Source organism: Escherichia sp. E1130 (genome assembly GCF_005781065.1).
GTDB lineage: Bacteria > Pseudomonadota > Gammaproteobacteria > Enterobacterales > Enterobacteriaceae > Escherichia.
On the sequence record NZ_VATL01000016.1, the window covers coordinates 57,672 to 114,784 of the forward strand.

A 57,113-nucleotide genomic window follows, 5' to 3' on the forward strand; every position below is an offset into this window, starting at 1 on the left:
GGTCACCGCATTTTCCCAGAACTGTTCATTGATCTGGTGTGAGCAAACTCGCCTGGCCGCACTGGTCGATCCGGGTGGCGATGCGGAAAAAATCAAACAGGAAGTTGACGCCAGCGGCCTGACGCTAATGCAGATCCTGCTGACGCATGGTCATCTGGACCACGTTGGCGCAGCGGCGGAACTGGCACAACACTACGGTGTGCCAGTGCTTGGCCCGGAAAAAGAAGATGAGTTCTGGCTGCAAGGCTTGCCTGCGCAGAGTCGCATGTTTGGCCTGGAAGAGTGTCAGCCATTAACACCAGATCGCTGGCTGAATGAAGGCGACACTATCAGCATAGGGAATGTGACTTTACAGGTGTTACATTGCCCAGGGCATACGCCAGGCCATGTGGTTTTCTTTGATAATCAGGCAAAACTGTTGATTTCTGGCGACGTCCTTTTCAAAGGCGGAGTAGGGCGCAGTGACTTCCCACGAGGCGATCACAATCAACTAATTTCTTCAATCAAAGATAAATTGCTGCCATTGGGGGATGACGTGACATTTATTCCTGGTCACGGACCATTATCCACTCTTGGTTATGAGCGCCTGCATAACCCCTTCCTGCAAGACGAAATGCCCGTCTGGTAAAAGCGCATAAAAAAGCCCGCTTTCAATGCGGGCCTGGATTTCTGACAAAGTGTGCTTTGTTTATGCCGGATGCGGCGCGAGCACCTTATCCAGCTTACAAAATCGTGCAAATTCAAAATGTTGCAGGGGACGCGTAGGCCTGATAAGCGTAGCGCATCAGGCAATGTTGCGTTTGTCATCAGTCTCAGCCCGCTTTCAGCGGGCTTCATTGGTTTTAACGCTTACAGCACAGCCACAATCGCTTCGCACAGCGGCGCCATATTATCTGGCGTCATTCCGGCCACGTTTACGCGACCAGAAGCAACAGCGTACACGCCAAACTCTTCACGCAGACGCAGTACCTGTTCTTTTGTCAGGCCACTGAAAGAGAACATACCATTCTGTTTGATGATAAAGCTAAAGTCGCGGTTTGCGCCTTTCTCCTGCAGTGTATTAACAAATAACTGACGCATACGCTGAATGCGCTGGCGCATATCGGTCAGCTCTTGTTCCCAGATCGCACGCAAAGCCTCGTTGCTCAGGATCGTAGCAACAACCGAAGCCCCGTGAGCCGGTGGGTTAGAATAGTTTGCGCGAATTACTGCTTTCATCTGGCTGAATGCACGATCGACAGTTTCACTGTTTGCGGCAACCAGAGTACAAGCGCCAACACGCTCGTTGTACAGGCCAAAGTTCTTAGAGTAGGAACTGGCGACGATCAGCTCTTTATGCAGAGCCGCGAAAGCGCGCAGACCTTCAGCATCCTCTTCCAGACCACGGGCGAAACCCTGGTAAGCGAAGTCAAATAGCGGCAGCCAGCCTTTCTCAACAGAAAGCTGCGCCAGTGTTTGCCATTGCTCCAGTGTAGGATCGATGCCGGTAGGGTTATGGCAGCAGCCGTGGAACAGGACAACGTCACCAGCCTGAGCTTCGTTCAGACTGTTAACTAAAGCGTCGAAGTCCAGAGTGTGATTTTCTGCATCGTAATAAGCGTATTCACGAACTTCCAGACCCGCAGAGTTAAATACGCTCTTATGGTTTGGCCAGCTTGGGTTGCTCACCCACACACGCTTAACGCTGGTATTTTTTGCCAGGAAATCGGCAGCTACACGTAATGCACCGGTACCACCTGGGGTCTGGGCTGTACGTGCGCGTTTGTCATTGATTAAGGCGCTACCTTTACCAAACAGCAGTTCCTGAGTACAACGACCAAATTCAGGAATACCGTCAATGCCGAGGTAGTTTTTGGTGGTTTCATTTTCGAGCAGATACTGTTCAGCCTTTTTAACGCTGGTCAATACCGGGGTTTTGCCCGTCTCATCTTTATAGACACCAATCCCGAGGTTAATTTTGCCGGGACGTTCATCGGCACGAAACAGATCGGCCAGGCCCAGAATCGGGTCGGCAGGAGCGGCGGTAATGTTCTCAAACATGACGAGGTTCCATTATGGTTACAGAAGGGAAGTCCGCTATCAGGGTAACGGGAGATTTACAAAATTCCAACTATTACTGATGAAAACGCAGGCTGTTTTTTCAAGACGTGAGATTGCTCTGGAAGGCATAAAAAAACAGGACCAAAGTCCTGTTTTTTCGGCATTTAACAAAGAGGTCTGCTATTAGAACTGGTAAACGATACCTACAGCAACGGTATCATCAGAACCTACGCCCAGTTTGTTGTCAGAATCGATCTGGTTGATGATGTAGTCAACATAGGTGGACATGTTTTTGTTGAAGTAGTAGGTTGCGCCCACTTCAACGTAGTTCACCAGATCAACATCACCGATGCCTTCTACGTCTTTCGCTTTAGATTTGGTGTAAGCGATGGACGGACGCAGACCAAAGTCAAACTGGTATTGCGCAACTAACAGAACGTCTTGCGTTTTGTTGGCAAAGCCACCAGTGATCGGGGTGGCGTTACGGGTTTCACCGTAGTTTGCAGCCAGGTAGATGTTATTTGCATCATACTTCAGACCAGTTGCCCACTGTTCAGCTTTTTTACCCTGGCCGAGAGGCTGAGCTTCTTGCAGGTCGGTGCGGTCAGCTGCACCATAAGCACCAACGATACCAAAGCCTTCGAATTCGTAGCTGATGGAACCGCCAACACCGTCGCCGTTAGAACGTCGTGCAGTATCACGCTCGTTTTTACCCAGGTACTGAACAGCGAAGTTCAGGCCATCAACCAGACCAAAGAAGTTGGAGTTACGGTAGGTAGCAACGCCGCCTACACGACCAACGAAGAAGTCATCGCTGTATGCGGTATCGCCACCGAACTCTGGCAGCATATCGGTGTAGCCCAGTGCGTCATAAACAACACCGTAATTACGACCGTAATCGAAAGAACCTACGTCAGCGTATTTCAGACCAGCGAATGCCAGACGGGTTTTGTTGCCAGTTTGAGCGTCAGCACCTTCAGAGTTGTTACCCTGGAAGTTGTATTCCCACTGACCGTAACCGGTCAGATCGGAATTGATTTGAGTTTCCCCTTTAAAACCAAGGCGGGCATAGGTCATGTCACCATTGCCACCGTAACTGTTTTCACCGTTATCCTTGGAAAAATAATGCAGACCGACAGCTTTACCGTACAGATCTACTTTGTTGCCATCTTTGTTATAGATTTCTGCAGCGTTTGCAGTACCTGCTACTAACAGAGCAGGGACAATCACTGCCAGAATATTGCGCTTCATCATTATTTATTACCCTCATGGTTTTTTTTATAACACCTGCCACTGCCGCCAATAAGTTCTGTAAATGAATCTTTACGGAACTATTGATGAGAGTTTGGTGTTTTATGTATCTGCAGGCATCTTTCCATTCAAACTAACGTTTCGCTACCGTGAAAGTGCTACAAAGATAAAGATATAGTTACAAAAAGCAAAAATGTGTAACCAATGGTAAAATTTAAGGGACTTTGTGAACGCCGTCATATTTCCATTGGACTTTAATGATATTTGCAGTGAATTTGATCTATTTATATGATTTCCTTATGTTTAAATTAACTAAACGAAAATTTTCTTTCTGATCATTGTTCCCCGCAGTCTCACTGAATCACGCTTTCAGGCGTCCAGAAAGCCAAAAATAAGTATAAAAATTGTGCTATCAGCTAAGAAATTGCTAATCCGCAATAAGACTGTGGGTTAATTTTTTGTTCGCAAATATTTCAGAGAAATATTCCGTAACAGGAAGAGGGGCCTTGAGGGGTTGCAAATAGATTGATTGACTTAACAAACAGATAACTTGACAGAAGGGGATAAAAAAGAGCCAGCGTGCGCTGGCTCTTTCAGGAAGTGAATTAGAAGCTGGCGTTACGCGGAGTACGTGGGAAAGGAATCACGTCACGCACGTTCTGTACGCCGGTCACGTAGGCAATCAGGCGTTCAAAGCCAAGACCGAAACCGGAATGTGGAACAGTACCGTAGCGACGCAGATCGCGATACCACCAGTAATCTTCTTTGTTCAGGCCCATCTCCAGCATGCGCTCGTCCAGCACGTCCAGACGCTCTTCACGCTGCGAACCACCAATGATCTCACCGATACCCGGCGCCAGAACGTCCATTGCGGCAACGGTTTTACCGTCTTCGTTAAGGCGCATATAGAACGCTTTAATGTCTTTCGGATAGTTTTTAACCACTACCGGTGCTTTAAAGTGTTCTTCCGCCAGATAACGCTCGTGCTCAGAAGAGAGATCGACGCCCCAGTAAACCGGGTTTTCAAATTTCTTACCGCAGTTTTCAAGGATGGTGACTGCTTCGGTGTAATCAACCTGGGCGAAGTCTGCTTCAATGAAACGTTCCAGGCGGCTTACAGCATCTTTGTCCACGCGTTCAGCGAAGAATTTCATGTCGTCAGCACGTTCTTCGAGAACTGCTTTGAAGACATATTTCAGCATGGCTTCAGCCAGACCGGCGATATCGTTCAGATTAGCAAACGCGACTTCTGGCTCCAGCATCCAGAATTCCGCCAGGTGACGACTGGTGTTGGAGTTTTCAGCACGGAATGTCGGGCCGAAGGTATAAATTTTCGATAGCGCACAGGCATAGGTTTCGCCGTTCAACTGACCAGATACGGTCAGGAAAGACTCTTTACCAAAGAAGTCTTTATCGAAATCGACTTTGCCCTGATCGTTACGTGGTAGGTTTTCCAGATCCAGCGTTGAAACGCGGAACATCTCGCCAGCGCCTTCGGTATCGGACGCGGTAATCAGCGGCGTAGAAACCCAGAAGAAGCCCTGCTCGTTAAAGAAGCGATGCAGTGCCTGTGCCAGCGTGTGGCGAACGCGTGCTACAGCGCCAATCAGGTTGGTACGCGGACGCAGGTGAGCGACTTCACGCAGATATTCGATGCTGTGGCGTTTTGCGGCCATCGGGTAAGTGTCTGGATCTTCAACCCAACCGGCAACTTCAACGTTGCTGGCCTGAATTTCAAATTGTTGCCCCTGGCCCGGCGATGCCACGACTTTACCCGTCACAATGACCGAGCAACCGGTGGTCAGACGCAGTACGTCTTCATTGTAATTGGGCAGAGAATTATTGATGACAGCCTGTACAGGATCAAAGCAGGAACCGTCATAAACGGCGAGGAAGGAGATGCCAGCTTTTGAATCTCGGCGGGTACGTACCCATCCGCGCACGGTGACTTCGCTGTCAACGGCTATGCGGCCCTGGAGTACGTCGGCTACAGGCACAACGCTCATAATATTCTCTCTGTTAATAGTCGGAAAAAATAAACACTTGTCCACCCGTCAATGGGGGGATACCTATGTTACCTGGCATCTGCAATCAGACAAGCAGAATTCGCAGATGGGGCAAAAGATTTCGGAATAAAAGGCAAAAAAGGGAGCCGTTATGGCTCCCTGATGATATTAACTGGCTTTTTTAATGTGCGGAAGGTCGAATGCTTTACGCAGCGCGCGGACAAACGCTTTGTCATGGCAGATAGTTTTGCCAGGGCTGTCAGAAAGTTTCGCCACCGGTTTACCGTTACACTCCACCAGTTTAATCACGATATTCAAGGGTTTTACCTGAGGAATATCACAAGTCAGGCGTGTACCAATGCCAAAACTTAATTGCACGCGAGAAGAGAAGTGGCGATAAAGCTCAACCGCTTTAGGTAAATCCAGATTGTCGGAGAAAACCAGTATTTTGCTTTGCGGGTCAATCCCCAGTTTCTCATAATGTGCAATCGCTTTTTCGCCCCATTCTACCGGGTCGCCAGAGTCATGGCGCAAGCCCTGATAGCGGCTGGCAAACTCCACGCCGAAATCACGTAAGAATGCATCCATCGTAATACAGTCGGTTAACGCAATCCCCAGTTGATCGGGATACTCTTCCAGCCAGGCAGCAAGTGCAGCTCGCTGGCTGTTGGCAAGGTCCGGGCTGATTTGCTGATGTGCCTGGAACCATTCGTGTGCCTGGGTTCCCATCGGCGTAAGGGAAAGGCGACGCGCCAGATCGTAATTACTGGTGCCAACGAACCACTTTTCCTGTTGCAGACGTTTAACGATGGTTTCTTGTACTTCGCGAGAAAAACGGCGGCGAGTGCCGAAATCCATCAGATGGAAGCGCGACATATCAAGGTCGGCGGTTAACGCCGAGAAGTTGACTAATTTGCTTTCCAGAGTGTCGAGGGCTTGCGCAACGTCGGCCTGCGGTGAGCGATAGCGATGTACCAGTTCACTAATGACCGCCAGCAAAGGAACTTCCCATAGGATGACTTCACGCCACGGACCGCTTAAACGAATATCCAGCTTACCGTTATCGTTGCTAACAGTGACCTGTTCCGGATTAAAGCGGAATTCACGCAGCCAGTCGAGATAGTCGGCTTTAAAGAAAGGCAGGGCAGAGAGCCACTGATATTCATCATCCCGCAGGCACAAGTTTTCCATCGCCTGAACCTGTTCACGAATAGCATCGGCATAAATACCCAGCAGATCGTCACCACGGCAACGAAATTCCGCCGCGACATGCACATCATAGTAGTGATGAAACACGGCTTGCTGCATATGCAACTTATAAGCATCTGTATCCAGCAACGAGTGCAGAACAGGAGAAGCGAATTGTGTCATAGGTGCGCAGTAGCGTCCTCTTACGGGAGCGTTTAGTACAATAAACATCTTAGGAAACTGCTGGAGTATACCTTGTTTCGCAATTTATTGAACCCCGATCACACCATATGCCACCTTTATGGTCGATAGCGTTGCGCTGTGTATGTTATACAAATGTAGCAATAAAAGCGTTTGTACCTGAAAAGATGAAGATTCTGCGTAGCGAGATTTACGCAACAGGAATAGACTGAACACCAGACTCTATAAAAGATGCTAAAGGTTATTTATGACTCAACAGCCACAAGCCAAATACCGTCACGATTATCGTGCGCCGGATTACCAGATTACTGATATTGACTTGACCTTTGACCTGGACGCGCAAAAGACGGTAGTTACCGCAGTCAGCCAGGCTGTCCGTCATGGTGCATCAGATGCACCGCTTCGTCTTGATGGCGAAGATCTTAAACTGGTTTCTATTCATATTAATGATGAGCCGTGGAACGCCTGGAAAGAAGAAGAGGGCGCACTGGTCATCAGTAATTTGCCGGAGTGTTTTACGCTCAAGATTGTTAATGAAATTAGTCCGGCAGCGAATACCGCGTTGGAAGGGCTTTATCAGTCAGGCGATGCGCTTTGCACTCAGTGTGAAGCCGAAGGTTTCCGCCATATTACGTATTATCTCGACCGCCCGGACGTGCTGGCGCGTTTTACCACCAAAATTATTGCCGATAAAACCAAATATCCATTCCTGCTTTCCAACGGTAACCGCGTTGCGCAAGGCGAACTGGAAAACGGACGTCACTGGGTACAGTGGCAGGACCCGTTCCCGAAACCGTGCTACCTGTTTGCGCTGGTGGCAGGCGACTTCGACGTGCTGCGCGACACCTTCACCACGCGTTCTGGCCGCGAAGTAGCGCTGGAGCTGTATGTCGATCGCGGCAACCTTGATCGCGCTCCGTGGGCGATGACGTCCCTGAAAAATTCCATGAAGTGGGATGAAGAACGCTTCGGCCTGGAGTATGACCTCGACATCTATATGATCGTTGCGGTGGATTTCTTCAATATGGGCGCGATGGAGAATAAAGGTCTGAATATCTTTAACTCCAAGTATGTACTGGCGCGCACCGACACCGCCACCGACAAAGATTACCTTGATATTGAACGCGTTATCGGTCATGAATATTTCCATAACTGGACCGGTAACCGTGTGACCTGCCGCGACTGGTTCCAGCTTAGTCTGAAAGAAGGCTTAACGGTGTTCCGCGATCAGGAATTCAGCTCTGACCTTGGTTCCCGCGCAGTTAACCGCATCAATAACGTGCGCACCATGCGCGGATTGCAGTTTGCGGAAGACGCCAGCCCGATGGCGCACCCGATCCGCCCGGACATGGTCATTGAAATGAACAACTTCTACACCCTGACCGTTTACGAGAAGGGCGCGGAAGTGATCCGTATGATCCACACCCTGCTGGGCGAAGAAAACTTCCAGAAAGGGATGCAGCTCTATTTCGAGCGTCATGATGGCAGTGCAGCGACCTGCGACGATTTCGTTCAGGCGATGGAAGACGCGTCGAATGTCGATCTCTCCCATTTCCGCCGTTGGTACAGTCAGTCCGGCACGCCGGTTGTAGCCGTCAAAGACGACTACAATCCGGAAACCGAGCAGTACACCCTGACCATCAGCCAGCGCACGCCTGCTACGCCGGATCAGGCAGAAAAACAGCCGCTGCATATTCCGTTTGTCATCGAACTGTATGACAACGAAGGCAAGGTGATCCCGTTGCAGAAAGGCGGTCATCCGATGAATTCCGTGCTGAACGTTACTCAGGCGGAACAGACCTTTGTCTTTGATAATGTCTACTTCCAGCCGGTGCCTGCGCTGCTGTGCGAATTCTCTGCGCCAGTGAAACTGGAATATAAGTGGAGCGATCAGCAACTGACCTTCCTGATGCGTCATGCGCGTAATGATTTCTCCCGCTGGGATGCGGCGCAAAGTTTGCTGGCAACCTACATCAAGCTGAACGTCGCCCGTCATCAGCAAGGTCAACCATTGTCTTTACCAGCACACGTTGCCGATGCTTTCCGCGCGGTACTGCTGGATGAGAAGATTGACCCGGCACTGGCGGCAGAAATTCTGACACTGCCTTCCGTCAATGAAATGGCGGAACTGTTCGATATCATTGATCCGATTGCTATTGCCGAAGTGCGCGAAGCACTCACCCGTACTCTGGCTACTGAACTGGCGGATGAGCTGCTGGCAATCTATAACGCGAATTACCAGAGCGAGTATCGCGTTGAGCATGAAGATATTGCGAAACGGACGCTGCGTAATGCCTGCCTGCGCTTCCTCGCTTTTGGTGAAACGCATCTGGCTGATGTGCTGGTGAGCAAGCAGTTCCACGAAGCGAACAATATGACCGATGCGCTGGCAGCGCTTTCCGCGGCGGTTGCTGCGCAGTTGCCATGCCGTGACAAGTTGATGCAGGAATACGACGATAAGTGGCATCAGGACGGTCTGGTGATGGATAAATGGTTTATCCTGCAAGCTACCAGCCCGGCGGCGAATGTGCTGGAGACGGTGCGTGGTCTGTTGCAGCATCGCTCATTTACCATGAGCAACCCGAACCGTATTCGTTCGTTGATTGGCGCGTTTGCGGGCAGCAACCCGGCAGCGTTCCATGCCGAAGATGGCAGCGGTTACCAGTTCCTGGTGGAAATGCTTACCGACCTCAACAGCCGTAACCCGCAGGTGGCTTCACGTCTGATTGAGCCGCTGATTCGCCTGAAACGTTACGATGCCAAACGTCAGGAGAAAATGCGTGCGGCGCTGGAACAGTTGAAAGGGCTGGAAAATCTCTCTGGCGATCTGTACGAGAAAATAACTAAAGCTCTGGCTTGATACAAACATGCCTGATGCGACGCTTGACGCGCCTTATCAGGCCTACAAGCCCGTTGAAGCTGCTGGTTTTGTGCGCCGCATCCGGCATATTAACCATGACGCCGAATCGGTTGTTCAGAATGCCCACGATGCATCACCCGCTGCAACACTTCCGCTTCCAGCTCCGCTAATCGCACTGATCCTAACCGGCGCGGACGGGGGATATCTACCGTCAAATCCAGACCAATTTTTCCTTCTTCAATTAACAGCACCCGGTCAGCCATCGCTACCGCTTCGCTCACATCATGCGTCACCAGCAAAACAGTAAAGCCATGATCCTGCCAGAGTGACACAATCAAATCCTGCATCTCCAGCCGCGTTAAAGCGTCCAGCGCACCGAGTGGTTCATCAAGCAACAATAAACCCGGTCGATGGATCAACGCTCGCGCCAGCGCCACACGCTGTTTCTGCCCGCCAGAAAGTGCGGCCGGCCATTCCCCGGCGCGATTCTCCAGACCTACCGCAGCCAGCGCCTGACGCGCGGCATCGCGCCACTGGCCTTTAAGGCCTAACCCAACGTTATCAATCACCGATTTCCATGGCAGCAGACGCGCATCCTGAAACATCATTCGCGTATCATCCTGAATCTCAGCCAGCGGTGTTGTGCCTGCCAGCACATCGCCTGCGGTTGGCGTTTCCAGCCCGGCCAGCAGTCGCAGCAGGGTACTTTTGCCACCACCGCTGCGGCCCACTACCGCCACAAACTGGCCTGCCGGAATATGCAAATCCAGTTGGTTCAGGACGATATTTTCCGCGTAATGTTTGCTTACCGCATTGAGCAGTAGCGGCGTACCCTGGTTCAGACGAGCAGTATTCATACAGTGGCCTCTTTCAGATGATAAGCCGGGTTCCAGCGCAACCAGAGGCGCTCTAAAAGTTGCGCGCTGACGTCAGCAAGTTTGCCGAGCAGGGCGTAGAGAATAATGGCAACCACCACCACGTCCGTTTGCAAAAACTCCCGCGCATTCATCGCCAGATAACCAATGCCAGAATTAGCAGAAATGGTTTCAGCAACAATCAGCGTCAGCCACATCAGACCTAACGCGAAGCGCACGCCGACCATAATTGAGGGTAGGGCACCAGGCAGGATCACATGGATAAACAGCGGTAATCCGGATAAGCCATAGCTTCGCGCCATTTCCACCAGCCCGCGATCGATATTACGGATGCCGTGCCAGGTATTGATATAAATGGGGAAAAGCGTGCCGAGCGCCACCAGAAAGATTTTCGCGGATTCATCAATGCCAAACCACAAAATCACCAGCGGGATCAGTGCCAGATGCGGCACGTTGCGCAACATCTGAATTGAGGTATCCAGCAGCCGTTCTCCCCAGCGAGATAGTCCGCTAATCAGCCCCAGAATCAACCCCAGCGATCCGCCAATTGAAAAGCCAATCAGCGCCCGCCAGGAGCTGATCGCCAGATGCTGCCACAATTCGCCGCTGGCGGAGAGCGTCCAGAACGCCATCACCACCCCTTCCGGTGAGGGCAAAATACGCGTCGACAACCAGCCAACTGAGGAGGCCAGTTGCCACACCGCCACGATGCCCACCGGTAAAAACCAGGGGGCAACGCGCAATAACCACTTCTTCACTGGCGTTGCCATCATCGTGTTCCTTAGCTTTGCGCGACTTTACGGGGGATAAAATCATTCGCCACCGCTTCGCCTTGCGGATTCAGCGGTTGTGGCTGGGGAATTTCCGGGATGGCGACATCCAGAAGCGGGAACAGCAACTCGCCAACCCGATACGCTTCTTCCAGATGTGGATAGCCCGAAAGCACAAAACTGTCGATGCCAAGCGCGGCGTATTCGTTGATTCGTGCAGCGACCGTAGGACCATCGCCCACCAGCGCCGTCCCGGCACCGCCGCGGACTAAGCCAACGCCCGCCCATAAATTGGGGCTGATCTCCAGATTGTCGCGCTTGCCGTTATGTAGCGCCGCCATTCGCTGTTGTCCTACGGAATCCGTCCGAGCGAATGCGGCCTGTGCTTTGGCGATAGTTTCATCATCAAGATGCGAGATTAACCGCTCGGCGGCCTGCCACGCTTCGTCGTTAGTTTCGCGGACAATAACGTGCAGGCGAATACCGAAACGAATTTTTCGTCCATGCGCGGCAGCTTTCGCCCGCACTTGTTCGATTTTCTCTTTAACCAGTTCTGGTGGTTCGCCCCAGGTGAGGTAGAGATCAACTTGTTCTGCCGCCAGCTCCTGGGCGACGTCTGACGATCCGCCAAAGTAAAGCGGAGGATATGGCTGTTGAATCGGCGGGAAGAGCAGTTTGGCTCCCCGCACATGAATATGTTTTCCGTTGAAATCGACGGTTTCGCCCAGCAATAAACGTCGCCAGACCTGGGTAAATTCCGCCGAGGCTTCGTAACGCTCGCTATGATTAAGGAACACGCCGTCGCCTGCCAGCTCTTGTGGATCGCTGCCTGTGACCAGGTTAAACAATGCACGCCCATTAGAGAGACGGTCAAGCGTGGCGGCCTGACGGGCGGCAACGGTAGGTGAGGTTACGCTGGGGCGCAGGGCGACAAGAAACTTCAGCCGCTGCGTCACCGGGATCATCGACGCCGCAACCAGCCACGCATCTTCACACGATCGCCCCGTTGGAATTAGCACACCGGTAAAGCCAAGACGATCTGCCGCTTGCGCAATTTGTTGCAGATAACCGTGATCAACCGGGCGTGAACCTTCTTCCGTTCCCAGATAATGCCCGTCACCGTGGGTCGGTAAAAACCAGAACATATTCAGACTCATAATTGTTTTCCTTCCAGTTGCGTGGGCTGCCAGATGCGCTGGCGAATATCGACTTTTTTCGGCACCAGACGGTTTTCATAAAACAGATCTGCTGTTTGCTGCTGTAAGGCGGCAACCTCGGCGTTAACCGGTTTGATGGTGGTAGGAGGGCGATGATCTAAGTAAGAGGCAATTACCGGAGCCGGTAAGCCCATTGTTTTTGCCAGTAAAGCGATGCTTTGCTCGCGCTGGCTGCGGGTTAACGCATCGGCCTCACTAAAGGTTGTGAGCACACCCTGAATAAAGGTGCCGTTTTTTTCTGCATAGGGACGAGCGGCCAGATAAAACGATCCGGTTTGATTGAGACTGGTGCCATCTTTCAACACCCGCACGCCGCCCTGTAATAACGCGGCGGAGTAGTAGGGATCCCAGATAGCCCAGGCGTCGACGTTACCTTGCTGGAACGCGGCGCGGGCATCAGCTGGCGTCAGGTAAGTGGGCTGGATATCGGTGAATTTAAGCCCGGCCTGTTGCAGGGCGCGCAGTAAAAGGTTGTGCGAACTGGAGCCTTTCTGAAAGGCAACTTTGTGGCCTTTAAGATCGGCCACGGTTTTGATCGGGCTGTTTTCTGCCACCAGAATCACTTCGGCTTTTGGCTTTGGTGGCTCGACGCCCACGTACACCAAATCAGCCCCGGCGGCCTGAGCAAAGATTGGTGGAATATCCCCGGTACTGCCGAGATCAATACTGCCAACGTTTAACGCCTCCAGCATCTGCGGGCCAGCGGGGAACTCCACCCACGAGATTTTTGTTTGTGGATAGCGTTTTTCCAGCATTTGGTAATTTTTCGCCAGTACCGAACTGATATTGCTTTTCTGATAGCCAATCCTTAACGCCTCTGGCGAAGACTCTGCGGCAACAGCGAGTGTAGAGACGCTAAGTAATCCCGCCAGCGCCAGTTTAATGATCTTACGCATGGGCATTACCTCGCAGAGAATGAAGATCAGGAACCTGAACATCGCGGCGGTGCAACGCCTGCCAGAAAGTTTCTAGCGCGGTATCAAGACGGGTTTGCAGATTTGGCGTGAACAGCGGCTTGTGTTGGTAATCAATCACCTGCGAGTCATCGGCAAACACGCCGTGCAGGATCTCCTGGGCTTTCAGCGCACTTAAAACTGGTTTAAGGGCATAATCGACCGCCAGTAGATGGGCCACGGTGCCGCCCGTCGCCAGCGGTAGCACTACTTTGCCTTGCAAAGCGCGTTCTGGCAGCAGGTCGAGCAGGGTTTTCAGCGCACCGGAATAGGCGGCTTTATACACAGGCGTGGCGACGATCAGCCCATCGGCCTGTTGCAGCTGTTCGGTGAAGGTCTTGAGTGCCGGACTATCGAAACGGGCATAGAGCAGATCTTCCGGGGCGAAGTTTTGCAGATTCCAGTGATAAACCTCAACATCCAGGCCATTCAGTTTTTCCCGCGCATATTCCAGTAAGGAACTGGAGCGAGAAGGAAAGCGAGGACTACCCGCCAGGGTGATGACACGCATACTCTCTCCTTATAACCAATTGTTCTTGTTTTGTTAACATTGATAACAATTCGGTCAGTCTGACAGAGGGCGTTCGTGAGTCGAAATGATTTATCTGAAGAAGGAAAGCCAAAAAAAGCATAAAAAAGGCGCAACAAGAAAACGTTTGCTATTTATTGCCGCAGGTCAATTCCCTTTTGCTGCGAACTCGCACATAATACGCCCCCGGTTTGCACACCGGGAATCCAGGAGAGTTCATGTACTACCCCTTCGTTCGTAAAGCCCTTTTCCAGCTCGATCCAGAGCGCGCACACGAGTTTACTTTTCAGCAATTACGCCGCATCACCGGAACACCGTTTGAAGCGCTTGTTCGGCAAAATGTTCCAGCGAAGCCGGTTAACTGTATGGGACTGACCTTTAAAAACCCGCTTGGTCTGGCAGCCGGTCTTGATAAAGACGGGGAGTGTATTGATGCCCTTGGTGCAATGGGATTTGGATCGATCGAGATCGGTACTGTCACCCCGCGTCCACAACCAGGAAACGATAAACCTCGTCTTTTTCGCCTGGTAGATGCTGAAGGTTTAATAAACCGTATGGGTTTTAATAACCTCGGCGTTGATAACCTCGTAGAGAACGTTAAAAAAGCCCATTACGACGGTGTTCTGGGAATCAATATCGGCAAAAATAAAGATACGCCGGTTGAGCAAGGCAAAGATGACTATCTGATTTGTATGGAAAAAATCTACGCCTATGCAGGATATATTGCCATCAATATTTCATCACCAAATACCCCGGGATTACGCACTCTGCAATATGGCGAAGCGCTGGATGATTTATTAACGGCAATTAAAAATAAACAAAATGATCTGCAAGCGCACCACCACAAATATGTACCAATAGCAGTGAAGATCGCGCCGGATCTTTCTGAAGAAGAGTTGATCCAGGTCGCCGATAGTTTAGTTCGCCATAATATTGATGGCGTCATTGCAACTAATACGACCCTCGATCGTTCTTTAGTTCAGGGAATGAAAAATTGTGATCAAACCGGTGGCTTAAGTGGTCGTCCCTTACAATTAAAAAGTACGGAAATTATTCGTCGCTTGTCGCAGGAATTAAACGGCCGCTTACCGATTATTGGTGTTGGTGGTATTGACTCGGTAATCGCTGCTCGCGAGAAGATAGCTGCGGGGGCTTCTTTGGTGCAAATTTATTCCGGTTTTATTTTTAAAGGTCCGCCGCTGATTAAAGAAATCGTTAACCATATCTAATTATTTCTTTCATTTTCTCTTTATAAGATAATCAGGGCTTTATTTTCAGCCCTGGTTGTTTTATATTCATTGCTGTTACTTATTTAGACATTTTGTACTTTTCTTGTTGAGGTTATTAAGCGAAGCAACAATGGAATATGTTGCAGTGGATTTATAGGGTAGAGGAGAAGCATATGCGAATTAAACCAGACGATAATTGGCGTTGGTATTATGATGAAGAGCATGATCGAATGATGCTTGATTTAGCCAATGGCATGCTATTTCGCTCACGTTTTGCGCGCAAGATGTTGACACCAGACGCCTTTTCTCCTGCGGGATTCTGCGTTGATGACGCCGCGCTCTATTTCTCGTTTGAAGAAAAATGCCGCGACCTTAACTTATCAAAAGAACAAAAAGCTGAACTGGTGCTTAATGCGCTGGTGGCAGTTCGTTATCTCAAACCGCAAATGCCGAAAAGCTGGCATTTTGTTTCTCATGGTGAAATGTGGTCGCCAGTGCCGGGTGATGCAGCCTGTGTCTGGTTAAGCGATACCAATGAACAAGTCAGCCTTCTGGTTGTTGAATCTGGTGAAAATGCCGCGCTGTGCCTCCTTGCGCAGCCTTGTGTTGTCATCGCTGGTCGCGCCATGCAACTGGGTGACGCCATCAAAATTATGAATGACAGGCTGAAACCTCATATGAGTTATGACAGCTTCAGCCTTGAACAGGCCGTTTAACCTTTCAGTTTCAATGCAGTCTTCGGTACACAACTACAGCAAAGAATTGTCCCGTCGTCGCTCATAGCTGATTTTTTCAGCGGGGTGACTTCGCCTTCCAGAAGCTGAACTCGACAACTTCCACATATGCCCGCGCGACAAGAATAGGGGATCCGAATCCCTTGATTTTCTAATTGTTCTAACAATACCTGTTGATTATTACCGCGAAATGCCAGTCCTTGCCAGTCGATATCTACATTCGCATCCATTTGCTGCTTTGTCGGGAGAGTATCGTCTGCGGCTGCCGCGCCGTAGATTTTCGCCGGTGCAGTAGCAAGAATTTCCACTGCATCACCAACACGAACAACGCCACTATTGCGGGCAATTAAATTCTGACCAAAATCGACATCGCCATTATCTTGGGCAGTACGGAAGGATTGCAGCGTTTTTAACGGTTCGCCTGCCGGATGCTTTTGTCCTTTTTCCGGGCTGACAGTGGTGAAAATGCAGCGGCTGCAGGGCTTTACCACGTCAAACACCACATCGCCAATGCGAATCACTTTCCAGGTATCTTCTTCCCAGGCTGCCGCGCCGGAAACCACCAGATTGGGGCGAAATTGCTCCATTTTTACACTTGCCGGGCAGCGTTGCTGCACATCACGCAGTGAGGCTTCATTAGCGAGCAGATACGGATAGCCATCAGCAAACGACAAGGGTACAGTGTTATGGCGTTTTACGCGCCGTGTCATCTGCGGTCCTACCCAGCGCAATTGCACTTCACGGGAGAAAAAGCCGCTTAACCATTTGTTGATCTCATCTGGCGCAATGCGTGCAGTAAAATGGTTACCCCACACTTCGGTTGGCGCGTCCTGCATAGCGAAATCAGCAAAACGGATGTATGCGCTGCTGCCATCTGGCGCGGTGAGATGTAAGCCGTCATGCACGGGCGAAGGGGTAAATCGCACCATCTGCGGAAACTGGCGGGCAGTAATAAACGTACCGTCAGGTTCTGTGACCATAAAGGTGCGATCGAAGGCCAGACCGCTGACATCAGCCAGAGCATGTGTCAGACCGATGCCGCGCATCGATTTAACAGGATGAATAAAAAGCCGGGTTAATGTCGTCACGGTGCGGTCCTCAAATGAAAATAAGCCCTCAACTTTATGACATGACGCGCTTATTAGCTATAATGCGCAACAATTTTCTTAGTGCCTATCCCGTTAGGCTATTTTATTTGTCAGTTTAGCCCTGGGCAGTACTCGAAATCCTCACGTACTGGTGTACGTTCCGGTTTCTCCATGCTGTCCATGTCCAAACTGACTGCAACAATTACGCCTACTGCGGTAGGCCTTAGAGTAAAAGTGACGATATGAATTCTCTGTTTGCCAGTACGGCCCGTGGGCTGGAAGAGCTGTTAAAAACTGAACTCGAAAACCTGGGGGCCGTTGAATGCCAGGTGGTTCAGGGTGGGGTCCATTTCAAGGGCGACACGCGGCTTGTTTACCAGAGCCTGATGTGGAGTCGCCTGGCCTCACGTATTATGTTGCCGCTGGGCGAGTGCAAGGTTTACAGCGACTTAGACCTTTATCTCGGCGTTCAGGCGATCAACTGGACAGAGATGTTTAATCCTGGCGCGACCTTTGCTGTCCACTTCAGCGGTCTGAATGACACTATCCGCAACAGCCAGTACGGCGCGATGAAAGTCAAAGATGCGATCGTTGATGCTTTCACCCGTAAGAATTTGCCGCGTCCGAATGTCGATCGCGATGCGCCGGATATCCGCGTGAACGTGTGGCTAAATAAAGAAACCGCCAGCATCGCTCTCGATTTAAGTGGTGATGGTTTGCATTTGCGCGGCTATCGCGATCGTGCGGGTATTGCGCCGATCAAAGAAACTCTGGCGGCGGCAATTGTGATGCGTTCCGGTTGGCAGCCAGGAACACCGCTGCTCGATCCAATGTGTGGTTCTGGTACGTTGCTGATTGAAGCGGCGATGCTGGCGACCGACCGCGCACCGGGCTTGCACCGCGGGCGTTGGGGCTTTAGCGGCTGGGCGCAACATGATGAAGCTATCTGGCAAGAAGTAAAAGCGGAAGCGCAAACCCGCGCCCGTAAAGGTCTGGCTGAGTACAACTCTCATTTCTACGGTTCCGACAGCGATGCGCGGGTGATTCAACGTGCGCGCACCAACGCCCGTCTTGCGGGGATTGGCGAACTGATCACTTTTGAAGTGAAAGATGTCGCGCAATTGACCAATCCGCTGCCAAAAGGACCGTACGGTACAGTGTTGAGCAACCCGCCTTACGGCGAACGTCTGGACAGCGAACCGGCGCTGATTGCGCTGCATAGCCTGCTGGGCCGAATCATGAAAAACCAGTTCGGCGGCTGGAATCTCTCTTTATTCAGTGCCTCGCCAGATCTGTTAAGTTGCCTGCAGCTGCGTGCAGACAAACAGTACAAAGCGAAAAACGGTCCATTAGACTGCGTGCAGAAAAATTACCACGTTGCCGAAAGCACTCCAGACAGCAAACCGGCAATGGTGGCAGAAGACTACGCCAACCGTCTGCGTAAGAACCTCAAAAAATTCGAGAAGTGGGCGCGTCAGGAAGGCATTGAATGCTACCGCCTGTACGACGCCGATCTACCGGAATACAACGTTGCCGTTGACCGTTATGCCGACTGGGTGGTGGTGCAGGAGTATGCGCCGCCGAAAACCATTGATGCGCACAAAGCGCGTCAACGTCTGTTCGATATTATCGCTGCGACCATTTCGGTACTCGGGATTGCGCCAAACAAACTGGTGCTGAAAACCCGTGAACGCCAGAAGGGCAAAAATCAGTACCAGAAACTGGGCGAGAAGGGCGAGTTTCTTGAAGTTACCGAATATAACGCTCACCTGTGGGTGAACCTGACGGATTATCTTGATACTGGTTTGTTCCTCGATCACCGTATCGCCCGTCGTATGCTCGGTCAGATGAGCAAAGGCAAAGATTTCCTCAACTTGTTCTCCTATACCGGTAGCGCCACTGTGCACGCGGGATTAGGCGGCGCGCGCAGCACCACTACGGTGGATATGTCGCGTACCTATCTGGAGTGGGCAGAACGTAACCTGCGCCTTAACGGCTTAACCGGTCGTGCGCATCGCCTGATTCAGGCCGACTGCCTGGCGTGGTTACGTGAGGCTAATGAACAGTTCGATCTGATCTTTATCGATCCACCAACGTTCTCTAACTCAAAACGAATGGAAGATGCGTTTGATGTTCAGCGCGATCATCTGGCGCTGATGAAAGATTTGAAACGTCTGCTGCGTGCAGGTGGGACGATCATGTTCTCGAACAACAAACGTGGTTTCCGTATGGATCTTGACGGACTGGCAAAACTGGGACTGAAAGCACAAGAAATTACGCAAAAAACGCTCTCCCAGGATTTCGCCCGTAACCGCCAGATCCACAACTGCTGGCTGATTACCGCAGCCTGAAAGGAATAGTAATGTCATTAATCAGTATGCATGGCGCATGGCTGTCGTTCAGCGACGCGCCGCTTCTCGATAACGCAGAACTGCATATCGAAGATAACGAACGTGTTTGTCTGGTAGGCCGTAACGGCGCAGGCAAATCGACGTTAATGAAAATCCTCAACCGTGAACAGGGGCTGGATGACGGTCGCATTATTTACGAGCAAGATTTGATCGTTGCGCGTTTGCAGCAGGATCCACCGCGTAACGTTGAGGGTAGCGTTTATGATTTTGTTGCCGAAGGCATTGAGGAACAGGCCGAGTACCTGAAACGCTATCACGATATTTCGCGCCTGGTGATGAACGACCCGAGCGAGAAGAATCTCAACGAACTGGCGAAGGTTCAGGAACAGTTGGATCACCACAACCTGTGGCAACTGGAAAACCGCATCAACGAAGTGCTGGCACAGCTGGGATTAGATCCTAACGTTGCGCTGTCGTCGCTTTCCGGCGGCTGGTTGCGTAAAGCGGCATTAGGACGCGCGTTGGTGAGCAATCCGCGCGTGCTGCTGCTCGACGAACCGACAAACCACCTGGATATTGAAACCATCGACTGGCTGGAAGGTTTCCTGAAAACGTTCAGCGGTACGATTATTTTCATCTCCCACGACCGTTCATTTATTCGCAATATGGCGACGCGTATTGTCGATCTCGATCGCGGCAAACTGGTGACCTATCCGGGGAATTACGACCAGTATCTGCTGGAAAAAGAAGAAGCCCTGCGCGTGGAAGAACTACAAAATGCCGAGTTCGATCGCAAACTGGCGCAGGAAGAGGTGTGGATCCGTCAGGGGATCAAAGCACGCCGCACCCGTAATGAAGGCCGCGTGCGTGCGCTGAAAGCAATGCGTCGCGAGCGTGGCGAACGTCGCGAAGTGATGGGTACTGCAAAGATGCAGGTAGAAGAGGCCAGTCGCTCCGGTAAGATCGTTTTCGAAATGGAAGACGTTTGCTACCAGGTTGACGGTAAGCAACTGGTGAAAGATTTTTCTGCCCAGGTACTGCGTGGCGATAAAATTGCCCTGATTGGCCCGAATGGCTGTGGCAAAACCACGTTGCTGAAACTGATGCTTGGTCAACTTCAGGCGGACAGCGGACGCATTCACGTCGGCACTAAACTGGAAGTCGCCTATTTTGACCAGCACCGCGCGGAACTCGATCCCGACAAAACGGTGATGGATAACCTTGCTGAAGGTAAGCAAGAGGTGATGGTTAACGGTAAACCGCGCCATGTACTGGGCTATTTACAGGACTTCCTGTTCCATCCGAAACGGGCGATGACGCCGGTGCGCGCGCTCTCTGGCGGGGAACGTAACCGTCTGCTTTTGGCGCGTCTGTTCCTGAAACCCAGTAACTTACTGATCCTCGACGAACCGACCAACGATCTCGATGTTGAAACGCTGGAACTGCTTGAAGAGCTGATCGACAGCTACCAGGGTACAGTATTGCTGGTTAGTCACGATCGTCAGTTTGTTGATAACACCGTAACAGAGTGCTGGATCTTCGAAGGTGGCGGCAAAATTGGCCGTTATGTCGGCGGTTATCACGACGCGCGCGGACAGCAAGAACAGTATGTGGCGTTAAAACAGCCTGCGGTGAAAAAAAACGAAGAAGTAGCTGCGCCGAAAGCAGAAACTGTAAAACGCAGCAGTAGCAAACTAAGCTATAAATTGCAGCGCGAATTAGAACAGCTACCGCAACTGCTTGAAGATTTGGAAGCAAAACTGGAAGCCTTACAGGCGCAGGTGGCAGATGCCTCTTTCTTCAGCCAGCCACATGAGCATACGCAAAAAGTGCTCGCTGATCTGACTGCCGCCGAACAGGAACTGGAGCAGGCATTTGAACGTTGGGAGTATCTTGAAGCGTTAAAAAATGGTGGCTGATCGCTAATCAGTTAAGTGAAAAGAGAGACTGCTGATAACGGCCAAATTGCCTGATGCGCTACGCTTATCTGGCCTGGGTGGAAACGTCAATTTATTGCGTTTCCACGAGCTCCCTGAGCGGATAATGCGGTAGTTCAGCATCCGGCATTAAAAGCGAGTGCTATGTCAGCATTCTGTAGAATAGCGCATCATTAAGGAGTACCAATGTGCGAACATCATCATGCCGCGAAGCACATCCTGTGCTCGCAGTGTGACATGCTGGTGGTTTTACCCCACCTTGAGCATGGTCAGAAGGCGGCATGTCCTCGGTGTGGCACAACGTTAACCGTTGCGTGGGATGCCCCTCGACAGCGTCCTACCGCTTATGCGTTGGCTGCACTGTTCATGCTGCTGCTGTCCAACCTGTTCCCTTTTGTCAATATGAACGTTGCGGGGGTAACCAGTGAGATTACGTTGCTGGAAATCCCGGGCGTACTGTTTTCCGAGGACTATGCCAGCCTCGGTACTTTTTTCCTGTTGTTTGTGCAACTGGTCCCCGCGTTTTGCCTGATTACTATTTTACTGTTGGTTAATCGCGCGGAAATACCTGTTCGTTTAAAAGAACAACTGGGGCGGGTACTTTTTCAGCTTAAAACCTGGGGAATGGCGGAGATTTTCCTTGCCGGTGTGTTGGTCAGTTTTGTCAAACTGATGGCTTACGGCAGCATTGGCGTGGGCAGTAGTTTCATTCCCTGGTGTTTATTTTGTGTGCTGCAATTACGCGCCTTTCAGTGCGTTGATCGCCGCTGGTTATGGGATGATATTGCCACGATGCCAGAGCTTCACCAGACGCTGAAACCGGGCATAACGGGAATACGCCAGGGGCTGCGCTCTTGCTCATGCTGTACGGCAATTCTTCCTGCCGATAATCCCGTGTGTCCGCGCTGTGGCACCAAAGGATATGTTCGACGCAAAAACAGCCTGCAATGGACATTGGCACTGCTTTTTACGTCGATCATGTTATATCTCCCGGCGAACATCTTACCCATTATGGTGACCGATTTTTTAGGCTCTAAGATGCCGTCGACCATTCTCGCCGGGGTCATCTTATTATGGAGCGAAGGCTCTTATCCGGTTGCCGCCGTCATCTTTTTAGCCAGTATCATGGTGCCAACTTTAAAGATGATCGCTATAGCCTGGCTGTGCTGGGATGCGAAAGGGCACGGCAAGCGTGATAGTGAAAGAATGCATTTGATTTACGAAGTTGTTGAGTTTGTAGGCCGCTGGTCAATGATTGACGTTTTCGTGATAGCGGTGCTCTCGGCGCTGGTGCGTATGGGAGGCTTAATGAGTATTTATCCTGCAATGGGTGCATTAATGTTTGCTTTAGTCGTCATTATGACAATGTTTTCTGCGATGACGTTTGATCCACGTTTGTCGTGGGATCGTCAACCTGAACCAGAGCATGAGGAGTCCTGACAGTATGGAATCTAATAGTGGGGAAGCCAAAATCCAGAAAGTGAAGAACTGGTCCCCTGTGTGGATATTTCCCATCGTTACGGCACTGATCGGGGCTTGGGTACTTTTTTATCATTACAGTCATCAAGGGCCGGAAGTTACCCTGATCACTGCTAATGCGGAAGGAATAGAAGGCGGCAAGACTACCATTAAAAGTCGTAGCGTGGACGTCGGTGTGGTCGAAAGTGCCACGCTGGCTGATGATTTAACGCATGTTGAAATCAAAGCGCGTCTCAACGCCGGTATGGAAAAACTGCTGCACAAAGATACGGTCTTTTGGGTAGTGAAACCACAAATTGGTCGTGAAGGCATTAGTGGCCTTGGTACGTTGCTTTCCGGGGTGTATATCGAGTTGCAACCGGGGGCTGCAGGCAGCAAGCAAACAAAATATGATTTGCTTGATTCTCCACCGTTGGCCCCACCAGATGCCAAAGGGATCCGTGTCATTCTTGACAGCAACAAAGCTGGGCAGCTCACGGCGGGAGATCCCGTGCTGTTTCGTGGTTATCGCGTAGGGTCGGTTGAAACCAGCACCTTCGATACTCAGAAGCGTAATATCAGCTATCAACTGTTCATCAATGCGCCTTATGACCGCCTGGTAACGAGCAACGTTCGCTTCTGGAAAGATAGCGGCATAGCGGTGGATCTGACCTCGGCGGGGATGCGCGTAGAGATGGGGTCATTGACGACGTTGCTAAGTGGTGGTGTCAGCTTTGACGTGCCTGAAGGACTGGACTTGGGACAGCCGGTTGCGCCAAAAACGTCATTCGTTTTGTATGATGATCAGAAGAGTATCCAGGATTCACTGTACACAGATCACATTGATTATCTGATGTTCTTTAAAGATTCGGTACGCGGTCTGCAACCTGGCGCGCCAGTGGAATTCCGCGGTATTCGTCTCGGTACGGTAAGCAAAGTGCCATTCTTTGCGCCGAATATGCGTCAGGTCTTTAACGATGATTATCGCATTCCAGTCATGGTGCGTATTGAACCAGAACGACTGAAAATGCAGCTAGGTGAAAATGCTGATGTGGTAGAACACCTGGCCGAATTGCTGAAGCGCGGTTTACGCGGTTCACTGAAAACCGGGAATCTGGTCACGGGAGCGCTGTACGTCGATCTGGACTTCTATCCAAATGCTCCGGCAATTACCGGTGTGCGTGAGTTTAATGGCTATCAAATAATCCCGACCGTTAGCGGTGGTCTGGCGCAAATCCAGCAACGTCTGATGGAAGCGTTGGATAAGATTAACAAACTGCCGTTGAACCCGATGATTGAACAGGCGACCAGTACGCTGTCGGAAAGTCAGCGCACGATGAAAAACCTGCAGACTACGCTGGATAGTATGAACAAGATCCTTGCCAGTCAGTCGATGCAACAGTTGCCGACGGATATGCAGTCGACACTGCGCGAATTGAATCGTAGCATGCAGGGCTTCCAGCCGGGTTCCGCAGCTTATAACAAGATGGTGGCGGATATGCAGCGTCTTGATCAGGTATTGCGTGAACTGCAACCGGTTCTGAAAACGCTCAACGAGAAGAGCAACGCGCTGGTATTTGAAGCGAAGGATAAAAAAGATCCAGAGCCGAAGAGGGCGAAACAATGAAAAAGTGGCTAGTGACGATAGCGGCACTGTGGCTGGCCGGATGCAGCTCCGGTGAAATTAACAAAAACTATTACCAATTGCCTGTGGTGCAGAGCGGTACGCAAAGTACCGCCAGCCAGGGTAACCGCCTGCTATGGGTCGAGCAGGTTTCCGTACCTGATTATCTGGCAGGGAATGGCGTGGTATACCAGACCAGTGATGTGAAGTATGTGATTGCCAATAACAACCTGTGGGCCAGCCCGCTGGATCAACAGTTGCGCAATACTTTGGTCGCTAACCTGAGTGCGCAACTGCCCGGTTGGGTCGTAGCCTCCCAGCCTTTGGGAAGTACCCAGGACACGCTTAATGTGACTGTGACAGAGTTTAACGGCCGTTACGATGGTAAGGTGATAGTGAGTGGCGAGTGGCTACTAAACCATCAGGGACAACTGATAAAACGTCCGTTCCGTGTGGAAGGGGTGCAGAATCAGGATGGCTACGATGAAATGGTCAAAGTGCTGGCCAGTGTCTGGAGTCAGGAAGCCGCTACTATTGCGCAAGAGATAAAGCGTCTACCTTAATTATAAAGATTTGTAAATATAACCGTCTCCGGCATGTAGCCTGAGGCGGTTTTTTTGTTTATAAGCCATGGGAAAACTTGTTCCGCTTCACATTTTTTGTACAACCGACATGCCCGTGTAGCTCACAAATATGGCAGTGGCGTGAATTTTGCGCATTGACGGCAGTTATGATTCGCGGTATTGCTTAACTGTGATTGCACATTTAGTAATCACTGTTTTCTTTTCCACCAGAAACCAGTATGAGGGAAACGAGGCATGAAGAGACAAAAACGAGATCGCCTGGAACGGGCACATCAACGTGGTTATCAGGCCGGCATCGCCGGACGCTCAAAAGAAATGTGTCCCTATCAGACGCTGAATCAAAGGTCACAATGGCTGGGAGGCTGGCGAGAAGCCATGGCGGACAGGGTGGTAATGGCCTGATTCTGTCTCTTTAAAAAGAAACCTCCGCATTGCGGAGGTTTCGCCTTTTTATACTCTGTCTGATTAAAATCAGAATGCAGACGTATCCTGGAACAGACCTACTTTCAGGTCGTTGGCGGTATAGATCAAACGACCATCAACCAGCACTTCGCCATCCGCCAGGCCCATAATGAGACGACGGTTAACAATGCGTTTAAAGTGAATACGATAGGTCACTTTTTTCGCCGTCGGCAGCACCTGGCCTGTGAATTTCACTTCGCCAACGCCCAGGGCGCGGCCTTTACCTTCGCCGCCCAGCCAGCCGAGGTAGAATCCTACCAGCTGCCACATCGCGTCCAGGCCAAGGCATCCCGGCATTACCGGATCGCCGATGAAGTGGCAACCGAAGAACCACAGGTCCGGATTAATATCCAGCTCTGCTTCTACATACCCTTTGTCGAAGTTACCACCCGTTTCGGTCATTTTGACCACACGGTCCATCATCAGCATGTTCGGTGCTGGCAATTGTGGGCCTTTAGCACCAAACAGTTCACCGCGACCAGAGGCAAGAAGGTCTTCTTTTGTATAGGATTCGCGTTTATCTACCATGTTCTCTGTAAGCCTTATTTTATTGAAGCACGCAGGATAGCTAACACGTGTACGCTGAACAAGTCCGATCAGTTCGGAATAAACCAGTTCAGCCAACGTAGTGGCCACGGAAAACGGTGACGCCCTTCCTGTTGCGATGCTTGTGCGATACGTTCCTGGATAGTTTGCATCAGCGTCGTCTGGCCTTCGCCATCCCACACCAGATTTAATAATAACGGCAGTGCATCAGTCACATCGTCCACTGCCCAGATGGTGAATCTGCCTTCCTCTACCGCCTTCACCAGTTCACTGTGGAGACTTAAATGGCGAACGTTAGCGCTGGGGATAATCACACCTTGCTTCCCACTTAACCCACGCTGCTGGCAGATAGCAAAGAAGCCTTCGATTTTCTCATTCAGACCGCCCACAGGCTGGGCGCGACCAAACTGATCCACTGAACCTGTAATGGCGATACTCTGATTCACCGGGACATCAGCAAGGGCGCTGATCAGAGCGCAGAGCTCGGCCATTGATGCGCTGTCACCATCCACTTCACTGTAAGATTGCTCAAAGGTCAGTGACGCCGAGAATGGGATCTGTTGCTCAAGCTGAAGTTCCGACATCAAAAACGCCTGCATGATCATCATCCCTTTAGCGTGAATGTTGCCGCCAAGCTCCGCTTTTCGTTCGATGTCGGTGAATTCACCATCGCCAATATGCACAACGCAGCTAATGCGAGAAGGTTCGCCAAATGCGCGTGGATGGCCTGGAAATTCAATGACCGAAAGGGCGTTAATTTGCCCGATGCGTTCACCTTCGGTTTCAATCAGGATCTGCTCTTGAAGGATTTCATCCTGCATGCGCTCGGCGAGGAAACCTTCGCGCCATTCCCGCTGCTGTAGCATTAAGTTTAGCTGCTCGCCAGAGAAGGTATCACCTTCGCACAATGAAGCGACCTCTTTACACTGGCGGAGGATCCACTGCGGACTAAGGGGCAGCGTTTCTTGCTCACCGGTATAGCGTACTGCTTCGCGGATAAGCACCGGCCAGGCGTCGGCACCTGGCGCTGGCAAGTGGTTAAGTCTGGCAATAAACGTCACCCAGCGACACCACTGGCGTACGGATTCGGCATCGACTATCTGCAGAGTATCTTCAAATTCGCTATAGATCGCTTGTTCAGACAGTTCTGGCTCCATCTCCTGGAAATCGGCCAATGAATCGCGTTCGCCTACCAGAATGACCTTCAGCTTCAATGGCATTGAAGGTACAGAGACGGGGAGAGGGCGCGACTCATCAAATGCTACCCAATCGAAGCGTTCGCGGTTGACGATGTTCTTCAGACGCATCCACAGCAATGGCTGGGCCAGCAGTGTACGCAAGGAGATAATCAAAATGCCGCCATTGGCCTGATGTACCAGTCCTGGCTGCAAGGTAATGTCGCCATTAAACTGGCGCAAACAGCCAAAAAGCTGTTCGGCTTCAGCCCAGTCAGCAGTAACAACTTGGGTTAAGGTCGCAAAATTATCGTCAGTGCTAACTGCGTTCCGTAAGCGTATGGTGTGGCCGGAAATCTCATAGTGAGCGCCCATCAGTTGGCCTGCATCGCTTTGTAGCGTGCGTGCAGCATCGGCTATAAGATTCAGATAATCGGATTCTTCCGGCGCTTTTGCCAGTATAAAAGAGGATGATGCCCGCGCGTGCAGCAACTGCTCAAGCGCAAATTGCAGTCGCGGTTGAGTGTCACTGAATAAAGGATCGTTTTCGTCAATCAAATGTGGCTGTGCGAATACTTCCTGATAGCTTTCGGTATCAGGAATCAGGTCACGCCATGCAAGTTTCGTAATGGTCAAAGTCGATGTTTTTTAGTCTGTTGTCAAAGGCGCGATTATACCGTAACCGGCACTGCAGCACACGTAGAAAGCACCGACAAAAGTCCCGGCATGCGCGTTAAAGCTCACAGGACAGAGATTCTTTTCATCACGCAGGTAAAAAGCTGATATTCTGTAAAGAGTTACACGGTAACATTGAGATCGCTATGAAATATCAACAACTTGAAAATCTTGAAAGTGGTTGGAAATGGAAATATCTGGTGAAGAAGCACCGTGAAGGTGAGTTGATCACCCGTTACATAGAGGCCAGTGCCGCCCAGGAAGCCGTCGATGTGTTGCTATCGCTGGAGAACGAACCTGTACTCGTAAATGGCTGGATTGAAAAACATATGAATCCAGAGCTGCTTAATCGCATGAAACAGACGATTCGGGCCAGACGAAAACGGCACTTTAATGCGGAGCATCAGCATACGCGCAAGAAATCTATCGATCTGGAATTTATTGTCTGGCAAAGGTTAGCAGGGCTTGCGCAACGTCGCGGTAAAACGCTATCCGAAACGATTGTCCAGCTGATTGAAGATGCGGAAAACAAAGAGAAGTATGCGAATAAAATGTCTTCATTGAAGCAGGATTTGCAGGCATTACTTGGTAAGGAATAACTGGCGAAGGTCATTTACTTTACTACAGATGAAAAAAAACCCCGCAGTAGCGGGGTTTTTTATTAGACGAGAACTTAAGCCTGCGGCTGAGTTACAACGTCTTTGATGCCTTTAACTTCGATCTCTACGCGACGATCCGGAGCCAGGCAGTCGATCAGAGCAGCACGCTGTTTCACGTTGTCACAGGTGTTGCCAGTAACCGGGTTAGATTCGCCCATACCACGTGCGGAGATCTTGTCAGACGGGATACCTTTGGAGATCAGGTAATCAACGACGGACTGAGCACGACGCTCGGACAGACCCTGGTTGTAAGCGTCAGAACCGATGCGGTCAGTGTAACCCAGAACAACTACGGAACCGTCTTTCGGATCCAGGTTGCTCAGCTGGCTGTACAGCTGATCCAGAGCAGCCTGACCTTCCGGTTTCAGGGTTGCTTTGTTGAAGTTGAACAGAACGTCAGACTTCAGAGTGAAGTGCTTGGTCTGTACTTCCGGTGCCGGAGCTGGAGCCGGAGCAACTACTGGAGCTGCTTCGCCCTGACCGAAACGGTAGGAAACACCCAGGCTCAGCAGACCGTTGTCCGGACGAGTACCGATGGTGTTAGCGTCACCGATGTTGTTGGTCCACTGATATTCCAGACGGGTAGCGATTTCTGGAGTGATCGCGTATTCAACACCGCCTGCGAATACCGGAGAAACGCCGGTGTCGTGGTCTTTAAAGGATGGGCCACCAGGTACGTTAGCCTTGGTGTCTGCGCGCCATACCATACCACCCAGACGAGTGTAGATGTCCAGATCGTCAGTGATTGGGTAACCCAGTTTAGCGGTCAGCTGAACGCCCTGAGCTTTGTATGCGCCGTTGATGTTGTCGCCTTTGTACGGCATACGACCTAACCAGTCGTAACCCATTTCAAAGCCAACATACGGGTTAACCTGGTAACCACCAAAAGCACCTGCACCCAGTTGGTTTTCGTGGGTCGGACCATTGTTAGGAATGAAACCAGTGTCATGGTACTGGGACCAGCCCAGTTTAGCACCAGTGTACCAGGTGTTATCTTTCGGAGCGGCCTGCGCTACGGTAGCGAAACCAGCCAGTGCCACTGCAATCGCGATAGCTGTCTTTTTCATTTTTTGCGCCTCGTTATCATCCAAAATACGCCATGAATATCTCCAACGAGATAACACGGTTAAATCCTTCACCGGGGGATCTGCTCAATTGTAACTCTGCCGATAAATTCGGCTTATGCCGAGCACCCCTGGCGATGTAAAGTCTACAACGTAGTTGAAAACTTACAAGTGTGAACTCCGTCAGGCATATGAAAAAAAAGACTTGTATAAGGTGCGTTTAACCTTTTTTGTTAACGATACTTTACAGGATAAAATCGCGGAAACCGCTTCAGACAAGCCTCCACAAGTAAAATTAGTGACAAGTGAAAGCGTCTACGGGTTAACAAAAAAAGTTCCAGGATTAATCCTAAATTTACTTAATGATACAAATTTGAGTGAATTTTTAGCCCAGAAAGTTGTCTCGTGGCGTGAGAGTGTGTGCTTACTGGACGCATAATAAACCCCATTGCGTTACCTTCATTGGCGGCATCAACAAGATCAGCATGCTCTTCTTCTGTCAGATCGTCTGCCAACCAACCGATCACTACGCTGTAATTTCCCGTACGCAAAGCACGAACCATCGATTCCACGGTGTGACAAGGGGAAAGCTGGCTTATCTGCATCACCTTAGTTAAGGGTAGTCCCGCTGCCTGAACCCATTCACGACTTAGTTTTTGTTGCGGCGTTAACCAAAGTTGCCAACGCGATTGTTGGCCGAGTTGCTGTAATAATGGCAAAAGCAGGAGTTGCGTCATCATGGGCTGATCTTCGCGATAGACAACTTCACTAATTAGCCCGGCTGTAGTGTTTTCCGTAGAGACACGCGCAATTTTGCTTGCTGTGGAGGAGAACATCGAAGAACGATTTGCGTAGCCTGAAGTGTACATAATCAATCCAGCCCTGTGAGTTACTGTATGGATATACAGTACATCCAGTGACAACAAAGATCAACACAAATTTCGGAAAGAGCCTCGCAATTTTTGTCGTTGGTGACCTGAAAACTTAAATTAATCTTGCCCCTTGAGAATAAGTTGCCTATTTTCGTATTTAACGGATCCGTTAATGTGAATCATTCTTTTATATTATGATTTTAAAAGGAATTTTATGAAAAGCCTCTCCTACAAGCGGATCTATAAGTCACAAGAATACCTGTCGACGTTAGGCACTATTGAATATCGATCGTTGTTTGGCAGTTACAGTCTGACCGTTGACGATACAGTGTTTGCGATGGTTTCTGATGGTGAGTTGTATCTTCGGGCTTGTGAGCAAAGCGCACAGTACTGTGTAAAACATCCACCAGTCTGGCTGACATACAAAAAGTGTGGCCGTCCCGTTACTCTCAATTACTACCGGGTTGATGAAAGCTTATGGCGGAATCAACAGAAGTTGGTGCGGTTGTCGAAATATTCGCTGGACGCTGCGCTTAAAGAGAAAAGTACGCGCGACACCCAGCAACGGCTGAAAGATTTGCCCAATATGTCTTATCACCTGGAAGCGATTCTCGGGGAAGTGGGGATTAAGGATGTTCGGGCGCTACGTATACTTGGGGCGAAAATGTGCTGGTTGCGGCTACGGCAGCATAACAGTCTGGTGACAGAAAAGATTCTGTTCATGCTTGAAGGCGCAATTATCGGTATTCATGAAGCTGCGCTCCCGGTGGCACGCCGCCAGGAGCTTGCAGAATGGGCAGATTCTATTACACCGAAACAGGAGTTTCCTGAGGAACTTGAGTAATCCGGCGTTGCAGACGGCCAATTTCTGGCAGTAATGCAATCAGTAACCCGATTTGCTGTACGACAAGAGGTTCTTTGCTGTCTGCCCGCGGTTCAAGTTGTTGCATCCGCTGTTTCAGGCCAGCTAATGCCTGATTGACGCGTTCTTCATCGGCAGGTTGATGATGTAGCGCGTCATCAACATAGCAAACTGCGTCATCAAGAAACGCCAGAATTTCAGGGTTGGTTAACTGCTCGCGGTGTGCGCCGAGGGCAGAAATATAGCTGGTAAAAGTATGGTTAAGGCACAGTAAACGGAACGCGTCATCGCGAATTTGCGGTGTGACGTTCGGTTCACTGGACATATTCGACACCACCGACGCCAGTTCAGCATCACGGTTGTGAGCATCGCGTCGGGCAATACGATACGCCAGACGGTTGTCACGCCCCTGATGATATTGCTCAAGAATGGCATCGAGATAACGGCAGTTAGCATCCGTCGCGCGTTCAAGCATTCGCGGCAGATTGCGAAACCGCCAGTCGGGCCAGATGTAGCTCACCGCCGCCCATGCTATTGCACAGCCGATCAGCGTATCGATTACGCGAGGCAGCGCGACTTCAAAACCTTCACCCAGCAGGTTGAAGCACAGTAACACCAGAAGCGTAATGAACATCGTTGCATGAGCGTATTGCACGTTACGGAAGGCAAAAAAGAGCACGCCGGTAATCACCAGCAGCACCAGTTGTCCTTCCAGTGACGGAACAAACCACAGCACAGGAATACCAATCGCAATACCCACCAACGTACCAATAATCCTTAACTTCAGACGGTGGCGCGTGGCGTTATAGTTTGGCTGGCAGACAAACAGACTTGTCAGCAGGATCCAATACCCGTGATGCATTCCGGTTATCTGAATGATGGCGTAACCAACACACAATACCAGCGACATTCTCACTGCATGGCGAAATAGTGCAGACTCCGGCGTTAAGTTACGTTTAAGACGCAGCCAGATATCGCTAAACCCGCGAGGGCTGTCGTCGGCGAGTTCATTTTCGTCTGCATTGGGGGACAGCGCCTGGGCTTGTTCTGATTCAATAGTCGCCAGTTGGGCATCTATGGCACGTAAATTGTTCAGCAGGAATCCCAGTATTTTTAGCAGATCGGCGGGCGCACCATTTTCGCGCATCCGCTCAAGTGCGGCGTCAATATGCGTAAAAGCGCGTTCAAAATGTGGATCGTGCTGATAAGGCTGACGCAGCAAAATACAGCGTGACAATTGTTGGCAAGCTTGTCCCTGCATCGACATCAGGCGCTGGAAGCGGAACAGCACATCGCTGTGGCGAAAATGTTCTCGCAGCGTTTGATACTGAATATGTGAAGAGCTTGCCCGCTCGTGGATATCCTGCGCTACAAAATAGTAATGTAGTGTACGACGCGTTCCCCGCTGACCGCGGTCGCCGCGTAAGCGGGTCAGCAACGAGATTTTCGTCTGGTTCAGCGTCACCATAAGTTGCCCGTTGGCGAGCGCCAAATCATACAGCGGTGCCTGGCTTTCATCCTCAATATCAGGATCAAACATACGTGACTTGAGTTCCAGATACCGCGCCAGTTGTTCGTAACAACGTGCCAGGTTGTCCTGCAACGGGCGGACAGGGAACAGCAAATGACCAATAAGCGTCAGGATGTTGTACCAAACCGCACCAGCAAGCAGATAGATAGGCTGCTGATACCAGTGTTCATACAGGGAGGTTCCCAGCATCGTGTAAATGGCAATCAGCAATGCACCGAAGGCGATGGTCGCATAGCGTTGACCCAGACCGCCGAGCAAAATGAAGCCGCTGGTGGAGAGCGTTAAACCAATGGCGAACAGCCAGGGCCACGGAAATAACAGCTCTACTGAAGCCGAGGCAATAAAAAAACAGAACAGCGTAATAATGAGATTACGCAGACGTCCCGCCAGTCGGTCGTCGAGATCGGTCAGTGCTGCCGCCACCATTCCGAGAGTCAGCGGAATCGTAAGTTTTACATCACCCAGCCACCACGGAAACGCAGTGGTGCCGCAAAGTGCGATAAAAATGCGCGCGTAATACAGCCAGGTGCTGTTCCAGGTATAGCGTTTGAGCAAAGGACTTAGCATAAAGGCCATAATGTTGGATTATTGGAAACGGCGACGTGCATTGGCTTCACGCGCAGCTTGAGCTGTTTCTACCGATACCACGCGGCGTCCGACCGGCCACAGTGCAATAGCGGCAATTTTAAAGTTCGCAATACCAACCGGAATACCAATGATGGAAATGCATTGCGCGATACCTGTTGCGATATGCATCAGACATAGCCACCAGCCGAAGAAAACCAGCCAGAAAATATTCAGCACCGTACCGCCAGTGTTAAGCAGCACATTTTTGCCTGCCGGGTTTAGTTCATCGACATGAATAGCTTCATTGCCATAAGGCAGCAGAGACAGTTTGGTTATCTCCCAGCAGGACCGTGTCAGCGGTAAGGTGAAAATCAGCACAATACTGACCAGGGTCGCTAACAGCCAGCCAAGAGTGGTGGCGAATCCGCCAAGCACAAAGTTCAGAATGTTCAAAACGGTACGCATAAAACCTCGCTTTACTGTGGTTTTCAGTAATGGGCGGCAATTGTAACGTTTTTTTGGGCTGGAGCACGTTTTCTCTGGCGGTTACACTGATAAGAAATGACATCGTGTGGATCTACAGAGACATGGAACTGAAAGCGACAACTCTTGGCAAACGTCTGGCACAGCACCCTTACGATCGGGCGGTGATCCTCAATGCCGGGATAAAAGTTTCCGGCGATCGCCACGAATACCTTATTCCTTTCAATCAATTACTGGCTATTCACTGCAAACGTGGTTTGGTATGGGGTGAGCTGGAATTTGTATTGCCTGATGAAAAAGTCGTGCGTCTGCATGGCACTGAATGGGCAGAGACGCAGCGTTTTCACCATCATCTTGATGCTCACTGGCGGCGCTGGAGCGAGGAAATGAGCGAAATTGCCGCTGGCGTATTGCAGCAACAACTGGATCTTATTGCTGCTCGCACTGGAGAAAATAAATGGCTGACGCGGGAGCAAACCACTGGGGTACAGCAACAAATTCGTCAGGCTTTGTCAGCGTTGCCATTACCGGTTAATCGCCTGGAGGAATTTGATAACTGTCGTGAGGCGTGGCGCAAATGTCAGGCCTGGCTGAAAGATATTGAAGCCAGTCGGTTGCAGCATAATCAGGCGTATACCGAAACCATGCTTAACGAATATGCGGATTTTTTCCGTCAGGTTGAGTCTTCACCGCTTAATCCGGCGCAGGCCCGGGCGGTGGTTAATGGTGAGCATTCCCTGTTAGTGCTGGCTGGCGCAGGAAGCGGAAAAACGTCTGTGCTGGTGGCGCGCGCTGGCTGGTTATTGGCGCGTGGTGAAGCATCACCCGAGCAAATTTTATTGCTGGCGTTTGGTCGAAAAGCGGCGGAAGAGATGGACGAGCGGATCCGCGAACGGCTGCATACCGAAGAGATTACCGCGCGCACGTTTCATTCTCTGGCCCTGCATATTATTCAGCAAGGTAGCAAAAAAGTACCGACAGTCAGCAACCTGGAAAATGACACCGCAGCCCGCCATGAACTCTTTATTGCTGAGTGGCGTAAGCAGTGTAGTGAAAAGAAAGCACAGGCGAAGGGCTGGCGACAATGGTTGATGGAAGAACTGCAGTGGTCAGTGCCAGAAGGCAACTTCTGGGATGATGAAAAATTGCAGCGTCGTCTCGCATCTCGCCTCGATCGCTGGGTCAGTCTGATGCGGATGCACGGTGGCGCGCAGGCTGAAATGATTGCCAGTGCGCCAGAAGAGATTCGGGAACTGTTCAGTAAACGAATCAAATTGATGGCACCGTTGCTGAAAGCCTGGAAAGGTGCGCTGAAAGCGGAAAACGCTGTCGATTTTTCAGGTCTGATTCATCAGGCGATTGCTATCCTTGAGAAAGGGCGGTTTATCAGCCCGTGGAAACATATTCTGGTTGATGAATTCCAGGACATCTCCCCACAGCGAGCGGCCTTGCTGGCAGCATTGCGTAAACAAAATAGTCAGACAACGTTGTTTGCCGTTGGCGATGACTGGCAGGCTATTTACCGCTTCAGCGGCGCGCAAATGTCGCTCACCACGGCCTTCCATGAAAACTTCGGTGAAGGCGATCGCTGTGATTTAGACACGACTTACCGTTTCAATAGCCGTATCGGAGAGGTGGCAAACCATTTTATTCAGCAGAACCCTAATCAGTTGAAAAAACCGCTGAATAGCTTAACGAATGGTGACAAAAAAGCCGTCACCTTGTTGGATGAGAGTCAGCTTGACGCTTTACTGGACAAGCTATCTGGTTATGTCAAACCCGAAGAGCGCATTCTGGTACTAGCGCGTTACCATCATCTGAAGCCCGTTACTCTGGATAAAGCCACGACGCGCTGGCCGAAGCTGCAAATCGACTTTATGACCATTCATGCCAGCAAAGGGCAACAGGCCGACTACGTCATCATCGTTGGTTTGCAGGAGGGGAGTGATGGCTTCCCGGCTGTGGCGCGTGAGTCCATTATGGAAGAGGCGCTACTGCCGCCAGTAGAGGACTATCCGGACGCCGAAGAACGGCGATTAATGTACGTTGCGCTCACTCGCGCACGGCATCGGGTTTGGGTACTGTTCAGCAAAGAGAATCCTTCTCCCTTTGTGGACGACCTGAAAAAACTGGATGTACCGGTAGCAAGGAAACCGTAAGAAACAGGCGGCGAGTGCCGCCTGTGCGAACTTACTTCAGGCGTTCTGCGAGATAACGCTGATAATCCGGGATCAGAATATCTACAGCGTCGTTGAAATGTGGTGACTGGATGATGAAATCAGCCGTTGCCACGTTGGTGGCGACCGGAATGTTCCACACCGTCGCCAGACGCAGCAACGCTTTCACGTCGGGGTCGTGTGGTACAGCATTCAGCGGGTCCCAGAAGAAAATCAGCACATCAATTTTCCCTTCTGAGATCAATGCGCCAACCTGCTGATCGCCGCCCATCGGGCCGCTCAGCATCGCGTTGACGTTCATTCCTGTCGCGCGGGAAATTAAGTTACCCGTGGTGCCCGTTGCATAAAGTTCGTGCTGCTCCAGAAGCGGCTGATGCCGTTCCACCCAGCTCATGAGCATTTGCTTGCAGTGATCATGTGCCACCAGCGCAATATGTTTACGCGCCGCCATTGTGCGAGTTGTCAGTTCCATAATTTACATCCGTAGTTAACTTTCCTACAGACTACTGTAAGCACTTATCGCTGCAAGATAAAGACTGAAAAAGCCTGCGCACAGGCACAAAAATCTCAGGAAGAAGGTTGTTTTTCCGCCCATTGCAGAAAGTTATTACGCGTTTGTGGGTCAGCCAGTTTAAACCAATACTTCAGCCGTTGTTCAGTGAGCACCTGTGACTGCGGAGGAATCGCATCCAGTTCCGAAACGCCGGAGAGCAGTGTACTGTCGTCCGCCATCATAGTGGCAAATTGCGGTAGCGAAGCGCGTTTTGCGGATTTGTTATAGCGTTCGACTTCCAGCTCATAATCGATTGTTTTCCCGGCAGAGGTAATGGCGAGAATATCCAGCTTCACCGGAATCGGCGTCGCATCGCCATCTAACAATTCAAGGTTCGGCGCTGCGTCAAAATGGTTCGCTTCTCGTTCATTCTCCAGGCGAGGGAGACGAAAATTCACCTGACTAATGAGCTGGGTATTAAAGCTAACGACCAGCGGCGGGGAGATATAAAGTCGTTCTTCGTTACTGGAAAGATGGATTGTCTTTTCAACGCGAAACACTAACTGATGTGGTCCATTATCCAGTTCGATGCTATCAGCACCGCGAAGCAGAGAACTGGAAACCTTTTTGCCGTCGAGTATCAGGAGATCAACATCGCTGGATAGCCGCAGTGTGGTGGCAAAAACGGATACCGGCAAACACAGTGCAATCAAGGTGGTCATAATGCCGGTTTTCATAGGTAGCTCCTGTCCAAAGACCGCCCGACTAATAATGTATCAAAATTTTTCTTTAATCATACTTACTAACATATAGACATGTTTTCTGCTTTTGCTCTCATACATTCGTAGTAGCTACATGGTTGGCATGTCGGGATTGTCGTACACTTTGGTAAATAGTCTGGAGGAAATGATGAAAGAAACCGATATTGCAGGCATTTTAACGTCCACTCGCACCATTGCGCTGGTGGGAGCAAGTGACAAACCCGATCGTCCAAGTTATCGCGTAATGAAGTATCTGCTCGATCAGGGCTATCACGTTATTCCCGTCTCCCCAAAGGTCGCCGGTAAAACGCTGTTAGGCCAGCAAGGTTACGGCACGCTGGCGGAGGTTCCGGAAAAAGTGGATATGGTCGATGTTTTCCGTAATTCAGAAGCAGCATGGGGTGTGGCGCAGGAGGCGATCGCTATTGGTGCGAAAACCTTATGGATGCAGCTGGGTGTTATAAATGAACAGGCGGCAGTGCTGGCGCGTGATGCAGGGCTAAACGTGGTGATGGATCGCTGCCCGGCGATTGAGATCCCTCGTCTGGGCCTGGCGAAATAAAAAAATACCCGGAAGGCGAAAACCTTCCGGGCATGTTTATGAGGATTAGTTACGCAGACGCGGCGCCTGGAGTTGTTTGCGGATAGTCTGCGCTAGCTCATCCATTGACGGTTGCTCTGGATGTTCATCCTGCAATTCGCTACTTAGCTGGGCTTCAGCCAGGTAGGTATGAACCGGTAGGCCGTTGTCATCCTCCATCACCACGTGATACCACGGAGCGGCGCGAAGCTCGTCATTCACCGCCAGCTCATCAGGCGACGGTTCAGAGAGCGAGTAAACCGGGTCGATATCCACGACCACTCCGAGATAACCTAACAGGGAATGGCGGACCTGCTGGCCGATACCGAATTTGCTGGCAATCATAGTCACCTCCCGGGAAATCTTTACCTTTGATATATGGGCAAAATTTCACTTTTCAAGTTACATGACGCGACAGGCAAACCCTTTCAGATATAGCCCTTCCGGGTAGGTAGCGATCACCGGGTGATCGGCGGCCTGACGGAACTGCTCTATAAATTGTACATCACGACCGGCATCAATTGCGGCGTCAGCGATGATTTTCTGAAATAAATCGCTGGTCATCAGGCCAGAACATGAGAAAGTCAGGAGAACTCCGCCTTCATTCAACAGCTGAATGGCCAGCATGTTGATGTCTTTATAGCCACGGCATGCGCCCATCAACTGGCTTTTATTCTCAACAAACTTCGGCGGGTCCATCACGATAACGTCAAATTTTTCACCGCGATCGCGATAGGTACGCAGCAATTTAAAGACGTCATCACGGACAAACTCAGCCTTGCTCAGATCCAGCTTGTTCAGCTCAACGTTCTGCCGCGCGATATCCAGGGCTTCCTGCGAAGTATCGACGCTGACTACCTGGCTGCATCCACCCATTAATGCCGAGACGGCGAAACCACCGGTATAGGAGAAACAGTTGAGTACGCGTTTATTTTCAACGTAGCGGCGGGTAGCCAGGCGGCTGTCACGCTGGTCCAGGTAGTAGCCCGTTTTGTGGCCGTGTTGAATGTCCACCAGCAGCTTCATACCGTGTTCTTCAATCGGCAGCAGGGCAGGCGGCAGCTCGCCGGTAACGGGGCCCTGGGTCAGCTCCATACCTTCTTTTTTACGTACAGCGACGTCGCTGCGGTCGTAAATTGCGCACTCCGGATAGATCGTTTGCAGGGCGCTAATTAATGCCGCGCGCTGATACTCTGCGCCAGCACTCAGCAGTTGCAGCACCAGAAAATTGCCGAAGCGGTCGATAGTAATGCCAGGCAGGCCATCAGATTCGCCAGCAATTAAACGATAGCTGTCGAGGCCATCTTTTTTCGCCAGCCAGTCGCGCCACTTTTGCGCCTGTTGTAAACGGCGAGTAAAAAAGGCAATGTCGATGGATTCTGACGGGTCAAACGTCCAGACGCGCGCACGGATTTGCGATGCTGGCGAATAAGCGCCGCGTGCTAACCATTTTCCCTGATGATCAACAATATCGATGGTTTCTCCGAGGCTGGCTTTACCTTCCATTCGGGCAACGGCGCCGGAAAAGACCCACGGATGGCGACGAAGTAATGATTTTTCGCGCCCTTTGGCTAACACTAAACGTACACTCATAATTAACTATTCTGTCGATGCAAAGAAATGGGCGCCATTGTCCGGAGTTTTCCATGGATTTGCAACGCGTCCATTAAGGATAAGGGGAGCAGTCATGTCGAAAGTCTGCATAATTGCCTGGGTATACGGCCGGGTTCAGGGGGTAGGATTTCGCTATACCACCCAGTACGAAGCGAAAAGATTGGGATTAACCGGTTACGCCAAAAATCTTGACGATGGCAGCGTGGAAGTCGTTGCCTGCGGTGAAGAAGGGCAGGTGGAAAAATTAATGCAGTGGTTAAAAAGCGGCGGCCCGCGTTCAGCGCGTGTGGAGCGGGTGCTTAGCGAGCCGCATCATCCCTCCGGGGAGTTAACGGATTTTCGTATTCGTTAAATGCATTTCACAGGTTTAGGCAGGCCAGCAATTTTGGTGGCTTGCTTTGCCGGGCCTTTCGGGAACAGTCGGTACAGATAACGGCTATTGCCTTTCTCTTCACCAAATTTATTCGCCATCGCTTTAACCAGCATACGAATTGCCGGAGAGGTATTAAATTCCAGGTAGAAGTCACGTACAAAACGCACCACCTCCCAGTGTTCTGGCGACAGTGTAATACCTTCGTTCTCTGCAATGACCACCGCCAGTGGTTCGCTCCACTGGCTACTCTCTTTGAGATAGCCTTCGGTATCGGTTTCTATCTCTTTACCTTCGAAGATCAGCATAATTATTTACTACCTTAGTCAGACTGGCGGCAGTGTAACAAAAAACAAAGCCCCGCATAAAGCGAGGCTCAGAAAGAGATAGCGGGCGAGATTAATCGCGGCTGGCGAAGCCCAGAATGCTCAACAGGCTAACGAAGATGTTATACAGCGACACATACAGGCTCACAGTGGCACGAATGTAGTTCGTTTCACCGCCGTGGATGATGTTGCTGGTTTCAAACAGAATTGCGCCAGAGGAGATCAGAATGAACACCGCGCTGATCGCCAGATGCAGAGCAGGCAGTTGCAGGAAGATATTCGCTACCATCCCGATCAGGACAACAACAATACCTGCCATCAGCATACCGCCGAGGAACGACATATCCTTGCGAGTGGTCAGCACATACGCAGAGCAGCAGAAGAACACTAATGCCGTACCGCCCAACGCCATGGCAATTACGTCACCCATTCCGGCTGACAGATAGGTGTTCAGAATTGGCCCGAGGATATAACCCAGAAAACCGGTAAACGCGAACGCGGAGATAATCCCGGTCGGCTTATTCGCCGTTTTATAGGTCAGGAACATCAAACCATACATACCCACCAGCGTCAGAATCAGCCCCGGAGATGGCAGCATCAGAACCGTACTGGCCGTCGCGGTAATCGCCGAAAAGGCCAGTGTCAGGCTCAGGAGAAAATAGGTATTACGCAGCACCTTATGGGTGCTAAGCAGCGATGTACGGTCATGTGAAGAACTAACAATACGATCCATTGAGTCACTCTCTATGACAGATGTAATTAATGAAGCAGCATAATGATAATGCCGAAAGCTACCCAGAGGTTTTACCCATCTTTACGCATTTGATCTGGAACAGGTTTAGCAGAGGATGGTTAAGCCACTGAGTGTGGTATAGCATTTTGACAGGCAAAAGAAAAAGGGGTTAGCATTTAGCTAACCCCTTATCTTATTTGGCGGAAGCGCAGAGATTCGAACTCTGGAACCCTTTCGGGTCGCCGGTTTTCAAGACCGAAAAATAATACTTAAAAATCAAACTCATAGCACAATAAAAAAGAATAACATCAATACAAAAAGCACATCAAAAACAATACATTAGGCAAAACGCAAACGTCGATATTCTTCTAAATTATGCACTATGTCTTGACTGATTATCTGCTATTGAGGATAGTGGCTGTATAAAAACACAGTATCGAGGGTGTAATGAAAAACAGAGAATCCAATGTCAGCAGCCTGCAAGAATTAGCCGATTTTAACGTCAGCTATTCCCTGCTCACAAACGAAGTCTATCTGTCTGCATCATTCATCGATAACATGGCCTGCATACCACATTGGCCAGTAAAGGAATTCCCAGATCAGTTTATGTGTGATCAGTTTATGTGTATCTCACGAACTCGCGCAAAAGAACTGATAAATGAGTTACAGAAGGCAATCAACTACATGGATGCAGGTATTGATAACTCCCATGGTAGGTGATGTAGCCCCCAGAAACACCGGACAGTAGCTGTATCTCCAGATAAGAGATAGGCTTGAATATATGTCTAACACTAACGCCAATTTTGAGATGACCGGGATCCTGTTAGGGCAAGAAGTCCGTAAACGTAAAACTCCTCAGGAGAAAATCGCCATTATCCAGCAGACGATGGAGCCGGGTATGAATGTCTCCCATGTCGCCCGCCTGCATGGTATCCAGCCCAGCCTGCTGTTTAAATGGAAGAAGCAATATCAGGAAGGCAGCCTCACCGCCGTTGCGGCCGGAGAGGAAGTCGTTCCTGCTTCTGAGCTTACAGCTGCTCTGAAGCAGGTCCGGGAGCTTCAGCGCCTTCTGGGCAAGAAGACGATGGAAGTTGAGATCCTGAAAGAAGCGGTGGAGTACGGCCAGTCGTGAAAATGGATAGCGCACGCGCCCTTGTTGCCAAAGGACGGGGAATAGCCCTGGTCAGCCGCACCATGGGCGTGTCGCGTGCGCAGCTGTCACTGCGAGTTAACCGTTCTGCCGACTGGCAGGACAGGCGCTGTAACCGGCGTAATGACGAAGCAGACGCTGAAATACTGACGGATATCCTCGATATCATCAGCGATATGCCGAGTTATGGTTATCGACGCGTGTGGGGCATCCTGCGCAAGCAACGTCGCACTGAGGGAGAGCCACCGGTGAACGCCAAACGGCTTTACAGGATAATGAGCGAGCATAACCTGTTGTTGTTGCATGACAAACCAGAGCGACCGAAGCGTGAACACAAGGGAAAAATCGCGGTGGCAGAAAGCGATATGCGCTGGTGTTCAGACGGCTTCGAGTTCGGCTGCGACAACGGTGAAAAACTGCGGGTGACGTTCGCGCTGGACTGCTGCGACAGAGAGGCCATAGACTGGGCAGCGAGCACGGGAGGCTACGACAGTTCGACCGTACAGGATGTGATGCTGAGGTCGGTGGAAAAGCGCTTCGGCGACAGGTTGCCGGACACACCAGTGCAGTGGTTGACGGATAACGGTTCAGCGTATACTGCGCATGAAACGCGGAGGTTCGCCAGAGAGCTGAATCTTGAGCCCTGTACAACAGCGGTGAGCAGTCCGCAGAGTAATGGCATGGCCGAACGGTTCGTGAAGACGATGAAAGAAGACTATATCGCGTTCATGCCAAAACCGGATGTGAGAACAGCCCTGCAAAACCTTGCAGCAGCGTTCACGCATTACAATGAAAACCACCCGCACAGCGCGCTGGGATATTACTCTCCGAGGGAATACCGGCGGCAGCGGGCATCGTTAACTTAAGATACAAAAGCGGTCCGGAGATAGCGGGTCAAGATCATAACTCCCATGGTAGGTTCAACTAGCTTTCAACGTCACACATAGCGACAGGAAATTTTTTGTACAGCGTAGATATTCCAACATCGTAGATAATTGAAACCTGCTTTTGCTCCATTCCATTTTTTATCAATCGTCCCATTTGCGCCCATTCTTCACTACTAAACTTTGGGCGCCTTCCACCAATACGCCCTTCAGCTCGTGCGGCTGCTAAACCAGCCCGGGTGCGTTCGACTATAAGCTCCCTTTCCATTTCTGCCAGTGCACCCATTACATGAAAGAAGAATCTCCCCATCGGCGTACTCGTATCGATGCTATCCGTCAGGCTCCGGAAGTTAACCCCTTTCTCCTGCAGTTCCTCCACTAACACAACAAGATGTCGCATGCTGCAACCGCATGAACTTTACCGCGCGCAGGGCTTCCCGGAGTGGTACATCATCGACCAGGACTATCGGGGCAAGAAGTACGCGAAGGACAAACAGGTTGCGCGCTGCGGTAACGCTGTTCCTCCGCCTTTTGCTGAGGCATTGGTGAGGGCTAATTTACCTGAACTATGCGTGAGCAGGGAGGCTGCGTAATGGCAAAATCAGCAGCAGAGCGCAAAGCAGCACAGCGCGCCCGCCAGTCTGCCGCTGGTGGGCGGAAACTTGAACTGGTGCTGGATGCGCAGGAACTGGAAATGCTTGCCCGAAACTGCGCAGATCGTCGACTAGGCCGCGCGCCGTATGAAATGGGGGAATATATAGCGCTTCTCATTCGCCAGGATGATGCGCGTGTAAAGGGGAATATCAAATCAATCAGCGCGAATCGCTGCGGTAAAACTGACAATGTGACATGTCACGACACCCTAAAACCTTAGAGACGAACCGCCAGATAATGTCGGTTTTTCGTTATTAAACAGGTTGGTACAAAATAACCACGCTTGATGTTTTAACGTTTTGTGCCTTTAAAAGTTTGCACTTACTGCCACTTGGGAGTATATATGCTGTACGTTTATACAGCACACTTGTGAGGGAGGGAACATGTTCAAAAAGGCGGAGGTCGGGGAACATCTCCCCGATAACGGTCGCGCTCTCATAACCTGCAAGAATGGTAAGGTGACAGCACTCAGGAACATCTACGATGATGAGCACGTAGCATCGCTTAAGTCTTTGTTAGAGCTGGCAGAACAAGCGGGTTGTGTCGTTGTTCAAAGAGGAAAAAATAAGATATAATTATGGTACCGGACTGAGCACCCGGCACCTGTATTTCTGAGCAATTGCTGCGCTAAAGGGGAAACCAATGGCGCAGTATTCATTTGTAAAATCAGCAGGCGGAGTATTAATTCCGGCGACACCTGATGCACGGGAATTTATCGAGAAAAAATTCCGTCTTGGTGCTGTTTTATATGCAGACTTTAAACAGGCACGTAATGCGGCATTTCACCGTAAATTTTTTGCACTCCTGAATCTTGGTTTCGATTACTGGCAACCGTCGGGCGGTGCAATGTCCCCGGCAGATAAAAAACTGGTTCGTGGGTATGTGCAGCTGGTGGCCCATTATGCTGGCCATGAAGAAACACTCCAGGAACTGGCCGATCAGTATCTGCGTGAAGAGGCAGAAAAACGCGCCGGTAATATCAGCGCTGTAAAATCCTTTGAAGCCTTTCGCGCCTGGGTAACTATTGAGGCGGGTTTTTATACTCAATACGAAATGCCAGACGGTACTACCCGCAACGAACCCAAATCCATATCGTTCGCCAAAATGGACGATCTCGAGTTTTCCCAACTCTATAAATCCGTACTTGATGTGCTATGGAATTATATTTTGTTCCGCACATTTCCCACCCAGCAGGCTGCAGAAAACGCCGCCTCACAATTATTCAGTTACGCCGCATGAAGAAAATCGATCTCACCAAACAGGCGCGCGGTCGCATGTGTACTGTGCGCATTCCAGGTATCTGCAATTTTGATCCAGAAACCAGCGTTCTTGCCCATTATCGCATGAGTGACACCTGCGGGATGGGAATCAAACCACATGACATGCAAGGCGCAATTGCCTGCAACTGTTGTCATGACGTAATCGATGGCCGTGCAAAAACCGATATTGATCAGGACACTCTGAGGCTATATCACGCCGAAGGTGTTTTCCGTACCCAACAAATCTGGAGAGAGGAGGCGTTTATATGATTAACCCATCAACGACAGGAAAGGGTGGTGAAATGCTGCGATTAAACACCCTCGAGTCAGTCTGGATTCAGGGGAAACTTCGTATGTGGGGCCGATGGTCATATATTGGATCCGGCTCAGGTGGTGACATGTTTAATAACCTTCTCGCGTCAAAAAAAGTCAGTAAAACTGCTATTCAGCAGGTGTTGAGGCATCTCAAATCATCGGGTCTGGATCACGGTGAACTGATGTCATATTTTCTGGACATGCTTTCCGGAAAAGAAAAAAGCAACCTTGCATTCTGTACCGATGAAGAAGGCCTGTTAATGGATGCTGTGATCGGTGAAATATTAGTTCGGACTGGTCATCAGCGCCTTTTTAAATTGGTAGTTGATCGGTACAAGGATCGTATGAGTAAGAAGGCTATGGCAAGAGAACTGAATACTCGTCACCCGGAATGGTGCCTACGTACCTGCGAAAGTCGAATTGATGTCTGGTTGCAGATGGCAGAAGCCATGCTGTACTTACCAATGTGTGATGTATTCGATAAAAAAGCTGATCGATTCCGGTTGCAAAGTTGCGCGGGGATTGCTTGAATTCAGCTATGCTCGCGAAGCTACACCCGCAGCGATAGATAAAAATTAATAACCCGCCATCAAGCGGGTTTTGTCGTTTCTGGAGGATGGAAAAATGAAATAGCTAAACGGAAATACCGTATTGGATACTATATTTTGGCAACGTGACGACAGCGTTAATCTGGTCGGGCTCTCATGGCGACGTAGTGAGGGAGAGAAAGCGTAAAGCATCACTGAGTTACGGTTGACGCCCGGTTTAACGCGTAAGTAGTCTGATAAAGAGATAGTGCGCCGCGACCCTCACAGCGGCAACGATTAACGGACCCCGGCATTTGCCGGGGTTTTCTTATTTAAGGCCGCTGACAGGTCCGTTTAGTGCAACGCCTTTCCCCGTTTCCGCTCCTGGATATTCGGGGATTTTTTATCACTCATGCCCGCTGAAGTGGGTATTCAAATTAGGGGGCTATGGTGGGTGAACCTGTATCTGCCGTCACCGCTACGACGTTAACCCTGACCAGCGTTACTTTTGCGAGCCTTTTCGCTGATACTCCTGCGGGGGTTTATGTCGGGGCGTTTGCAGGTGCGGTTGTTTATGTTCTGTCATCGCAGGAATTGAGCAGGTTTGCGCAGGTCGGTTATTTCGTAGCGTCGTTTCTTATCGGCATACTTGGTGCCGATTTTACGACAGCAATCCTGAATGGAATGCTCGGCAAGCATTTTCCTGATGGAGTAACGATCGGTAACTGGCTTGGCGCTACTGTAGCGGCAGCGGTTGGTGTCTGCATTCTGATTTCGTTGCGGAAAATCGACCCCAAAACAATCCTGAGCCGTCTGATATCCGGGGGGAGTGGGGATGGTAACGTTAAATGAATTTCTCCTGATCGTTAATGCTCTCGCTTGCGCAGTCAGCGCAACAACCCTCGGTACATTCCAGCGCAAAGGGGCGAAACACAAACGTATTGGCGCGTTTCTGGCGTTAGTGCTGATCATCGCCTGTGGCTCAGTAACTATCCAAATTCTTACCGGGGAATATACCGTAGCAAATCCATCGGAAACGGTGATCAACGTAATGCTGACCATATTTATCGTTTCTGCAAAAGGGAATGTGATGCGGGTTTTTAACCGGAATGTAGTCAGTTCGGATAAATAGCTAAGGTAATTCAATGAATAAATCACAGTTTCAGAAGGCGGCTAATATCAGCGCCGAGTTAGCTGCGCGTTGGTTTCAGCCAATTGATGCGGCGATGGCTGAATTTGGCATAACTTCTGCCGATGATCAGGCGATGTTTATCGCTCAGGTGGGGCATGAATCTGGAGGTTTCACACGAATTGTGGAAAACCTGAATTATTCTGCTGATGGCTTAAAAGCAACTTTCGGAAAGTATTTCCCCGGCGACACCGCTCAACAATACGGCCGCACTGCTGATCATCCGGCGGATCAAAAATCAATTGCAAATATTGTTTACGCCCACCGGATGGGGAATATTGCAGAAAGCGATGGCTGGAATTATCGCGGTCGCGGCCTGATTCAGATTACCGGGCACGACAATTACCGGGATTGCGGCGCTGGCCTGGGTGCCGATTTGCTACTGGTTCCGCAGTTGCTGGAGCAGGACGAATATGCGGCTCGTTCGGCAGCGTGGTTCTTTGCCTCGAAAGGCTGCCTGAAACGCAGTGGCGATATTACGGCAGTAACAAAAATCATCAATGGTGGCACCAATGGCCTTGATGATCGTAAAGCTCGCTACGAAAAAGCGAAATCGGTACTGGTATGAGTGCACTGCTTGCCATAGCCGAGAAATACTGGAAGCCACTGGTGATCACGTTGCTGGTGGCTTTTTCGTTATGGCGTGTATTCAACGCGGGATATGAATCGGCTGATTCTGCCTGGAAGCAACAATGGCTACAGCGAGATCTGGCTGACTCAACCGCAACCTTACATAGAGAGGTTGCCGAGCGAACCGAAGAACGGCGGCGTCAGCAGGCGGCAGACGAGGAACGAAAACGTGCAGATGAGGAACTGGCAAAAGTACAGGCTGATGCTGACGCTGCTCAGCGGGCTGGTGATGGGTTGCAGCAACAACTCGCCACGCTACGCAGGCAACTCGCAGGAAGTGAAACCGGCCGCATTTCCGCAATTGCAGCAGCAGGCGCGGCAAAAGCCGAGACCACAAGAGTGCTTGCCGAGCTGCTTGGCGAATCTGACAAAAGAGCGGGCATCTATGCAAAAGAGGCTGATGAACGCTATGCAGCAGGATCAAGCTGCGAACGAACCTACGACAAAGTGACAGGAACAAATAATGGAAATTAAGTTGGTCAAATACTGGAAGGTTGAGTTATTCGAACAGCAGAAATCAGGGGTTTCTGTATTGATGGCTGAATCCAGGAAGCCATTTTTCACCGGATACTCAAAAGAGCGAATTAACCCCGAGAAAATCCACGGTAGCGAGTTTATTTCGCTAGCTCCGACTCCTGATTCACTGGCACTTGAATCTGTTCGGTTGTATCGGGTTGATGAAATCAAATGCATCCCGGTTTACGAACAGGAAGTTGACTCTTTTGCAGAAGCCGCAGAGCCACTGATTAAATGGATGGCAGAAAGCGTTCACCCACACCACTCAGCGATCGTAACTTCGACTGGCGCGGAGCTATTGATGAGCGAAAAGACTCACAATACCGAAAAATATCTCAAAGACTGACATTACAGAAGCTATTCACGTAGGGGCTTCGATAATGCAAGGCTAAACATTGTCTCCCACCGCGCACCCAGCGCATGGCAACAGGCGGCATTTATTTTGTTCTGATTTCCCGACAGGTTTGCATTCACGGCAGCATAAACGATCAGTTTCTGATCCATGCGCTATCGCTACTTGCCGGAGTCATAGTTTTCAGACCAGAGGATTATTCTTTATGTCCAGAGCGAACTGGGAGGAACGATTATCCCTGTTCGCTGATGAATGGAAGCGAACGGAGATATCACCAAAAGAGTGGTGTGAAAGAGAAGGGTACTCATGGGGAACGGCGAAAGCATACATCTCGATAAAGGCGGCAAAAGTGCTGCTTTCTTCAGATGGAGTTATCACCGAGAAGCCAGAAAAAAAATTGCGAAAAAAAAGTTCGGAAAAAATCGCGAATTCGGAGATAGAAAAAAGTGCTGAAGAGTTAGCGGAAAAAAATGGGCTGACGGCGAAGCAAAAAAAATTTATTGCCGAATATCAGAAAGATAATAACGCGACTCAGGCGGCGATTAGAGCCGGGTACAGCGAAAGGAACGCCGATAAAATCGGACCAGAGTTGCTGGGGAAAACTAGGGTAGCGAAAGAAATCGCGAATCTGCAGAAAGCCCACCTTTCCCGAACATTAATAAAAGCAGACGACGTGCTCGAAAAAATGTGGCAGCTCGCCACCTTCGACGCTAACGAGATTTCTCAATATCGGCGTGGTGCCTGTCGTTACTGCTGGGGGTTTGGTCATCATTATCAGTGGCGTGATGCAATCGAGTTTGAAGAAAAAAGCTCTGGTGCTCGAGCGAAGAAAGGCAAAGAGCCTAACGATGCTGGTGGATATGGTTACAACCATAATGACGAACCTAATCCTGAATGTCCTCGCTGTAACGGTGACGGAGTAGGGCGTGCGCATTTCGCCGATACGACAAAACTTTCCTCTGTTGGCCGGCTTGCGTATTCCGGTACGAAGCTGGTTAAAGGTGGCATTGAGATTACTGCCATCAGCCGGGAAAAAATGTTTGAAGCGATTATGCGTAGATTAGGCCTTTCCGATACCGAACTGGCCCAACGGCTGCTTGAGCTTGAAATACGCAAACGTACTGCTGAGGCAGAACGTCTTGAGCATGAAACGGAGCTGAAGCGAAAAGGCAAAAGCGATGAGAAGCCGACCATCGTTATTAAACTGGTGAATTCCCCTGATGACGACTGAACACGTTATTAAGTTTTTGCCATTTCACGACGGGCAGAAAAAGATTTATCGATCTCCAGCAAAGAGAAAAGTAATCCGTGCTGGTCGCCGTTATGGCAAAACGACAATGCTTGAGCAGGCCGGGGGAAACTGGGCGGCACGACAAATGCGAGTCGGTTGGTTTGCCCCGTCATATAAAATTCTTCTTCCGTCGTTCAAAGCGATTCGGGAACTGTTGAAGCCGATCACAACCAGTTCAAGTAAGACCGATTCGATTATTGAGACCATTGGCGGCGGTCAGGTCGAATTCTGGACTCTGGATAACCCCGACGCTGGGCGATCCCGTAAATATCACAAAGTCATCATTGATGAGGGAAGCCTGGTCAAAAAAGGCATGCGTGATATCTGGGAACAGGCAATCGAGCCGACACTGCTGGATTTCGACGGTGATGCTGTAATGGCCGGTACGCCTAAGGGTGTGGATGATGAGAATTTTTTCTATCAGGCCTGCAATGATAAATCGATGGGGTGGGAGGAGCACCACGCGCCAACAGCTGCGAACCCAACGATTAACCCCGCAGCACTGGCGAGGATTATTGACGGTCGCCCGCCGATGGTTGTGCAGCAGGAATATAACGCAGAGTTTGTGGACTGGCGCGGACAGAACTTTTTCAAACTCGATTGGCTGCTGGAGAATGGCGAAGCTGTCGATTATCCGTTTGCCTGCGATACCGTTTATGGCGTTGTTGACTGTGCGCAGAAGGGGCAGTTACAGAACGACGGATCTGCGTGCATCTGGTTTGCGCTAAATTCGCTGCCGACGCCTCACCTGGTCATTCTCGATTGGGACATTATCCAGATTGACGGTTATTTCCTGAAAGATGTGGTGCCGCAGTGGATAAACAAGGCCAAACAGCTTAGCGAAATCTGCCGGGCACGCATGGGCACCACCGGGCTGTTTATTGAGGATAAGGCCACCGGCATTACGCTGCTGCAACAAGGCGCTAATGAAGGCTGGAACGTTCACCCCATCGATAGCGAGTTAACGGCGCTGCCGAAAGAATCTCGCGCCATCAATATTTCTGGATATGTGGCGTCCGGGAAAGTTCGCATTTCTAAATACGCCTTTGACAAAATCGTTGAGTACAAGCAGTCGAAGAAAAATCATCTTCTGACACAGGTGCTCAAGTTCATCATCGGTGAAGAAGACCAGGACGACGATCTGTTTGATTGCTTTAACTACGGCGTCGCGCTGGGTCTGGGTAACGGAGAGGGGTTCTGATGCAGGACGACGATATTTGCATGGGTAGTAATGCTGGCGTCCTCAGTAAGATTCTGGAGGGCGACAGCATTGAACCCGGTGCGCAGGCGGGGTATGAGCTCTGCAAGCTGATTTACCTGTTTCACCCGCTGGGCGGAAAGATGGTCGACCGACCGATAAAACTGGCGATGTCGGAACCACGAACCGTACATGTAACGCGCGGGCCTGAGAAGCGGTTGCGTGAGGCGTTCGAACGGGAATGGAAAGCGATTAAAGCCGATCGCATTATTGCGAATACTGCACGCCAGTCCCGTATTTATGGTGTTGGCGCAGTCGTGATGCTCATTGAAGGCGAGCCCACGAACGAGGCCGCAGGGTTCGATACGCTTTACAGAAAATCCATCACCTTTAACGTGCTGGATCCGCTGAACACTGCCGGTTCTGTAGTGCTCAATCAGGATCCTAACTCTGCTGATTTCCAGAAAGTGGGAAGCGTTACCGCGGCAGGCAAGCCTTATCACCATAGCCGTTGCTGCGTGATGATGAACGAGGATCCGATCTATCTGGCCTACACGCCATCGTCTTTCGGGTTTGCCGGGCGCAGCGTTTACCAGCGTGCACTTTATCCACTGAAATCATTCATTCAGTCGATGCGCGCTGATGACATGGTGACGATTAAAGCCGGGCTGCTGGTGGCGTTCATCAAACAGGCCAGCTCCATCGTCAATAACATGATGCAGAAAATGTCCGGGATTAAACGCTGGATGTTGAAACGCGGTGGTAACGGTGACGTGTTGCAGGTAGGAGAGAATGACAAGATTGAATCTCTCGACATGCAGAACCTCGAAAAGCCGCTGGATACTGCCCGTAACCACATTCTGGCGAATATCGCGACGGCGGCAGATATGCCCGCGATTCTGCTCAACAGTGAGACGTTTACGCGCGGGTTTGGTGAAGGAACAGAGGATGCAAAAGCGGTCGCCCAGTATATCGACGATGTACGTAAAGATTTGCAGCCGCTTTATGATTTTTTCGTGCGCATCGTTCAGTACCGGGCGTGGTCACCTGAATTTTTCGACGCTCTGAAAAACGATTTGCCCGAGTACAAGAGTCTCAGTTGGGAGGCGGCTTTCAGTTCCTGGGTGAACAATTTTGAATATGTCTGGCCTTCGTCTCTGAAAGAGCCGGAAAGTGAAAAAGTCAAAGTCGATGAAACGCGCTTTAAGGCGATCACTGAGATGTTGACTGTGCTGCTTCCGCAACTCACCAAAGACCCGGAAAACAGGGCGACGCTTATTAAGTGGGCCTGTGAGAATGCCAACATGAACGAAAACCTGTTTGCCGATCGGCTTGAGCTGGATTATGAGCTGCTGGAGAAATTCCCTCCGGATCCACCTTCAACAAGCAATGATAGGGAGGATGGTGATAATGGCCTCATTCGTGAAAGAGCTGCGTGAAGCCATTAAACATTTTCTGGAGTACGGTTACAGCAGCGAAGAAAGCCTCATTATGTGGACTGAGCGCCTGCGTAATGCCACTGAAAATAAGGTCGATGGCAATGACTTGTATCGATATACCAGTCGCCGGTTAACTGCTGCTTATGATTTGGAAATTGGCCGGGGAAAAGCGCTGAAACGCCACATAGGGGTGAGCCGCTTCACGCTGAATTATCTTGAGCCAAAACTGCGCGCCGAGCTGGACCGCCGGATCATGGCATCCGCTGGCCTGATAAAACTCAACCGTTCGCAGGCTATCGACAAAACAATTCAACGTTTCAGCGGGTGGGCAACCAGTATCCCACCGATAAGTGAAATCAGCGTTGGCCTGTCGGCTTCTTCCCGAACGAGTGCAATTGCCACTAGTCAGCACATCGCAAAGTCAGCTCGCCAGATTGATTTCGAGCAGCGCCGGGTGATGGTGGATCAGACACATAAGCTGATTGCCAATATCGATAACATCATTGCGACCGATGGCGGGGCGATTGCGGCGGTGTGGCACAGCCACTGGCGCCAGCCAAATTATGATTTCCGTGAGCCTCATAAGGAGCGTGATTTACTGGTGTACGCCATTCGTGGCAACTGGGCGATGAAAAAGGGTTTCATGAAGGTCGGTCCGGCGGGCTATCTGGATGAAATCACCCAGCCCGGCGAAGAGGTGTTCTGCCGTTGCTATCTCACCTATATCTACAACGTCCGAAGCCTTCCTGATGAGATGAAAACCGAAAAATGGCGAAAGTTCATCGAGGGAAACAAATCTGTCGGTCGTCGTTCTGCAAACTTTGAGGCCATAAAAAACGGAGGATAAGTGAAAACCTACGCTGCCGGGATCCTGTTCAAGTCTGGCGGGAAAATATTTCTGGTAAAGCGTGGGGATGATGGTTCATGGGCGGTACCGGGTGGGAAACTCGAAGAGGGCGAAACGCCGGAAGCCGCAGCAAGGCGTGAAGTGATGGAAGAATGCGGGTTTGATTATTCCAGCCCCCTGACGCCGCATACCCTGATTGATGGCTATGTTACCTATCTTGCTGATGATGTTGAGCAGTTCGACGCGGTTCTGAATGAGGAGAATCAAGCTTATGGCTGGTTTTCTCCTGCTGAACTGCCCGATCCGCTACATCCCGGCATGGTGGCGATGCTTGATGCCGAACCACTAAATGAAATGGACGTTGCCGGGCTTATCGCTCACGGGCAACTCACATCCCCGCAATTTTTCAGAAATATGTACCTGTGGGCGCTGCGTATCACCGGAACGGGTGTTACCTGGCGATCCAGATTCAGGCAATACGCCTACCGATCCCCTGAAAACTATCTGACGGATGAATTCCTCGCCCGGTGCTCTGGGCTGCCGGTTATCTGGTGGCACCCGGAGAAAAACACGCTCAGCAGCGAGGAATTCGCCTCAAGGACGATCGGGACCATCGCGTTTGCCTGGATAAAGGGTGATGAGGTGTGGGGAATGGCCCGCATCTATGACACCGACGCCGCTGCGAATCTTTCAACGCGGCAACTGAGCACATCCCCCACGGTGGTGGGCGGCGATGACGTTCTGATCAACGTCGACGGTGAACCGCTGCTGCTGGAAGGAACTCCGGAATTGTTAGATCACCTTGCGATTTGTGAACAGGGCGTCTGGGACAAGCTGGGAGAACCGACGGGAGTTAAATCCGACACACTTGTAAACGAGGTCCAGAAAATGGATGAAGAAAAATTATTAGCACTCATTAACCAGGCGCTGGACGCTCGCGAAGCCCGCGCAAAGGCTGACGCCGAGGAAAAAGCGAAAGCAGATGCAGAGGCCGCAGAAAAGGCTAAAGCCGATGAAGACGCCGCCCGCATTAAGGAAGAGGAAGAAAAAGCGAAGGCTGACGCCGAGGCAAAAGCGAAAGCTGATGCGGAGGCAGAAGAAAAGGCCAAAGCGGACGCCGAGCTGGAGAAAATCCGCGCAGACATGGAAGAAATGAAAAGCCGTGTGCCGCAGGAACTCAGCGACGAAGAGCGCAATGAGATCGCTGATACCCAGTGCAAAGCTGACAGCGTATTTGCCTCTTTCGGCGAACGCGCGCCGCAACCTATGGCGGGTGAACGTGCGCTGCCCTACCGCCGCCGCATCATGACCCGCCTGCAGAAATATTCTCCTGATTATAAAGAAGTGGATCTGCATGCCATCGCAGACAGCCAGCTCCTGAGCATCGCGGAGAAAAAAATCTATGCCGATGCGCAGGCATCAGCGGCATCCAGCCTGGAACCCGGCGCTGGGCTGCGTGAAGTCATTCGCACCGATGCCACCGGGCGCCGTATCAGCACCTTTATCGGCGATCCGTCAGCAACATGGGCGCCTTTCCAGGCTGTCAGCCGTAAAGTCGCTGGCATCAAACAGTAATCAACCGGAGAACAAACAACATGTCGAGCGTTTTGACAGTAAATCCAATGCAGACCACTAACGCCCGCGGTACTTTTTACGTCAAGTCTGATGGTCTTATTCAGGGTGTGGCGCTGGACGATCCGGCGGCGCGTTATGCGCTGGCATCCGGTACTGTTGCCAGCGATGAAGTTAAACCAATGTGGGGCGGTCTGGCTGTAAATGAACTGGTTCCCGGCGCTTCGTCTGCTCCGCGTAGCAGTATCATCAAGCGGGCAGGCACACTTACTCAGCTGGTGGGATTCACAGTTTTCAATCAGGCACATAACGGCCTGACCACTCCGCAATCACCGGTACCGCTTTACCTCAGCAATATGAGCGTTTCTTTTTATCGCCTGGGTTCGGGGATGCGTGTTCCGGTTAAAGCTTCCGATGCTGTTATCTCACTGGCCAGCGCGGGGATCTCCGTTAATCAGCCGCTGGTGTGGAATTTTGCTGAGGATTGTCTGGATGTATTCAGCACTGCGGCGGCTGATGTGGCTACAACAGCTATCACATGGACCGCACCCACCGCGAATGCGGCTGGATATGCAACAGCGACGACCGACAGCGCTCATGGACTGAAAGTGGGCGCATATGTCGCGATTTCTGGTGCGGCTCCGGTTACTTACAACGGTACCGTTCAGGTGCTCAGCGTGCCGTCGGCGACAACTTTCACCTTTACGCCGGTTTCAGTGCCTGCAGGCAATGCGACCACTCAGGGTACCGTAGGTGCGGTAACAGTGCAGGATGTCGCCCTTCCGGTAAAAATCATCGAAATGCAGATGGGTAACAGCAAAACCGTTTCTTACGATGCGGCGACGGGCTTTGCTACCTGGAACGACAGCGGAAACGCTGCGGTAATTCTGCTGTAATCAGGAGAGGCTAAGAGATGCCAGCTATTACACCCGCTTATCAAATTGTAAACCCGTCGTACATCATGCCGGAAATGATCCTGTCGTATCAGCAGGCGTCCGGCGCATTTTCTGTCATGGCCAGCGGTAACCCGCTGGTTCGCCTGTCAGACGGCGACCAGTACGTTTATATGAAACGCCTGGATATTCGCACTCAGGTAACCTCCAGCCAGTCAGGGAATGCCAACCAGTTACCCTCTGTTGCACTGGATGCGCGAATGGTCAGCACGCCAACGTATATGTTCCGCGCGCGCGCCATTTACGATCATCACGATATGGCTGCAGCAGGGAACTGGGGGATTGCACTCCCTGAAGCCCAGCGACTTGGTACCCGACAGGCTATTTTCCAGCAAATGCGTAACGCGCTGCTCTATGGCATGAACCCGGCTGGTGGTGAGGGCGTTCTGAATACCAACGGCGCAACCACTATCAGCCTGCCGGCAGACAGCGGCGGGAACACTACCGTACTTACTTACGATCATGGCGAAATGGCAGTGTTTCTGCTGGCGCAGATTCAGGCGATCCGTACCCGTACCATGCAAATGGGGCGGGCGTCACGCATGGTTATCCTCGGTCCTCAGCGCACGCTGGGTACGATGGAAATGCAGCAGATCGTTCAGTTGACCAGCTACCAGCGTCCGGGCGGTGGTACTTCAACGGTGAAAGGTACCGTCAACGGTGTCTCAGATGAGGCAGATTGCGAAATTGAATGGGGCTATGACGATACGCTGATTGGCGCCGGGGCTAATGGTACGGATGCGATCATCATCGCCATGCCGGAAGTTGAGCGCCCTGAGGTTAACGCGAAAATTAACACCAACGAATTCGCCAAACTTAGCCCTTCACTGGAAGCCACATCACTGATGTTGTGCGACATGGCGGCACCGCGTGAAATTCCAACGCCGATCGCGGGCGGGGCCATTGATGTGCTGTCCGAACTGCGATCCACCTCTGGCTGGGTGCTTCGCCCTGAGGCGCTGACCATCATTTCGATGAAATACAGCGATTAATTATTAAGTTCCCTCGCTGATTTCCCTGCGATCCGGAAGGTTCGCGGGGATTTTTTTATCCAGGAGTAAACATGAAACTGTACATCGCCAATACCACCAAACAGCGCCACGATTTCGCCTATCGCAAGCCGGAGACCGGACGCCTTGTGTATCACCCGATTAATGCGGGTTCTCAGGCTGTTGTCATCGATGGCACCCGCGCCGAAATCGACCTCATTATTCAGCAGCACGCCGATTACGGCCTGATTGATGCGACAAAAATCGACCAGAACCGCATATATATCGGGCTGTGTTACAGCGTAGATAAACCTGTCGCATCGAAAGTCATTGAAAAAGCCATGCGGGATAACGACAGCCACCTGAACCGAGCGGCACACGATCGCCGTCAGGCATCCGTGCTGGCAACAAATAACGCTCTCACCGAGCAGGAAAACGGCTATCTCGGTGAGCTTGAGGTCAGTGCAGAGCAGCGACTGAGCGCCACCGATGACCGTGACGAA

The 57,113-nt window shown here is 50.8% G+C and carries 56 protein-coding genes and 2 pseudogenes (2 of these 58 cut by a window edge); 35 read left to right on the forward strand and 23 right to left on the reverse strand.

The genetic code is table 11. From position 1 onward, the window contains the following. On the forward strand, positions 1 to 628 hold the 3' portion of the coding sequence (gloC, locus tag FEK66_RS15615; RefSeq protein ID WP_130205349.1) for a hydroxyacylglutathione hydrolase GloC. Its footprint begins 20 nt before the window's first position; the window shows 628 of its 648 coding nt (coding positions 21-648); its start codon lies off the left edge, out of view; its stop codon occupies positions 626 to 628. Positions 629 to 849: 221 nt separating this feature from the next. On the opposite strand, the gene aspC is transcribed toward gloC, so the two are convergent. The 4 genes from aspC to pncB all read right to left on the reverse strand — a co-directional run bounded on the left by aspC (position 850) and on the right by pncB (position 6,668). Beyond that, positions 850 to 2,040 carry an aspartate transaminase gene (gene aspC, locus FEK66_RS15620; RefSeq protein WP_135493629.1) on the reverse strand — a complete coding sequence of 397 codons (1,191 nt, stop codon included), beginning with the start codon at positions 2,038 to 2,040 and terminating at the stop codon, positions 850 to 852. 183 nt (positions 2,041 to 2,223) lie between these two features. Then, positions 2,224 to 3,294: a porin OmpF gene (gene ompF, locus FEK66_RS15625; protein WP_130205353.1), complete on the reverse strand. Its 1,071-nt coding sequence runs from the start codon at positions 3,292 to 3,294 to the stop codon at positions 2,224 to 2,226. Between the two features lie 602 nt (positions 3,295 to 3,896). After that, positions 3,897 to 5,297: an asparagine--tRNA ligase gene (gene asnS / locus FEK66_RS15630; protein ID WP_130205355.1), complete on the reverse strand. Its 1,401-nt coding sequence runs from the start codon at positions 5,295 to 5,297 to the stop codon at positions 3,897 to 3,899. 168 nt (positions 5,298 to 5,465) lie between these two features. Continuing rightward, complete coding sequence (gene pncB / locus FEK66_RS15635) at positions 5,466 to 6,668, reverse strand: nicotinate phosphoribosyltransferase (RefSeq protein WP_130205357.1); 1,203 nt, start codon at positions 6,666 to 6,668, stop codon at positions 5,466 to 5,468. 265 nt (positions 6,669 to 6,933) lie between these two features. Here pncB and pepN point away from each other — a divergent pair, with 265 nt between their 5' ends. Beyond that, positions 6,934 to 9,546: an aminopeptidase N gene (gene pepN, locus FEK66_RS15640; RefSeq protein WP_135493630.1), complete on the forward strand. Its 2,613-nt coding sequence runs from the start codon at positions 6,934 to 6,936 to the stop codon at positions 9,544 to 9,546. Positions 9,547 to 9,635: 89 nt separating this feature from the next. Here the strand turns inward: pepN and ssuB are convergent, their stop codons facing one another. From ssuB to ssuE, 5 genes are read right to left on the reverse strand one after another with little or no spacing between them, the layout of a single operon-like run. Then, positions 9,636 to 10,403, reverse strand: a complete 768-nt coding sequence (ssuB, locus tag FEK66_RS15645) for an aliphatic sulfonates ABC transporter ATP-binding protein (protein ID WP_135492137.1) — start codon at positions 10,401 to 10,403, stop codon at positions 9,636 to 9,638. Then, a complete protein-coding gene (gene ssuC, locus FEK66_RS15650; protein ID WP_053263467.1) occupies positions 10,400 to 11,191 on the reverse strand; it encodes an aliphatic sulfonate ABC transporter permease SsuC in 792 nt (263 codons plus the stop codon). Before ssuC ends, ssuB begins: the two co-directional genes overlap by 4 nt. A gap of 11 nt (positions 11,192 to 11,202) precedes the next feature. After that, positions 11,203 to 12,348 (reverse strand): FMNH2-dependent alkanesulfonate monooxygenase, encoded by a 1,146-nt coding sequence (gene ssuD, locus FEK66_RS15655; protein WP_135493631.1) that lies wholly within the window; start codon positions 12,346 to 12,348, stop codon positions 11,203 to 11,205. Then, the gene (gene ssuA / locus FEK66_RS15660) at positions 12,345 to 13,304 is read right to left on the reverse strand and encodes an aliphatic sulfonate ABC transporter substrate-binding protein SsuA (RefSeq protein ID WP_135406329.1); all 960 of its coding nucleotides are present in this window, start codon (positions 13,302 to 13,304) and stop codon (positions 12,345 to 12,347) included. Before ssuA ends, ssuD begins: the two co-directional genes overlap by 4 nt. Further along, the gene (gene ssuE / locus FEK66_RS15665; protein WP_135404486.1) at positions 13,297 to 13,872 is read right to left on the reverse strand and encodes an NADPH-dependent FMN reductase; all 576 of its coding nucleotides are present in this window, start codon (positions 13,870 to 13,872) and stop codon (positions 13,297 to 13,299) included. The genes ssuA and ssuE overlap by 8 nt, the downstream gene beginning before the upstream one ends. A 236-nt stretch (positions 13,873 to 14,108) precedes the next feature. Here ssuE and pyrD point away from each other — a divergent pair, with 236 nt between their 5' ends. Next, entirely contained in the window at positions 14,109 to 15,119 is a 1,011-nt protein-coding gene (gene pyrD / locus FEK66_RS15675) for a quinone-dependent dihydroorotate dehydrogenase (protein ID WP_130205367.1), read from the forward strand. A gap of 173 nt (positions 15,120 to 15,292) precedes the next feature. Further along, a complete protein-coding gene (gene zapC, locus FEK66_RS15680) occupies positions 15,293 to 15,835 on the forward strand; it encodes a cell division protein ZapC (RefSeq protein ID WP_064528385.1) in 543 nt (180 codons plus the stop codon). On the opposite strand, the gene ycbX is transcribed toward zapC, so the two are convergent. After that, positions 15,832 to 16,941, reverse strand: a complete 1,110-nt coding sequence (gene ycbX, locus FEK66_RS15685) for a 6-N-hydroxylaminopurine resistance protein YcbX (protein ID WP_135493632.1) — start codon at positions 16,939 to 16,941, stop codon at positions 15,832 to 15,834. The genes zapC and ycbX overlap by 4 nt on opposite strands. 242 nt (positions 16,942 to 17,183) lie before the next feature. Here ycbX and rlmKL point away from each other — a divergent pair, with 242 nt between their 5' ends. The 6 genes from rlmKL to rmf all read left to right on the forward strand — a co-directional run bounded on the left by rlmKL (position 17,184) and on the right by rmf (position 25,297). Next, on the forward strand, positions 17,184 to 19,292 hold the full coding sequence (gene rlmKL, locus FEK66_RS15690; protein WP_064528388.1) for a bifunctional 23S rRNA (guanine(2069)-N(7))-methyltransferase RlmK/23S rRNA (guanine(2445)-N(2))-methyltransferase RlmL: 2,109 nt from the start codon (positions 17,184 to 17,186) through the stop codon (positions 19,290 to 19,292). Between the two features lie 11 nt (positions 19,293 to 19,303). Further along, on the forward strand, positions 19,304 to 21,211 hold the full coding sequence (locus tag FEK66_RS15695) for an ABC transporter ATP-binding protein (protein WP_135493633.1): 1,908 nt from the start codon (positions 19,304 to 19,306) through the stop codon (positions 21,209 to 21,211). A gap of 204 nt (positions 21,212 to 21,415) precedes the next feature. Next, positions 21,416 to 22,669, forward strand: coding sequence for a membrane integrity-associated transporter subunit PqiA (gene pqiA, locus FEK66_RS15700; protein ID WP_135493634.1), 1,254 nt, complete (start codon positions 21,416 to 21,418; stop codon positions 22,667 to 22,669). Between the two features lie 4 nt (positions 22,670 to 22,673). Next, positions 22,674 to 24,314 (forward strand): intermembrane transport protein PqiB, encoded by a 1,641-nt coding sequence (gene pqiB / locus FEK66_RS15705; protein WP_130205377.1) that lies wholly within the window; start codon positions 22,674 to 22,676, stop codon positions 24,312 to 24,314. After that, on the forward strand, positions 24,311 to 24,874 hold the full coding sequence (gene pqiC / locus FEK66_RS15710; RefSeq protein ID WP_064528397.1) for a membrane integrity-associated transporter subunit PqiC: 564 nt from the start codon (positions 24,311 to 24,313) through the stop codon (positions 24,872 to 24,874). The genes pqiB and pqiC overlap by 4 nt, the downstream gene beginning before the upstream one ends. Before the next feature lie 255 nt (positions 24,875 to 25,129). Continuing rightward, entirely contained in the window at positions 25,130 to 25,297 is a 168-nt protein-coding gene (gene rmf, locus FEK66_RS15715) for a ribosome modulation factor (protein ID WP_000828648.1), read from the forward strand. A gap of 69 nt (positions 25,298 to 25,366) precedes the next feature. Here rmf and fabA read toward each other — a convergent pair whose 3' ends face one another. Together fabA and FEK66_RS15725 are read right to left on the reverse strand one after the other, a co-directional pair. Next, entirely contained in the window at positions 25,367 to 25,885 is a 519-nt protein-coding gene (gene fabA / locus FEK66_RS15720) for a bifunctional 3-hydroxydecanoyl-ACP dehydratase/trans-2-decenoyl-ACP isomerase (protein WP_000227926.1), read from the reverse strand. Between the two features lie 68 nt (positions 25,886 to 25,953). Next, positions 25,954 to 27,714 (reverse strand): Lon protease family protein, encoded by a 1,761-nt coding sequence (locus FEK66_RS15725; protein ID WP_135493635.1) that lies wholly within the window; start codon positions 27,712 to 27,714, stop codon positions 25,954 to 25,956. Positions 27,715 to 27,899: 185 nt separating this feature from the next. On the opposite strand from FEK66_RS15725, the gene matP reads away from it, so the two are divergent. Continuing rightward, entirely contained in the window at positions 27,900 to 28,352 is a 453-nt protein-coding gene (gene matP / locus FEK66_RS15730) for a macrodomain Ter protein MatP (protein ID WP_064528401.1), read from the forward strand. Between the two features lie 74 nt (positions 28,353 to 28,426). Here the strand turns inward: matP and ompA are convergent, their stop codons facing one another. Together ompA and sulA are read right to left on the reverse strand one after the other, a co-directional pair. After that, the gene (gene ompA / locus FEK66_RS15735; protein WP_064528817.1) at positions 28,427 to 29,479 is read right to left on the reverse strand and encodes a porin OmpA; all 1,053 of its coding nucleotides are present in this window, start codon (positions 29,477 to 29,479) and stop codon (positions 28,427 to 28,429) included. A 356-nt stretch (positions 29,480 to 29,835) separates the two neighbouring features. After that, positions 29,836 to 30,345 carry an SOS-induced cell division inhibitor SulA gene (gene sulA, locus FEK66_RS15740; RefSeq protein ID WP_064528402.1) on the reverse strand — a complete coding sequence of 170 codons (510 nt, stop codon included), beginning with the start codon at positions 30,343 to 30,345 and terminating at the stop codon, positions 29,836 to 29,838. 217 nt (positions 30,346 to 30,562) lie between these two features. Here sulA and sxy point away from each other — a divergent pair, with 217 nt between their 5' ends. Next, positions 30,563 to 31,192, forward strand: a complete 630-nt coding sequence (gene sxy, locus FEK66_RS15745; protein WP_130205381.1) for a CRP-S regulon transcriptional coactivator Sxy — start codon at positions 30,563 to 30,565, stop codon at positions 31,190 to 31,192. On the opposite strand, the gene yccS is transcribed toward sxy, so the two are convergent. Both yccS and FEK66_RS15755 read right to left on the reverse strand, forming a co-directional pair. Next, positions 31,155 to 33,317 (reverse strand): YccS family putative transporter, encoded by a 2,163-nt coding sequence (gene yccS, locus FEK66_RS15750; protein WP_130260791.1) that lies wholly within the window; start codon positions 33,315 to 33,317, stop codon positions 31,155 to 31,157. The genes sxy and yccS overlap by 38 nt on opposite strands. 9 nt (positions 33,318 to 33,326) lie before the next feature. Continuing rightward, positions 33,327 to 33,773, reverse strand: a complete 447-nt coding sequence (locus tag FEK66_RS15755; protein WP_032161476.1) for a YccF domain-containing protein — start codon at positions 33,771 to 33,773, stop codon at positions 33,327 to 33,329. Positions 33,774 to 33,895: 122 nt separating this feature from the next. On the opposite strand from FEK66_RS15755, the gene helD reads away from it, so the two are divergent. Next, on the forward strand, positions 33,896 to 35,950 hold the full coding sequence (gene helD, locus FEK66_RS15760) for a DNA helicase IV (protein ID WP_135493667.1): 2,055 nt from the start codon (positions 33,896 to 33,898) through the stop codon (positions 35,948 to 35,950). Between the two features lie 31 nt (positions 35,951 to 35,981). Here helD and mgsA read toward each other — a convergent pair whose 3' ends face one another. Both mgsA and FEK66_RS15770 read right to left on the reverse strand, forming a co-directional pair. Further along, complete coding sequence (mgsA, locus tag FEK66_RS15765) at positions 35,982 to 36,440, reverse strand: methylglyoxal synthase (RefSeq protein ID WP_064528411.1); 459 nt, start codon at positions 36,438 to 36,440, stop codon at positions 35,982 to 35,984. Between the two features lie 95 nt (positions 36,441 to 36,535). Next, positions 36,536 to 37,198, reverse strand: a complete 663-nt coding sequence (locus tag FEK66_RS15770; RefSeq protein WP_130205387.1) for a DUF2057 family protein — start codon at positions 37,196 to 37,198, stop codon at positions 36,536 to 36,538. Between the two features lie 172 nt (positions 37,199 to 37,370). On the opposite strand from FEK66_RS15770, the gene FEK66_RS15775 reads away from it, so the two are divergent. Next, positions 37,371 to 37,784 (forward strand): CoA-binding protein, encoded by a 414-nt coding sequence (locus FEK66_RS15775; protein ID WP_064528416.1) that lies wholly within the window; start codon positions 37,371 to 37,373, stop codon positions 37,782 to 37,784. 45 nt (positions 37,785 to 37,829) lie between these two features. Here the strand turns inward: FEK66_RS15775 and hspQ are convergent, their stop codons facing one another. Together hspQ and rlmI are read right to left on the reverse strand one after the other, a co-directional pair. Next, a complete protein-coding gene (gene hspQ / locus FEK66_RS15780; RefSeq protein WP_001295356.1) occupies positions 37,830 to 38,147 on the reverse strand; it encodes a heat shock protein HspQ in 318 nt (105 codons plus the stop codon). Between the two features lie 57 nt (positions 38,148 to 38,204). After that, positions 38,205 to 39,395: a 23S rRNA (cytosine(1962)-C(5))-methyltransferase RlmI gene (gene rlmI / locus FEK66_RS15785; RefSeq protein WP_130205389.1), complete on the reverse strand. Its 1,191-nt coding sequence runs from the start codon at positions 39,393 to 39,395 to the stop codon at positions 38,205 to 38,207. 94 nt (positions 39,396 to 39,489) lie between these two features. Between rlmI and yccX the strand changes: the two genes are divergently transcribed. Beyond that, positions 39,490 to 39,768: an acylphosphatase gene (gene yccX, locus FEK66_RS15790; protein WP_000048252.1), complete on the forward strand. Its 279-nt coding sequence runs from the start codon at positions 39,490 to 39,492 to the stop codon at positions 39,766 to 39,768. Here the strand turns inward: yccX and tusE are convergent. Continuing rightward, complete coding sequence (gene tusE / locus FEK66_RS15795; protein WP_000904443.1) at positions 39,765 to 40,094, reverse strand: sulfurtransferase TusE; 330 nt, start codon at positions 40,092 to 40,094, stop codon at positions 39,765 to 39,767. The genes yccX and tusE overlap by 4 nt on opposite strands. A 91-nt stretch (positions 40,095 to 40,185) precedes the next feature. Further along, a complete protein-coding gene (yccA, locus tag FEK66_RS15800; protein WP_000375136.1) occupies positions 40,186 to 40,845 on the reverse strand; it encodes an FtsH protease modulator YccA in 660 nt (219 codons plus the stop codon). Positions 40,846 to 41,292: 447 nt separating this feature from the next. On the opposite strand from yccA, the gene FEK66_RS15805 reads away from it, so the two are divergent. Then, the gene (locus FEK66_RS15805; protein WP_135493636.1) at positions 41,293 to 41,565 is read left to right on the forward strand and encodes a hypothetical protein; all 273 of its coding nucleotides are present in this window, start codon (positions 41,293 to 41,295) and stop codon (positions 41,563 to 41,565) included. An 88-nt stretch (positions 41,566 to 41,653) separates the two neighbouring features. Further along, positions 41,654 to 42,861 (forward strand): IS3 family transposase gene (locus FEK66_RS15810; protein WP_135493668.1). Its coding sequence is split into 2 segments (ribosomal slippage): positions 41,654 to 41,975 and positions 41,975 to 42,861, totalling 1,209 coding nucleotides; the frame shifts between segments, so codons are not numbered across the junction. Between the two features lie 58 nt (positions 42,862 to 42,919). On the opposite strand, the pseudogene FEK66_RS15815 reads toward FEK66_RS15810, so the two are convergent. Then, positions 42,920 to 43,282 (reverse strand): annotated as a pseudogene (locus tag FEK66_RS15815) (recombinase family protein); the annotation flags it as partial. On the opposite strand from FEK66_RS15815, the pseudogene FEK66_RS15820 reads away from it, so the two are divergent. From FEK66_RS15820 to FEK66_RS15910, 18 genes and pseudogenes are all read left to right on the forward strand, one after another. Further along, positions 43,275 to 43,472: pseudogene (locus FEK66_RS15820) on the forward strand (DNA cytosine methyltransferase); the annotation flags it as partial. The pseudogenes FEK66_RS15815 and FEK66_RS15820 overlap by 8 nt on opposite strands. Beyond that, positions 43,472 to 43,753, forward strand: coding sequence for a hypothetical protein (locus tag FEK66_RS15825; RefSeq protein ID WP_135493638.1), 282 nt, complete (start codon positions 43,472 to 43,474; stop codon positions 43,751 to 43,753). The pseudogene FEK66_RS15820 and the gene FEK66_RS15825, both read left to right, overlap by 1 nt. A 422-nt stretch (positions 43,754 to 44,175) precedes the next feature. Next, positions 44,176 to 44,772 carry a DUF1367 family protein gene (locus FEK66_RS15835; RefSeq protein WP_135493640.1) on the forward strand — a complete coding sequence of 199 codons (597 nt, stop codon included), beginning with the start codon at positions 44,176 to 44,178 and terminating at the stop codon, positions 44,770 to 44,772. Then, positions 44,769 to 45,062, forward strand: a complete 294-nt coding sequence (locus tag FEK66_RS15840; RefSeq protein ID WP_135493641.1) for a DUF1364 domain-containing protein — start codon at positions 44,769 to 44,771, stop codon at positions 45,060 to 45,062. The genes FEK66_RS15835 and FEK66_RS15840 overlap by 4 nt, the downstream gene beginning before the upstream one ends. Further along, positions 45,059 to 45,637, forward strand: coding sequence for a DUF1133 family protein (locus tag FEK66_RS15845; protein WP_135493642.1), 579 nt, complete (start codon positions 45,059 to 45,061; stop codon positions 45,635 to 45,637). Before FEK66_RS15840 ends, FEK66_RS15845 begins: the two co-directional genes overlap by 4 nt. Before the next feature lie 444 nt (positions 45,638 to 46,081). Further along, positions 46,082 to 46,486, forward strand: coding sequence for a putative holin (locus FEK66_RS15850; protein ID WP_135493643.1), 405 nt, complete (start codon positions 46,082 to 46,084; stop codon positions 46,484 to 46,486). Continuing rightward, positions 46,470 to 46,766, forward strand: coding sequence for a phage holin family protein (locus FEK66_RS15855; RefSeq protein ID WP_167854221.1), 297 nt, complete (start codon positions 46,470 to 46,472; stop codon positions 46,764 to 46,766). The genes FEK66_RS15850 and FEK66_RS15855 overlap by 17 nt, the downstream gene beginning before the upstream one ends. A gap of 13 nt (positions 46,767 to 46,779) precedes the next feature. Beyond that, positions 46,780 to 47,391 (forward strand): glycoside hydrolase family 19 protein, encoded by a 612-nt coding sequence (locus FEK66_RS15860; RefSeq protein ID WP_135493645.1) that lies wholly within the window; start codon positions 46,780 to 46,782, stop codon positions 47,389 to 47,391. After that, positions 47,388 to 47,927, forward strand: coding sequence for a DUF2514 domain-containing protein (locus tag FEK66_RS15865; protein ID WP_135493646.1), 540 nt, complete (start codon positions 47,388 to 47,390; stop codon positions 47,925 to 47,927). The genes FEK66_RS15860 and FEK66_RS15865 overlap by 4 nt, the downstream gene beginning before the upstream one ends. Beyond that, positions 47,917 to 48,315 (forward strand): hypothetical protein, encoded by a 399-nt coding sequence (locus FEK66_RS15870; RefSeq protein ID WP_135493647.1) that lies wholly within the window; start codon positions 47,917 to 47,919, stop codon positions 48,313 to 48,315. Before FEK66_RS15865 ends, FEK66_RS15870 begins: the two co-directional genes overlap by 11 nt. 211 nt (positions 48,316 to 48,526) lie before the next feature. After that, a complete protein-coding gene (locus tag FEK66_RS15875) occupies positions 48,527 to 49,552 on the forward strand; it encodes a terminase small subunit (RefSeq protein WP_138211497.1) in 1,026 nt (341 codons plus the stop codon). Then, positions 49,542 to 50,813, forward strand: coding sequence for a hypothetical protein (locus FEK66_RS15880; protein WP_135493648.1), 1,272 nt, complete (start codon positions 49,542 to 49,544; stop codon positions 50,811 to 50,813). The genes FEK66_RS15875 and FEK66_RS15880 overlap by 11 nt, the downstream gene beginning before the upstream one ends. Then, positions 50,810 to 52,249, forward strand: coding sequence for a phage portal protein (locus FEK66_RS15885; RefSeq protein ID WP_240782895.1), 1,440 nt, complete (start codon positions 50,810 to 50,812; stop codon positions 52,247 to 52,249). Before FEK66_RS15880 ends, FEK66_RS15885 begins: the two co-directional genes overlap by 4 nt. Then, on the forward strand, positions 52,221 to 53,096 hold the full coding sequence (locus tag FEK66_RS15890) for a hypothetical protein (protein ID WP_135493650.1): 876 nt from the start codon (positions 52,221 to 52,223) through the stop codon (positions 53,094 to 53,096). Before FEK66_RS15885 ends, FEK66_RS15890 begins: the two co-directional genes overlap by 29 nt. Next, the gene (locus FEK66_RS15895) at positions 53,097 to 54,671 is read left to right on the forward strand and encodes an NUDIX hydrolase (RefSeq protein ID WP_135493651.1); all 1,575 of its coding nucleotides are present in this window, start codon (positions 53,097 to 53,099) and stop codon (positions 54,669 to 54,671) included. Between the two features lie 20 nt (positions 54,672 to 54,691). Further along, the gene (locus FEK66_RS15900) at positions 54,692 to 55,564 is read left to right on the forward strand and encodes a hypothetical protein (protein ID WP_135493652.1); all 873 of its coding nucleotides are present in this window, start codon (positions 54,692 to 54,694) and stop codon (positions 55,562 to 55,564) included. Between the two features lie 17 nt (positions 55,565 to 55,581). Further along, positions 55,582 to 56,613: a major capsid family protein gene (locus FEK66_RS15905; protein WP_135493653.1), complete on the forward strand. Its 1,032-nt coding sequence runs from the start codon at positions 55,582 to 55,584 to the stop codon at positions 56,611 to 56,613. Positions 56,614 to 56,684: 71 nt separating this feature from the next. Then, positions 56,685 to 57,113: the 5' portion of a hypothetical protein gene (locus FEK66_RS15910; RefSeq protein WP_135493654.1), read on the forward strand. It continues 57 nt past the right edge of the window; 429 of the gene's 486 nt are visible here — the first part of the coding sequence; the start codon lies at positions 56,685 to 56,687; its stop codon lies beyond the right edge, outside the window.

Coding starts and splice junctions, on each gene's coding strand:
- tusE (WP_000904443.1), bottom strand. CDS start 40,094: ATGCTGATCTTCGAAGGTAAAGAGATAGAAACCGATACCGAAGGCTAT.
- ssuE (WP_135404486.1), bottom strand. CDS start 13,872: ATGCGTGTCATCACCCTGGCGGGTAGTCCTCGCTTTCCTTCTCGCTCC.
- FEK66_RS15865 (WP_135493646.1), top strand. CDS start 47,388: ATGAGTGCACTGCTTGCCATAGCCGAGAAATACTGGAAGCCACTGGTG.
- FEK66_RS15875 (WP_138211497.1), top strand. CDS start 48,527: ATGTCCAGAGCGAACTGGGAGGAACGATTATCCCTGTTCGCTGATGAA.
- rlmKL (WP_064528388.1), top strand. CDS start 17,184: ATGAATTCTCTGTTTGCCAGTACGGCCCGTGGGCTGGAAGAGCTGTTA.
- ompF (WP_130205353.1), bottom strand. CDS start 3,294: ATGATGAAGCGCAATATTCTGGCAGTGATTGTCCCTGCTCTGTTAGTA.
- FEK66_RS15855 (WP_167854221.1), top strand. CDS start 46,470: ATGGTAACGTTAAATGAATTTCTCCTGATCGTTAATGCTCTCGCTTGC.
- FEK66_RS15905 (WP_135493653.1), top strand. CDS start 55,582: ATGCCAGCTATTACACCCGCTTATCAAATTGTAAACCCGTCGTACATC.
- mgsA (WP_064528411.1), bottom strand. CDS start 36,440: ATGGAACTGACAACTCGCACAATGGCGGCGCGTAAACATATTGCGCTG.
- FEK66_RS15755 (WP_032161476.1), bottom strand. CDS start 33,773: ATGCGTACCGTTTTGAACATTCTGAACTTTGTGCTTGGCGGATTCGCC.
- pqiB (WP_130205377.1), top strand. CDS start 22,674: ATGGAATCTAATAGTGGGGAAGCCAAAATCCAGAAAGTGAAGAACTGG.
- pqiC (WP_064528397.1), top strand. CDS start 24,311: ATGAAAAAGTGGCTAGTGACGATAGCGGCACTGTGGCTGGCCGGATGC.
- FEK66_RS15840 (WP_135493641.1), top strand. CDS start 44,769: ATGAAGAAAATCGATCTCACCAAACAGGCGCGCGGTCGCATGTGTACT.
- yccS (WP_130260791.1), bottom strand. CDS start 33,317: ATGGCCTTTATGCTAAGTCCTTTGCTCAAACGCTATACCTGGAACAGC.
- rlmI (WP_130205389.1), bottom strand. CDS start 39,395: ATGAGTGTACGTTTAGTGTTAGCCAAAGGGCGCGAAAAATCATTACTT.
- ssuB (WP_135492137.1), bottom strand. CDS start 10,403: ATGAATACTGCTCGTCTGAACCAGGGTACGCCGCTACTGCTCAATGCG.
- pncB (WP_130205357.1), bottom strand. CDS start 6,668: ATGACACAATTCGCTTCTCCTGTTCTGCACTCGTTGCTGGATACAGAT.
- FEK66_RS15850 (WP_135493643.1), top strand. CDS start 46,082: ATGGTGGGTGAACCTGTATCTGCCGTCACCGCTACGACGTTAACCCTG.
- sxy (WP_130205381.1), top strand. CDS start 30,563: ATGAAAAGCCTCTCCTACAAGCGGATCTATAAGTCACAAGAATACCTG.
- FEK66_RS15775 (WP_064528416.1), top strand. CDS start 37,371: ATGAAAGAAACCGATATTGCAGGCATTTTAACGTCCACTCGCACCATT.
- FEK66_RS15770 (WP_130205387.1), bottom strand. CDS start 37,198: ATGAAAACCGGCATTATGACCACCTTGATTGCACTGTGTTTGCCGGTA.
- yccX (WP_000048252.1), top strand. CDS start 39,490: ATGTCGAAAGTCTGCATAATTGCCTGGGTATACGGCCGGGTTCAGGGG.
- ssuA (WP_135406329.1), bottom strand. CDS start 13,304: ATGCGTAAGATCATTAAACTGGCGCTGGCGGGATTACTTAGCGTCTCT.
- hspQ (WP_001295356.1), bottom strand. CDS start 38,147: ATGATTGCCAGCAAATTCGGTATCGGCCAGCAGGTCCGCCATTCCCTG.
- FEK66_RS15845 (WP_135493642.1), top strand. CDS start 45,059: ATGATTAACCCATCAACGACAGGAAAGGGTGGTGAAATGCTGCGATTA.
- FEK66_RS15805 (WP_135493636.1), top strand. CDS start 41,293: ATGAAAAACAGAGAATCCAATGTCAGCAGCCTGCAAGAATTAGCCGAT.
- FEK66_RS15825 (WP_135493638.1), top strand. CDS start 43,472: ATGGCAAAATCAGCAGCAGAGCGCAAAGCAGCACAGCGCGCCCGCCAG.
- pepN (WP_135493630.1), top strand. CDS start 6,934: ATGACTCAACAGCCACAAGCCAAATACCGTCACGATTATCGTGCGCCG.
- FEK66_RS15835 (WP_135493640.1), top strand. CDS start 44,176: ATGGCGCAGTATTCATTTGTAAAATCAGCAGGCGGAGTATTAATTCCG.
- ssuC (WP_053263467.1), bottom strand. CDS start 11,191: ATGGCAACGCCAGTGAAGAAGTGGTTATTGCGCGTTGCCCCCTGGTTT.
- FEK66_RS15870 (WP_135493647.1), top strand. CDS start 47,917: ATGGAAATTAAGTTGGTCAAATACTGGAAGGTTGAGTTATTCGAACAG.
- matP (WP_064528401.1), top strand. CDS start 27,900: ATGAAATATCAACAACTTGAAAATCTTGAAAGTGGTTGGAAATGGAAA.
- ompA (WP_064528817.1), bottom strand. CDS start 29,479: ATGAAAAAGACAGCTATCGCGATTGCAGTGGCACTGGCTGGTTTCGCT.
- rmf (WP_000828648.1), top strand. CDS start 25,130: ATGAAGAGACAAAAACGAGATCGCCTGGAACGGGCACATCAACGTGGT.
- pyrD (WP_130205367.1), top strand. CDS start 14,109: ATGTACTACCCCTTCGTTCGTAAAGCCCTTTTCCAGCTCGATCCAGAG.
- helD (WP_135493667.1), top strand. CDS start 33,896: ATGGAACTGAAAGCGACAACTCTTGGCAAACGTCTGGCACAGCACCCT.
- yccA (WP_000375136.1), bottom strand. CDS start 40,845: ATGGATCGTATTGTTAGTTCTTCACATGACCGTACATCGCTGCTTAGC.
- FEK66_RS15695 (WP_135493633.1), top strand. CDS start 19,304: ATGTCATTAATCAGTATGCATGGCGCATGGCTGTCGTTCAGCGACGCG.
- FEK66_RS15900 (WP_135493652.1), top strand. CDS start 54,692: ATGTCGAGCGTTTTGACAGTAAATCCAATGCAGACCACTAACGCCCGC.
- zapC (WP_064528385.1), top strand. CDS start 15,293: ATGCGAATTAAACCAGACGATAATTGGCGTTGGTATTATGATGAAGAG.
- asnS (WP_130205355.1), bottom strand. CDS start 5,297: ATGAGCGTTGTGCCTGTAGCCGACGTACTCCAGGGCCGCATAGCCGTT.
- sulA (WP_064528402.1), bottom strand. CDS start 30,345: ATGTACACTTCAGGCTACGCAAATCGTTCTTCGATGTTCTCCTCCACA.
- aspC (WP_135493629.1), bottom strand. CDS start 2,040: ATGTTTGAGAACATTACCGCCGCTCCTGCCGACCCGATTCTGGGCCTG.
- pqiA (WP_135493634.1), top strand. CDS start 21,416: ATGTGCGAACATCATCATGCCGCGAAGCACATCCTGTGCTCGCAGTGT.
- fabA (WP_000227926.1), bottom strand. CDS start 25,885: ATGGTAGATAAACGCGAATCCTATACAAAAGAAGACCTTCTTGCCTCT.
- FEK66_RS15860 (WP_135493645.1), top strand. CDS start 46,780: ATGAATAAATCACAGTTTCAGAAGGCGGCTAATATCAGCGCCGAGTTA.
- FEK66_RS15890 (WP_135493650.1), top strand. CDS start 52,221: ATGGCCTCATTCGTGAAAGAGCTGCGTGAAGCCATTAAACATTTTCTG.
- ssuD (WP_135493631.1), bottom strand. CDS start 12,348: ATGAGTCTGAATATGTTCTGGTTTTTACCGACCCACGGTGACGGGCAT.
- FEK66_RS15880 (WP_135493648.1), top strand. CDS start 49,542: ATGACGACTGAACACGTTATTAAGTTTTTGCCATTTCACGACGGGCAG.